This is a genomic window from Bacillus sp. jun7, assembly GCF_051034795.1.
Classification (GTDB): Bacteria; Bacillota; Bacilli; order Bacillales; family Bacillaceae; genus Bacillus; species Bacillus velezensis.
In genome coordinates this window covers 3,178,946-3,234,964 of the sequence record NZ_CP093219.1, presented here as the reverse complement: position 1 = coordinate 3,234,964, position 56,019 = coordinate 3,178,946, and the positions used below count along the sequence as shown (strand labels likewise).

General features: G+C 47.1%; 60 protein-coding genes, 5 pseudogenes and 1 riboswitch (2 of these 66 only partly in view). Of the genes and pseudogenes, 15 read left to right on the top strand and 50 right to left on the bottom strand.

The features are described from left to right. The 3 genes from MJQ52_RS15935 to lipA all read right to left on the bottom strand — a co-directional run. A protein-coding gene (locus tag MJQ52_RS15935) for a DUF86 domain-containing protein (RefSeq protein WP_003151930.1) crosses the window boundary here: on the bottom strand, positions 1-164 show its beginning. 271 nt of this gene lie to the left of the window's left edge; the window shows 164 of its 435 coding nt (coding positions 1-164); its start codon is at positions 162-164; its stop codon lies off the left edge, out of view. A 25-nt stretch (positions 165-189) separates the two neighbouring features. Continuing rightward, entirely contained in the window at positions 190-465 is a 276-nt protein-coding gene (locus MJQ52_RS15930) for a YutD family protein (protein ID WP_003151928.1), read from the bottom strand. Between the two features lie 216 nt (positions 466-681). Further along, entirely contained in the window at positions 682-1,578 is an 897-nt protein-coding gene (gene lipA, locus MJQ52_RS15925) for a lipoyl synthase (RefSeq protein WP_003151923.1), read from the bottom strand. Positions 1,579-1,779: 201 nt separating this feature from the next. On the opposite strand from lipA, the gene lytH reads away from it, so the two are divergent. Continuing rightward, positions 1,780-2,757: an L-Ala--D-Glu endopeptidase gene (lytH, locus tag MJQ52_RS15920; RefSeq protein WP_003151918.1), complete on the top strand. Its 978-nt coding sequence runs from the start codon at positions 1,780-1,782 to the stop codon at positions 2,755-2,757. Positions 2,758-2,794: 37 nt separating this feature from the next. Here the strand turns inward: lytH and yunB are convergent, their stop codons facing one another. The 6 genes from yunB to MJQ52_RS15890 form a co-directional block, all read right to left on the bottom strand. Then, positions 2,795-3,553, bottom strand: coding sequence for a sporulation protein YunB (yunB, locus tag MJQ52_RS15915; RefSeq protein ID WP_088037303.1), 759 nt, complete (start codon positions 3,551-3,553; stop codon positions 2,795-2,797). A 126-nt stretch (positions 3,554-3,679) separates the two neighbouring features. Continuing rightward, positions 3,680-5,074: a bifunctional metallophosphatase/5'-nucleotidase gene (locus MJQ52_RS15910; RefSeq protein WP_060657589.1), complete on the bottom strand. Its 1,395-nt coding sequence runs from the start codon at positions 5,072-5,074 to the stop codon at positions 3,680-3,682. A gap of 17 nt (positions 5,075-5,091) precedes the next feature. Further along, a complete protein-coding gene (locus tag MJQ52_RS15905; RefSeq protein ID WP_003151913.1) occupies positions 5,092-5,913 on the bottom strand; it encodes a sulfite exporter TauE/SafE family protein in 822 nt (273 codons plus the stop codon). A gap of 19 nt (positions 5,914-5,932) precedes the next feature. Beyond that, positions 5,933-6,784: a DUF72 domain-containing protein gene (locus MJQ52_RS15900; RefSeq protein ID WP_109567679.1), complete on the bottom strand. Its 852-nt coding sequence runs from the start codon at positions 6,782-6,784 to the stop codon at positions 5,933-5,935. 26 nt (positions 6,785-6,810) lie between these two features. Then, on the bottom strand, positions 6,811-7,164 hold the full coding sequence (locus MJQ52_RS15895) for a YunG family protein (RefSeq protein ID WP_015387759.1): 354 nt from the start codon (positions 7,162-7,164) through the stop codon (positions 6,811-6,813). A gap of 72 nt (positions 7,165-7,236) precedes the next feature. After that, positions 7,237-8,601 (bottom strand): allantoinase, encoded by a 1,365-nt coding sequence (locus tag MJQ52_RS15890; RefSeq protein ID WP_191073208.1) that lies wholly within the window; start codon positions 8,599-8,601, stop codon positions 7,237-7,239. A 179-nt stretch (positions 8,602-8,780) separates the two neighbouring features. Between MJQ52_RS15890 and MJQ52_RS15885 the strand changes: the two genes are divergently transcribed. Further along, positions 8,781-10,376 (top strand): PucR family transcriptional regulator, encoded by a 1,596-nt coding sequence (locus MJQ52_RS15885; RefSeq protein WP_024085759.1) that lies wholly within the window; start codon positions 8,781-8,783, stop codon positions 10,374-10,376. A 107-nt stretch (positions 10,377-10,483) separates the two neighbouring features. Here MJQ52_RS15885 and MJQ52_RS15880 read toward each other — a convergent pair. The 8 genes and pseudogenes from MJQ52_RS15880 to allC all read right to left on the bottom strand — a co-directional run. Next, positions 10,484-10,736: pseudogene (locus tag MJQ52_RS15880) on the bottom strand (XkdF-like putative serine protease domain-containing protein); the annotation flags it as partial. A 30-nt stretch (positions 10,737-10,766) separates the two neighbouring features. Next, entirely contained in the window at positions 10,767-11,360 is a 594-nt protein-coding gene (locus MJQ52_RS15875) for a hypothetical protein (RefSeq protein WP_058906324.1), read from the bottom strand. A gap of 410 nt (positions 11,361-11,770) precedes the next feature. Next, positions 11,771-12,517, bottom strand: a complete 747-nt coding sequence (locus MJQ52_RS15870; RefSeq protein WP_094247524.1) for a hypothetical protein — start codon at positions 12,515-12,517, stop codon at positions 11,771-11,773. Next, positions 12,472-12,741 (bottom strand): annotated as a pseudogene (locus tag MJQ52_RS15865) (hypothetical protein); the annotation flags it as partial. The gene MJQ52_RS15870 and the pseudogene MJQ52_RS15865, both read right to left, overlap by 46 nt. A gap of 638 nt (positions 12,742-13,379) precedes the next feature. After that, positions 13,380-13,628: a hypothetical protein gene (locus tag MJQ52_RS15860; protein WP_094247523.1), complete on the bottom strand. Its 249-nt coding sequence runs from the start codon at positions 13,626-13,628 to the stop codon at positions 13,380-13,382. 32 nt (positions 13,629-13,660) lie between these two features. Then, positions 13,661-14,857, bottom strand: coding sequence for an MFS transporter (locus tag MJQ52_RS15855; protein WP_007410110.1), 1,197 nt, complete (start codon positions 14,855-14,857; stop codon positions 13,661-13,663). Between the two features lie 121 nt (positions 14,858-14,978). Next, a complete protein-coding gene (locus MJQ52_RS15850; protein WP_374107009.1) occupies positions 14,979-16,190 on the bottom strand; it encodes a pyridoxal-phosphate-dependent aminotransferase family protein in 1,212 nt (403 codons plus the stop codon). Positions 16,191-16,250: 60 nt separating this feature from the next. After that, complete coding sequence (gene allC, locus MJQ52_RS15845; RefSeq protein ID WP_191073210.1) at positions 16,251-17,492, bottom strand: allantoate deiminase; 1,242 nt, start codon at positions 17,490-17,492, stop codon at positions 16,251-16,253. 219 nt (positions 17,493-17,711) lie between these two features. Between allC and MJQ52_RS15840 the strand changes: the two genes are divergently transcribed. Further along, complete coding sequence (locus MJQ52_RS15840; protein WP_094247520.1) at positions 17,712-18,581, top strand: endonuclease I family protein; 870 nt, start codon at positions 17,712-17,714, stop codon at positions 18,579-18,581. A gap of 48 nt (positions 18,582-18,629) precedes the next feature. Here the strand turns inward: MJQ52_RS15840 and MJQ52_RS15835 are convergent, their stop codons facing one another. Continuing rightward, the gene (locus MJQ52_RS15835) at positions 18,630-19,736 is read right to left on the bottom strand and encodes an ABC transporter ATP-binding protein (RefSeq protein WP_043867399.1); all 1,107 of its coding nucleotides are present in this window, start codon (positions 19,734-19,736) and stop codon (positions 18,630-18,632) included. Positions 19,737-19,891: 155 nt separating this feature from the next. On the opposite strand from MJQ52_RS15835, the gene MJQ52_RS15830 reads away from it, so the two are divergent. Beyond that, positions 19,892-20,620, top strand: coding sequence for a GntR family transcriptional regulator (locus MJQ52_RS15830; protein WP_012118372.1), 729 nt, complete (start codon positions 19,892-19,894; stop codon positions 20,618-20,620). Positions 20,621-20,644: 24 nt separating this feature from the next. Here the strand turns inward: MJQ52_RS15830 and MJQ52_RS15825 are convergent, their stop codons facing one another. The 5 genes from MJQ52_RS15825 to MJQ52_RS15805 all read right to left on the bottom strand — a co-directional run bounded on the left by MJQ52_RS15825 (position 20,645) and on the right by MJQ52_RS15805 (position 25,641). Further along, positions 20,645-21,499: a PfkB family carbohydrate kinase gene (locus tag MJQ52_RS15825; protein ID WP_071392249.1), complete on the bottom strand. Its 855-nt coding sequence runs from the start codon at positions 21,497-21,499 to the stop codon at positions 20,645-20,647. 13 nt (positions 21,500-21,512) lie between these two features. Continuing rightward, positions 21,513-22,397 (bottom strand): carbohydrate ABC transporter permease, encoded by an 885-nt coding sequence (locus tag MJQ52_RS15820; protein WP_003151895.1) that lies wholly within the window; start codon positions 22,395-22,397, stop codon positions 21,513-21,515. Between the two features lie 3 nt (positions 22,398-22,400). Continuing rightward, positions 22,401-23,291 (bottom strand): carbohydrate ABC transporter permease, encoded by an 891-nt coding sequence (locus MJQ52_RS15815; RefSeq protein WP_012118373.1) that lies wholly within the window; start codon positions 23,289-23,291, stop codon positions 22,401-22,403. A 24-nt stretch (positions 23,292-23,315) separates the two neighbouring features. After that, complete coding sequence (locus tag MJQ52_RS15810) at positions 23,316-24,581, bottom strand: ABC transporter substrate-binding protein (protein WP_071392604.1); 1,266 nt, start codon at positions 24,579-24,581, stop codon at positions 23,316-23,318. Between the two features lie 73 nt (positions 24,582-24,654). Beyond that, entirely contained in the window at positions 24,655-25,641 is a 987-nt protein-coding gene (locus tag MJQ52_RS15805) for an SIS domain-containing protein (RefSeq protein ID WP_071392250.1), read from the bottom strand. Between the two features lie 196 nt (positions 25,642-25,837). On the opposite strand from MJQ52_RS15805, the gene MJQ52_RS15800 reads away from it, so the two are divergent. Next, positions 25,838-26,764, top strand: a complete 927-nt coding sequence (locus tag MJQ52_RS15800) for a MerR family transcriptional regulator (protein WP_071392251.1) — start codon at positions 25,838-25,840, stop codon at positions 26,762-26,764. Positions 26,765-26,797: 33 nt separating this feature from the next. Here MJQ52_RS15800 and MJQ52_RS15795 read toward each other — a convergent pair whose 3' ends face one another. From MJQ52_RS15795 to MJQ52_RS15785, 3 genes are read right to left on the bottom strand one after another with little or no spacing between them, the layout of a single operon-like run. After that, on the bottom strand, positions 26,798-27,388 hold the full coding sequence (locus MJQ52_RS15795) for a sporulation delaying protein family toxin (protein ID WP_094247519.1): 591 nt from the start codon (positions 27,386-27,388) through the stop codon (positions 26,798-26,800). Continuing rightward, positions 27,381-28,325: a sporulation-delaying protein SdpB family protein gene (locus MJQ52_RS15790; RefSeq protein WP_094247518.1), complete on the bottom strand. Its 945-nt coding sequence runs from the start codon at positions 28,323-28,325 to the stop codon at positions 27,381-27,383. The genes MJQ52_RS15795 and MJQ52_RS15790 overlap by 8 nt, the downstream gene beginning before the upstream one ends. Next, positions 28,322-28,852 carry an SdpA family antimicrobial peptide system protein gene (locus MJQ52_RS15785; RefSeq protein WP_029973606.1) on the bottom strand — a complete coding sequence of 177 codons (531 nt, stop codon included), beginning with the start codon at positions 28,850-28,852 and terminating at the stop codon, positions 28,322-28,324. Before MJQ52_RS15785 ends, MJQ52_RS15790 begins: the two co-directional genes overlap by 4 nt. Before the next feature lie 124 nt (positions 28,853-28,976). Between MJQ52_RS15785 and MJQ52_RS15780 the strand changes: the two genes are divergently transcribed. Beyond that, complete coding sequence (locus tag MJQ52_RS15780) at positions 28,977-29,249, top strand: DUF1648 domain-containing protein (RefSeq protein ID WP_007410095.1); 273 nt, start codon at positions 28,977-28,979, stop codon at positions 29,247-29,249. 38 nt (positions 29,250-29,287) lie between these two features. On the opposite strand, the gene MJQ52_RS15775 is transcribed toward MJQ52_RS15780, so the two are convergent. The 3 genes from MJQ52_RS15775 to MJQ52_RS15765 form a co-directional block, all read right to left on the bottom strand. Then, positions 29,288-29,662 (bottom strand): nucleotide excision repair endonuclease, encoded by a 375-nt coding sequence (locus MJQ52_RS15775; RefSeq protein WP_007410094.1) that lies wholly within the window; start codon positions 29,660-29,662, stop codon positions 29,288-29,290. 66 nt (positions 29,663-29,728) lie between these two features. Beyond that, positions 29,729-30,844, bottom strand: coding sequence for an NAD(P)/FAD-dependent oxidoreductase (locus MJQ52_RS15770; RefSeq protein WP_094247517.1), 1,116 nt, complete (start codon positions 30,842-30,844; stop codon positions 29,729-29,731). 37 nt (positions 30,845-30,881) lie between these two features. Continuing rightward, entirely contained in the window at positions 30,882-31,583 is a 702-nt protein-coding gene (locus MJQ52_RS15765; protein ID WP_094247516.1) for a class I SAM-dependent methyltransferase, read from the bottom strand. Positions 31,584-31,660: 77 nt separating this feature from the next. On the opposite strand from MJQ52_RS15765, the gene MJQ52_RS15760 reads away from it, so the two are divergent. Both MJQ52_RS15760 and csn read left to right on the top strand, forming a co-directional pair. Beyond that, positions 31,661-32,122 (top strand): DUF2691 family protein, encoded by a 462-nt coding sequence (locus MJQ52_RS15760; RefSeq protein ID WP_058906334.1) that lies wholly within the window; start codon positions 31,661-31,663, stop codon positions 32,120-32,122. A 135-nt stretch (positions 32,123-32,257) separates the two neighbouring features. Next, complete coding sequence (gene csn / locus MJQ52_RS15755; protein WP_003151879.1) at positions 32,258-33,094, top strand: chitosanase; 837 nt, start codon at positions 32,258-32,260, stop codon at positions 33,092-33,094. Between the two features lie 35 nt (positions 33,095-33,129). Here csn and sufB read toward each other — a convergent pair whose 3' ends face one another. The 19 genes and pseudogenes from sufB to MJQ52_RS15660 form a co-directional block, all read right to left on the bottom strand. After that, positions 33,130-34,527, bottom strand: coding sequence for a Fe-S cluster assembly protein SufB (gene sufB / locus MJQ52_RS15750; protein ID WP_003151878.1), 1,398 nt, complete (start codon positions 34,525-34,527; stop codon positions 33,130-33,132). A gap of 19 nt (positions 34,528-34,546) precedes the next feature. Next, a complete protein-coding gene (gene sufU, locus MJQ52_RS15745; protein ID WP_003151877.1) occupies positions 34,547-34,990 on the bottom strand; it encodes a Fe-S cluster assembly sulfur transfer protein SufU in 444 nt (147 codons plus the stop codon). Beyond that, positions 34,980-36,200, bottom strand: a complete 1,221-nt coding sequence (gene sufS, locus MJQ52_RS15740) for a cysteine desulfurase SufS (RefSeq protein ID WP_007410089.1) — start codon at positions 36,198-36,200, stop codon at positions 34,980-34,982. The genes sufU and sufS overlap by 11 nt, the downstream gene beginning before the upstream one ends. After that, on the bottom strand, positions 36,200-37,513 hold the full coding sequence (gene sufD, locus MJQ52_RS15735) for a Fe-S cluster assembly protein SufD (RefSeq protein ID WP_003151874.1): 1,314 nt from the start codon (positions 37,511-37,513) through the stop codon (positions 36,200-36,202). The genes sufS and sufD overlap by 1 nt, the downstream gene beginning before the upstream one ends. A gap of 17 nt (positions 37,514-37,530) precedes the next feature. Further along, positions 37,531-38,316: a Fe-S cluster assembly ATPase SufC gene (gene sufC, locus MJQ52_RS15730; RefSeq protein ID WP_025853878.1), complete on the bottom strand. Its 786-nt coding sequence runs from the start codon at positions 38,314-38,316 to the stop codon at positions 37,531-37,533. A gap of 176 nt (positions 38,317-38,492) precedes the next feature. After that, positions 38,493-38,645 carry a hypothetical protein gene (locus MJQ52_RS15725; protein WP_003151857.1) on the bottom strand — a complete coding sequence of 51 codons (153 nt, stop codon included), beginning with the start codon at positions 38,643-38,645 and terminating at the stop codon, positions 38,493-38,495. 192 nt (positions 38,646-38,837) lie between these two features. Beyond that, complete coding sequence (locus MJQ52_RS15720) at positions 38,838-39,215, bottom strand: carboxymuconolactone decarboxylase family protein (RefSeq protein ID WP_031306536.1); 378 nt, start codon at positions 39,213-39,215, stop codon at positions 38,838-38,840. A gap of 92 nt (positions 39,216-39,307) precedes the next feature. Further along, positions 39,308-40,123 (bottom strand): methionine ABC transporter substrate-binding lipoprotein MetQ, encoded by an 816-nt coding sequence (gene metQ / locus MJQ52_RS15715; protein ID WP_012118382.1) that lies wholly within the window; start codon positions 40,121-40,123, stop codon positions 39,308-39,310. Positions 40,124-40,136: 13 nt separating this feature from the next. Continuing rightward, on the bottom strand, positions 40,137-40,805 hold the full coding sequence (locus MJQ52_RS15710) for a methionine ABC transporter permease (RefSeq protein ID WP_003151851.1): 669 nt from the start codon (positions 40,803-40,805) through the stop codon (positions 40,137-40,139). After that, on the bottom strand, positions 40,798-41,823 hold the full coding sequence (gene metN, locus MJQ52_RS15705; RefSeq protein WP_003151850.1) for a methionine ABC transporter ATP-binding protein MetN: 1,026 nt from the start codon (positions 41,821-41,823) through the stop codon (positions 40,798-40,800). Before metN ends, MJQ52_RS15710 begins: the two co-directional genes overlap by 8 nt. A gap of 105 nt (positions 41,824-41,928) precedes the next feature. Next, positions 41,929-42,035, bottom strand: a riboswitch (SAM riboswitch). A 110-nt stretch (positions 42,036-42,145) separates the two neighbouring features. Further along, positions 42,146-42,496, bottom strand: a complete 351-nt coding sequence (locus MJQ52_RS15700; protein ID WP_003151848.1) for an SCP2 sterol-binding domain-containing protein — start codon at positions 42,494-42,496, stop codon at positions 42,146-42,148. A gap of 96 nt (positions 42,497-42,592) precedes the next feature. Continuing rightward, positions 42,593-42,913: a thioredoxin family protein gene (locus MJQ52_RS15695; protein ID WP_003151847.1), complete on the bottom strand. Its 321-nt coding sequence runs from the start codon at positions 42,911-42,913 to the stop codon at positions 42,593-42,595. 2 nt (positions 42,914-42,915) lie between these two features. Next, positions 42,916-43,281: a toprim domain-containing protein gene (locus MJQ52_RS15690; RefSeq protein ID WP_094247515.1), complete on the bottom strand. Its 366-nt coding sequence runs from the start codon at positions 43,279-43,281 to the stop codon at positions 42,916-42,918. Between the two features lie 69 nt (positions 43,282-43,350). After that, complete coding sequence (locus MJQ52_RS15685; protein ID WP_003151845.1) at positions 43,351-43,587, bottom strand: YusG family protein; 237 nt, start codon at positions 43,585-43,587, stop codon at positions 43,351-43,353. A 54-nt stretch (positions 43,588-43,641) separates the two neighbouring features. Beyond that, positions 43,642-44,025 carry a glycine cleavage system protein GcvH gene (gcvH, locus tag MJQ52_RS15680; RefSeq protein WP_003151844.1) on the bottom strand — a complete coding sequence of 128 codons (384 nt, stop codon included), beginning with the start codon at positions 44,023-44,025 and terminating at the stop codon, positions 43,642-43,644. 59 nt (positions 44,026-44,084) lie between these two features. Beyond that, positions 44,085-44,441: an arsenate reductase family protein gene (locus tag MJQ52_RS15675; protein WP_094247514.1), complete on the bottom strand. Its 357-nt coding sequence runs from the start codon at positions 44,439-44,441 to the stop codon at positions 44,085-44,087. A gap of 113 nt (positions 44,442-44,554) precedes the next feature. Next, positions 44,555-46,339, bottom strand: a complete 1,785-nt coding sequence (locus tag MJQ52_RS15670) for an acyl-CoA dehydrogenase family protein (RefSeq protein ID WP_007613612.1) — start codon at positions 46,337-46,339, stop codon at positions 44,555-44,557. 19 nt (positions 46,340-46,358) lie between these two features. Next, positions 46,359-47,535, bottom strand: a pseudogene (locus tag MJQ52_RS15665) (acetyl-CoA C-acetyltransferase). A gap of 10 nt (positions 47,536-47,545) precedes the next feature. Continuing rightward, a pseudogene (locus tag MJQ52_RS15660) lies at positions 47,546-49,916 on the bottom strand (3-hydroxyacyl-CoA dehydrogenase NAD-binding domain-containing protein). Between the two features lie 190 nt (positions 49,917-50,106). On the opposite strand from MJQ52_RS15660, the gene MJQ52_RS15655 reads away from it, so the two are divergent. Then, positions 50,107-50,247 carry a YuzL family protein gene (locus tag MJQ52_RS15655; protein ID WP_003151836.1) on the top strand — a complete coding sequence of 47 codons (141 nt, stop codon included), beginning with the start codon at positions 50,107-50,109 and terminating at the stop codon, positions 50,245-50,247. Positions 50,248-50,276: 29 nt separating this feature from the next. On the opposite strand, the gene MJQ52_RS15650 is transcribed toward MJQ52_RS15655, so the two are convergent. Beyond that, positions 50,277-51,185, bottom strand: coding sequence for a proline dehydrogenase family protein (locus MJQ52_RS15650; protein ID WP_077722805.1), 909 nt, complete (start codon positions 51,183-51,185; stop codon positions 50,277-50,279). Between the two features lie 89 nt (positions 51,186-51,274). Here MJQ52_RS15650 and MJQ52_RS15645 point away from each other — a divergent pair, with 89 nt between their 5' ends. From MJQ52_RS15645 to MJQ52_RS15630, 4 genes are all read left to right on the top strand, one after another. Next, a complete protein-coding gene (locus tag MJQ52_RS15645; protein ID WP_003151832.1) occupies positions 51,275-51,532 on the top strand; it encodes a hypothetical protein in 258 nt (85 codons plus the stop codon). An 11-nt stretch (positions 51,533-51,543) separates the two neighbouring features. Then, on the top strand, positions 51,544-51,876 hold the full coding sequence (locus tag MJQ52_RS15640) for a spore coat protein (protein ID WP_003151830.1): 333 nt from the start codon (positions 51,544-51,546) through the stop codon (positions 51,874-51,876). Between the two features lie 138 nt (positions 51,877-52,014). Then, positions 52,015-52,476 (top strand): MarR family winged helix-turn-helix transcriptional regulator, encoded by a 462-nt coding sequence (locus tag MJQ52_RS15635; protein ID WP_003151828.1) that lies wholly within the window; start codon positions 52,015-52,017, stop codon positions 52,474-52,476. A 19-nt stretch (positions 52,477-52,495) separates the two neighbouring features. Next, positions 52,496-54,091, top strand: coding sequence for an MDR family MFS transporter (locus MJQ52_RS15630; RefSeq protein WP_003151827.1), 1,596 nt, complete (start codon positions 52,496-52,498; stop codon positions 54,089-54,091). Positions 54,092-54,200: 109 nt separating this feature from the next. Here MJQ52_RS15630 and MJQ52_RS15625 read toward each other — a convergent pair. Then, positions 54,201-55,087, bottom strand: a pseudogene (locus MJQ52_RS15625) (LysR family transcriptional regulator). Positions 55,088-55,208: 121 nt separating this feature from the next. Here MJQ52_RS15625 and MJQ52_RS15620 point away from each other — a divergent pair. Beyond that, positions 55,209-55,955 (top strand): acetoacetate decarboxylase, encoded by a 747-nt coding sequence (locus MJQ52_RS15620; protein ID WP_003151825.1) that lies wholly within the window; start codon positions 55,209-55,211, stop codon positions 55,953-55,955. Between the two features lie 13 nt (positions 55,956-55,968). Beyond that, positions 55,969-56,019, top strand: partial view of a ketopantoate reductase family protein gene (locus MJQ52_RS15615; RefSeq protein WP_182069486.1) — the beginning only. 990 nt of this gene lie beyond the right edge of the window; only the first 51 of its 1,041 coding nucleotides appear in the window; its start codon is at positions 55,969-55,971; its stop codon lies beyond the right edge, outside the window.

The following is a 56,019-nucleotide window of genomic DNA, read 5'->3' as shown; positions in this document are numbered from 1 at the left end:
TCATTTCCGACATCGAGAATGCATTCGATCATAAGATGGCTGATCCGCTCAAGCGCTCTTTTTTCGATTTCGCTCTGCCATGCGGGCGTACTGTCAAACAGCGCCAGCTGGGTCTCAAAAAAACGGAGTGTTTGTTCGATATTATTTCTGTCAACAAAATACACGTGACAGCATCCCCTTCTGCATCAATTATTTTCTGATTCGTTTTAAAACAAAATACGCGCAGCCGAAATTGCAGTATTCATAAATGTATTCGTCCAATGTGCTGATTTTCGTTTCAAAGGTTGCTTTTTGATTCTGGTCATCAAAGAAGCCTTTGAGCCGCAGCTGACTGTATCCCCAGTCTCCCACAATGTAATCATATTTATTTAATATGTCCGAATAGCGGGCTTTGAACGCTTCTTCATTAAAGCCGTTTTTAAAATCGTGTACGAGTTCAAACTCGGCATTTTGAATAAGAATCATGTCTTCACCTCTTTTATCACTCTTTACTATCATAATTCATTGACTTCTGTCCATCAATTGCAAAATGAGACGGTTCGGACGGACGGAAAAATTTTCCCCTTTTATCCAGTGTAGCGGTTCTGACGATCCTTATTCAAGAATGACTTTTTCCCTGCACAGACGGCTCCATCACAAAAAACCCAAAACCTGCGGCGTTTTGGGTTTTTTCGGCTTATCTTATGCTTGGGCCTGGCGTTTTTTAGACGCTTCGTTCACTTGTTCATCCGCATGATAGGAAGAACGGACAAGCGGGCCTGCTTCACAGTGGCTGAAGCCTTTTTGCATCGCGATTTCTTTCAGTTCGGCAAATTCGTCCGGATGATAATATTTTTGGACTTTTAAATGTTTTTTCGACGGCTGCAGGTATTGGCCGATCGCCATGATGTCGACATTGTTCGCAAGCAGGTCGTCCATCACTTCAATAATTTCTTCCTTCGTTTCGCCGAGACCGATCATAATGCTTGATTTCGTCGGGATGTCAGGCTGCATTTCTTTCGCACGGCGCAAGAATTCCAAAGAACGGTCATATGTTGCGCGGGCCCGGACTCTCGGTGTCAGGCGGCGGACGGTTTCAATGTTGTGGTTCAGAATATCAGGACGGGTATCCATTAATGTTTTCAGGTTGTCGTAATTTCCGCCCATATCGGATGGCAGCACTTCAATTGTCGTGAACGGGCTTTTTCTGCGGATCGCCCGGACCGTTTCCGCAAAGACGCCTGCTCCGCCGTCTTTCTGATCATCACGCGCCACGGCCGTGATGACGGCGTGCTTTAAGTTCATCAGTGCAACCGAATCAGCTACGCGTTCCGGTTCCTGCAGATCCAGCTCAGTCGGCAGACCCGTTTTGACAGCGCAGAAGCGGCATGCTCTCGTACAGACGGAACCGAGAATCATGAACGTCGCCGTACGTCTGACAGCCCAGCATTCATGGATGTTCGGGCATTTTGCTTCTTCACATACGGTATGCAGATTATTTTCACGCATTAATTTTTTCAGACCCGTATAGTTTTCATTCGTGTTCAGCTTTATTTTGAGCCATTCCGGCTTTCTCAGATGCTCGTCTTTCTTTGCCATTTCCCCATCATCTCCATTATCCCTTTATTCATGTTCGTGTGCGAAAAATTTCTATTTCACGATGGATATAAAACTTGCAGATTTCTATTCAATAGTCACTTTAACATAGGAAAAATTTCTCGACAAGGGAAGAGAATTACTTACATTTTCTCGGATTGTTGCCGCAAACTAGTTGTATTAATCCTGAAAGGAGATCATGTTGTGAAAGTTCTGTTATCTGCTCTTCTCCTTTTATCATTTTTCTGTCCGGCTGCAAGCGGGAAAGAACAATCGGCTCCTGTTTACGGTGAACGGATGCAGTTGTACCGCAAAGCCGAAGCAGTCACGCAGATTCCTTGGTATGTGCTTGCGGCGGTTGATCAATATGAAGAAAATGTCCGCTCGAACCGAAAGGATCTGCCGGAAAAAGCGGGAATCATCAGCATTTATATTCCGGATCATTTGTGGAGCGGGCCTGAAAATCCAAATCCTAAGGACGAGGCGCCCCTCAGCATTAAAGTATTTGACGGGATCGGCCTGGACGGCGACGGCGACGGAAAAGCCGAGGTCAGCAATGATGAGGATATCCTTTATACATTTGCACAGTATTTAGCGGGATTCGGAACGGATCTTGACCATATCCGCATCGGCCTCTGGAATTATTACCGCCGTGATCAGACGGTCGGCATTATCACCGAATTCATGACACTGTTTAAAACGTTCGGCCGCCTTGATCTCGGAGAGCACGCTTTTCCGCTTCCCGTGAAGACGGATTACAGCTACCGCAGCACATGGGGCGCCGCGCGGGGTTTCGGCGGGCGCCGGATTCACGAAGGAACGGATCTGTTCGCTCATTACGGACTCCCCGTCAGATCGACCTGCTACGGTATTGTTGAAATGAAGGGCTGGAACCGTTTCGGCGGCTGGAGAATCGGCATCAGGGATATCAATAACACGTATCACTACTTCGCTCACCTGAACGGCTTTGCAAAAGGTGTGCATAAAGGCCAGATCGTCAAACCCGGAGAGGTGATCGGCTCTGTCGGCAGTTCCGGATACGGACCGCCGGGCACCGCGGGAAAATTCCCGCCGCATCTTCACTACGGGATGTATAAAGATAACGGCAGATCGGAATGGTCTTTTGACCCGTATCCCCATTTAAGGGCATGGGAGCGAAAAGAAATCCGCAGGAAAAAGTAAACACACAGCCGCCAGGAAAGATTGCGGCTGTGTGTTTTTATTTATCTTTCTTCTGTTTTTCACTCGGCAGCTGGACAGAAGGCGTCACACCTGATCCGCCGCTTCCGTTATAAAACTGCGGCACCTCTCCTTGAATCGCTTTAATGGAGACCGGAATATTATTTGTGACGACTGATGTCTTACTGGCAAACGGAATAATGACCTTCACTTTAATTTCCACAAAAATACTGATATCGATCAGGGCATTGTTAATGCCGTACGGCTTTATTTTTGTTTTCACATCAGTTAACGCATCACCGATCAGGTTAAAGCGCACGGGGATTTTCGGCCCCAGATTTCCGAGAACGCTGTTTCCCGTGACCTGCCCAAAAGGGATGTTAATCATAATTTCATCGGCCGTTTTCGCGCCTTTTTCCGTTTCATGCTGCTTATTGTTCGACTCCGCTTCCTTCAAATGAGCCTGAAGCTGCTTTGTCACTTTCGCCTTCATGCTGTTGACCATTTGTGTATTAAAATCCATCGTTGTGACTTTTCCGTTTTCATCCGTTTTCATATCGACCATATCTTTCACATTGTCGCTGTGAGACATGTATTCTTCAATGGATTCCGTAATGACCTCTGTCGCCACCCGTTTGGTTTCCATTTCTCCTATGTTCATCAGCACCGGTTTGATTGAGGAGTTGATCATCCAGAGGCTGATGACCGTCGATATGATAAAAAAAGCAAACGACAGAAGAAGCACATATCGAAAAGGCAAAGGCCCTCTCTTGCGAAGAGCGCTCCGGTATCTAGGCAAGAAAAATCCCCCCTTACATATCACAATGTATGCTTGTAAGAGGGGACATAGTATTTTATTTTTACTCTTAAAAAGTCCCGCTTACCTTCATTCGGGTGAGATGGAACGGCCGGCGGATATTTGACATTACGGCTGCCGCGCGAGCTTCCAGGCGAGCAGATCTCTTAAAAACTCCGGCATAAAGTATTGTTTTTCTTTTGAATCGCGGATGTAAGGGAACAGCTTGCCGAGTGTAAACATGTCGAGAACGGCAACCGAGTATATCCGCTCCGGATCCACCTCTTCTCCGTTCACTTTCACATTGAGGAGATGCGTCACACCGTCTTCAAGGATGCCGGCCTCTGCCTCCGCTCCGGCATATACCATCCTGCCCATCACTTCCCCGCGGAAGCCGAGGCCTTTAATCCGCAGCTGCTCCATTTGTTCCGAGGCGGCCTGGCTGATTGTTTCCCGGAGTTCCCTGCCTGAAAGACGAACGGCGACCGGATTGATCGGATGAGGGCAGATGCGGTGCAAGTCAAGTTTTGTGACAGGCCCCTTCTGTAAAGACCCCAAAATGACGCCTGAATTCACCATGCTGACTTCACAGCCGCACCAGCTTTTCAGCGCTTCGGCTAATAGAAGCGGGAGCGGCGATTCCTCAAACCACTTCACGCCGGCTTCTTCATTCAGATTGGCGACTTGTACGGAGAGCAGGTTTTCCGCTTCCCGTTCTTTCTCTTTCAGAAAAGCCGCCGTATCTTCAGATTCCCCGTGCCAATCAGCCATTTTCTGTACAGATGCCTGTTTGCTGACAATGGTTCGTGATTCACTTTCTATCGTCAGCTCGACACAGCCGACATAGTTCCCGTATTTCTCCGCACATGCAAGCAATACGCCGTTTATGTCCTGTCCGTCCTCAAGAAGGTGGTGCGTATGTGATTCAAGAATGACATCGATGTCGGGAAATTTTTCCGCTGCGGCCCGGTCATCGATCAGGCCTAAATGAGAAAGCAGAATGATGATGTCCGCTTTGCCCTTGATATCGTCAAGTGATTCTTGAATGCTTTTTTCCGCATCCGTCACCGTCCAGCCGAGTTTTTGATAGACGGGATAATACGGCACCGTGACCCCGAGTATGCCGGCGGTCATCCCGTTTTTCAGCGTTTTGATCACGTAGGGCTCGGCCCATTCCGGCCGCTGTCCGTCCGCGTCAAACAGGTTGGACACAATGACGGGAAACGCGGCATGAGTATATAAACCCGCCAGCTCATCGTGAGGCAGCGTAATTCCTTCATTATTCCCGACGGCAGCCGCATCGATCTCAAGCCGGTTTAACAAGTCGACATTCGCTTTGCCGAAGGTCGCTTCCGTTATCATTTGAAATCGGTCCATATGATCGCCGATGTCGAATACGAGTGTTTCCTCCCCGTTTTTTTCATGCTCTTTTCTCTTCTGCTCAATATAATGTACGATTTTCGGCCAATTTTCGAAATGGCTGTGCAAATCATTCGTATGATATAAACGGAGTTTCTCTAACATACCATCTCTCCTACCTTTTAGCTGAATATCCCTTGATAAATCAATTCACAGCCGATCAAAATCAAGACGACCCGCATGAAAAGCACGATCGTTTTCGTCTGCACCCGCTTATTGACCCACGCGCCCATTTTGCCGCCGAACCACGCCCCCGGAACGAGGCACAGCGCATACAGCCAATTGACATGGCCCTCTGCGATATGTGACACGGAACCCGTCACGGAGGATAAGAAAATGATGAGCATTGACGTCGCCACAGCCACTTTCGGCGGGAACAAAAATAACAGCATCATGGCCGGAACCATAAGAGAGCCGCCGCCGATGCCGAAAAGACCGCCCAATAAACCGACGAAAAAGGCAATGGCGATACCGGTAAAAATACGGTACGAATATGTATAAAGCTCACCCGATTCATCCTCATATGTCCGGATCATGCCTTTATGCGCTTTATTGACCGGTTTTGCTTTCGCCTTCAGCATTAATGTAATAGAAATCAAAATCATAAAAAGTCCGAACCAGACGGAAAACGTATGCGCATTAAAAAGTTTAGACAAATACGCGCCGATGATGCTTCCCGGGCCGGAACCGATAAAAAAGATCAGTCCGCTTTTGTAGTCAACGGTTTTATATTTCATATAGGCCAGAGTTGATGACAGGCCCGTAAAAATAATCACCAAAAGGGACGTGCCGATGGCAGTCTGCGGTGTTACGTCATGGAAAAACGGGGTCATCGTGCTTAAATAGAGCATCGCCGGCACGATGATAATTCCTCCCCCAAGCCCGATCAGGCTGCCGACCGTTCCCGCGATAAATCCCAATATAATCAAAATAAGATAAGACATGTGTCTTGAAACCTCTTTTCTAGCTGAATAGGTCGAGCTGCTTCGGAGCAAGCCCGGTATATGAGATATCTAACATTTCAAGCATCTCAAGCCCGTTATCGGCGGCGTCTCCGCCTGAGTTATTGTTGAAGAGCACATACAGATTGCGCGACTGCTTTTTCAGCTCCTGAAGATTGTTTTTCCAATCTTTGAGCTCCTGTTTGTTATAGCGGTATAAATATCTGACCTCACGCCAGTTTTGTCCGCCGTCAGGTTTGATCCAGCCCTGCTTGTTCCGTCCGTGAAAACGGACAAGCGTTTTTTCTTCATCCGTTGCTTTCAGGACGGTCGGAATGCTGCCCTCGCCGATTTGCGGCTCGTCACATATGCTGTGAATCCAGCCTTCCTCCTTCATAAAGGAAAGCGTCTGTTCGTAAAATGGCGGGGAAAACCAAGACCGGTTGCGGAATTCAAGCGCGCACGGGATATCGCCCATCTGCTTCCTGCACCATCTTAAATATGCGACGTTTTCTTTCTTGCAGTCAAACCACGGCGGGAATTGGAACAGCACCATGGCAAGCTTTCCATGCTCTATATACGGCGATAATGACAGCTTAAACGCCTCAAACATTTCTTCCTTCGATTCAAAGGGAATATCGCCGCGCTGATGACCCGTCATTCCTTGATATGCCTTAATGACAAATTGAAAAGATTCCGGCGTCTCTTTGACCCATCTTTCGTTATTGCGGGCGGGCTGTATCGCGTAAAAGCTCGCGTCCAGCTCAACGATGGGAAAATGGGAGGAATACGCCTGCAGTTTTTGCGGGCCCGCTGTTTTAGGCGGATAGATGCTGTCATGATCCCCCCACCCCGTCAGTCCGATATAAATCACAATCCTTCACCTCTCATTCTAGTTTATCACAGGTGTTTTTCTCTTTCCGTTTCCATGTTTTTTCTGAATGCACTTTTCAGGTAACGGTATTGATGTTCATTGGTGTCCGAAAATGCCTCATCTCTGGAAGAAAGAATGTGCTGATAGACGATCGGCTCTGAAAACTGACTGCTCGTGAAATCATATATCTCCCCGTCTATTCGATTATAAAAATGCCAGCTTGTGCCGGTTTTTGTTTTGAGAATGTCACCGCCGTAAACATCTTGGATGACTAAAGCCGTCACGCCGCACTGGCCTGTGGCCGGGCAATCTTCCGTCCATTTTGTACTGGTCTTGCGCGACCAGGATGCCGTTAATATGTTCAAGATTTGATCATACAATGTGTTTTACTCCTTTTTATAAAAAGATACCACGAGACCCGCTTTCCAAACGACAAAAAAAGCCGATTCTCATCAGAGAATCGGCTCTTTTATTTCACAAGGCTTCAGGAATGTTCCGAAAGACCCGCTCTGCTTACGACCGCCATCCTGATACACACAGCGCCCCTTGCTGTAGGTCGCAGCAATTCGATATGGAAAGGTGCGGCCTTCATACAGGCTTTGCTTATGTTTGGAAAACATCGTTTCTTTTGTGACGGTAAAAGGTTCCGGCCGGACAATGGCAAAATCAGCGTCAAATCCTTCTTCAAGCCGGCCTTTATTCGTTAAACCGAAACGCTTGGCAGGTGCTTCGGCCGTCCATCGGGCCACATGTTCAAACGGAATCCCATGATCGATCGCTAATTGAATCATGCCGAGAAGCGTAAATTGGCCTCCGCTGATCCCGCCCCACGACAGGAACATATTATCCTCGCGTTTCAAAGCCGGATGACAGGGAGAATGATCCGAAGACACCATATCAATCAGGCCCTCAGCCAAAACCCCGATCAATTCCTCTTTATCAGCCTCTGAGCGGAGCGGCGGAGCGCATTTGGCGCCCGCCCCTTTTTTGAGGAAGTCTTCAAAGCTGAATAATAAGTAGTGCGGACATGTTTCAACGGTGACATCCAATCCGTCTTTTTTCGCCTGCTGAATGGAGAGCACGGCCCGTTTCGTGCTGATATGTACAAAATGAAGCGCGCATCCCGTCGCTCTTGCATATTCAATCGCCCGCTGCACAGCCTCGCATTCGGCTTCTTCCGGACGGGAGGAAGCGTAAGCGCGGGCATCAATTTTCCCTTGGAGCGCGTACTCGGCTTCAAGGAATCGGGTGAGGGCGTCGCTTTCTGCGTGCAGGGCCAAAATCCTGCCGCACGCCGCGATTTCCTTCATTCCCTTTAAAAGAGTCCGTTCATCGGCTGATTGAAATTCATCCGTTCCCGATTTAGACAGAAACGCTTTAAACCCGATTGCCCCCGCTTCTGCCATCGGCCGGATATGTTCGGTATACCCGGGCATCAAACCGCCCCAAAGCGCAAAATCAACCGCTGACTTCCGTTCGGCGATTTCCGCCTTTGCCAGCAGGTTTTCAGCAGTTACCGTTGAAGGAATGCAGTTAAGCGGCATGTCAAAATAAGCCGTACAGCCGCCGGCAGCAAGCATGTTTGAGCCGGTTTCAATGCCTTCCCATTCTTCGCGTCCGGGTTCATTGAAATGCACGTGACAATCGACCGCGCCCGGAAACACATACATGCCGTCTGCCTGCACCACTTGTTCCGCGTTTTCGTCAATGCCGGGCTCGATCAATGCAATTTTCCCGTCCTTGACGGCGATATCGGCCCGCTCTGTCCCGCCTTTTCGCACAGCTTTCGCACCCTTTACAATTACGTCATAGGCCATTTTATCTTCCTCCCTGTAAGGATGACGATTTTCTGTCAGTTTTTATCACAACATGCGTCTATGATTGCCAGTTTACTGCTACTATGATCGTAATACATCAGCAAAACCGCTATAATTTTTGATGATTTTTATTCATATTAACCAATGGTTGTCTTTAGAACCTGAAAGGAGATTGACTGATGAACATTTATGATGTAATGAAGATTCCCGCTTATGAGCGGGCCGCATTAATCGCAGGCAGATCCGGCGGCTGGAGGGAGGTGCAGCACGTCAACATGATGGATGCGCCGGACATCGCTGATTTTTTACATAAAAACGAATTGCTCGTCACGACGGCTTACCACTTGAAGGACCGCCCGCAGCTGTTGAAAGATTTAATCCGCCTCATGGCAAAACGGGGATGCGCGGGACTGGGGATCAAAACGAAGCGCTATCTTAATGTCATTCCGAAAGATGCCGCGGAGCTTGCCGACCGGTATGAATTTCCGATTATTGAGCTTCCGGAAGACATCAGGCTGGGAGATATCGTCAATGCTACACTGAGCCATATTCTTGATATGCGTTCAAATGAGCTGCAGCAGGCCATTTACGCCCATAAAAAATTTACAAACCACATCATGAGCGGCAAAGGGCTGCAATCCCTGCTTAAGAAGCTCTCAGACATCCTCCGGCTTCCCGTGCTGCTTTTGGATCAGCATACAAAACTCTTATCATCGTCCCACAGCATACCCATTGACACGTCTTTATTGAAAAACATCTGTTATTCCTTTTCCGGTCCTTATTTCACCTGCTTTTCCATGCTCTCCGACAGAAAGGCGTATTCTGTCCTGCCGATTCTGAATGTTGAAAAAAACTGCGGTTATCTGGTGATTCCGGAGCTGGTGCAGACCGCTGATAAAGGCATGATTTTGACAATTGAACAGGCGGCCAACGTCATTTCCTTTGAACTGCTGAAAGAAAATGCCGTCAAACAATTCGGCAGACGGGCGCGCAATGAATTTTTCAGCAATTTCATCGACCGCTCGTTTACCGGCCATGAAGAAATCAAAAGCCGCGCCAAAGAATTCCGGCTTCGCTGGGATCAGAAATACATGTGCATTTGCGGAAAACTCGACCGAAATGAGAAAACGATCAGCTTTACCGAAAATCAGCTCGTTTCCGATCATGTATTTGATCTGCTTGAAGGGGAGCTGTCATCCTTTCCGTTTCCCCCTCATCTCTTTATTAAAGGAAATGTCGGTATTCTTTTAATTGAAGCGACAGACAGCTGGAATGAAATGCACGCGTCTGTCATCAGCTTTTTGGAGCAGTTTCAGAAACAGGTCCGGACGCAGTTTAAACGGACTGTCTCCTTCGGCATCTCAAACATATGCCAAAAGCTGATCGATGTCCCTGACGCTTTTACTGAAGCTTCAGACGCCATTTCATCCGGGCATTTGTCCAGAAGCGCGGAGTTTATTCAAATCTATCATGCCAAAGACGTGCCGGAGCTGCTCCGCCTGCTTCCGGCGGAAGATGTGAAGAAGTTTTACGAAGCCACCCTCCAAAGCCTGGCCGATCGGCAAAAGGAGGACCAGAGCCTGCTTCATACACTGTCTGTTTACCTGGAGACCCACTGCCAGATTTCAGAAACGGCTAAGCGCCTGTACGTCCATCGAAATACGGTGATCTATCGTTTAGAAAAATGCGAGGAACTGCTCGGCAAAAGCTTAAAAGATCCGGAGACGACGATGCGCCTGCGGCTCGCGCTGAGAATGCAGCGGCTGATCGGTTAAAATTTAGCCATAGACCAGGATGCGGGTGTTCTCCCGCATCTTATTTAAGGGAGATCATTCAGCTAAATCCTCAAAAAATGCTGCCATCAAAATCCTGACGAGTATCCTTTCAGGAAGCCGTGAGCGACCTTCTCAATTTCTGCAGCTGTCATGAAATCCTCGTGAGCATCCACTGTGTCCGGCTCATAAACGATACCGTAAACAAGTTTTTGTGCGTCTGCTTCTTTCGCAAGGATCTTTACTTCCTTTTGAAAGTCAGGTTGCTTTTCTGATTTCATAAAAAAGAGGCTGCTTTTGATGAGCAGCCTTGTCTACCTAAGAAACATGTGTGGTTTTTGCGTTTACCAGTTCTCGAGACATTCTATTATTTACCTCCTTTCAAAAGAATCGTTATTCAGAGGTAAGCTGAGAAACCTTATAAGTTTCAGCAATTAATTTTAACTTTCTAACGCTCTTTCTTACATTATATTCAAACTTTTCAGCAATGTATTCTTGAGGAAAAGTACGCTTGTCAAAATGATAAACTAGATCCATTAATTTAATTAAACCCTCTGCAAACGATTCTGATACAATGTTTTGTTTTTGGAGATAATGAAGCATATCATTCATACCAATTCCATTAGTTTTTTCATCTTTAGATACAAGACTATATAAATAACTTACTCCACTATATAAACTCAACATTGATTTTTTCATAATAAGTTCTTTATCCTTCAAATCCAGTGTTTCATATGAATTTTCATTAAAGGTAACCCCTTCTGATTTAGAGGTATCTTTAATTTGTTCAGCTTCATCTATTTGAACACTAATCTGATCTAATTCTTTATCTATCATAAACTCGAATTCCCAATCTTTATATTTAATTTTAGCTAAAGTTTTAATCAAGTTTGAAACAGGGTTTTTCAATTTAATAACAATAATAGTAATCGAAACAGGCCATATGACAGATTTAATTATTGAAGAAATAAACTCCATCCAATTCATAAAAACTCCCCATTCTAAATGTAATGAGGGTATTATACTACTTTATCCCATATTTGCTAAGACTTCTCTTCAACTCTCTTGTTTTTCATCAGCTGACAAGCTTTTGTCGGCCTCTTGGCATGTTGTTCACCCCACTTTCAGAATATAAAAAGAGACACATTATTGTGTCTCACGCCTTGATCTTGACAGATTTATCTAATTTTTGGTCTAATCAGAAAAGGAGGCGATAAAATTAATGAGTAATACTAACAAAGGTTCTGATTATTCACGGAAAAATAATTCAGTAGACTCTACACCATCCCGAGTACATAGACCTCGACCTACAAGTGAGGTTCCAGTTCCGAAAGTTGAAAAAAGAGACCGGTTTTCTGTAGATGTTCCATCCTCAAGAATACGGAAAGGCAAATAATTCAATCCTCAATAGGGTTATCTGATTCATTATCAATAATTTGCGCTTTTTTAATTTCAGATTTTTTAAAAACGCCTATTTTTATACCTGCCTTAACATCTATATAACTCTTTTCAATTTTTAAATTGTACCTTTTTACGAGTTCGGTAAAATAAGTTATATCTCGTAAAACAAAGTTTCGTTCAGGCTCTAGCGGCCTGGACACTTTTTCTATATCTCCAATTATTTTTTTATCCTCATTGTCAATCTTAGAAAGTTCAACTACATTCTGCCCCTGTGACACAAAAATTTCTTCCCAAACTGTTTGGTATTTGGAAAGCCCGTTTAAGCCTCTTTTCCTACGAACCTTATTAACAGCTCCTATAACCAATTTTAAATATAGTTTAGTATAAATTCTTGCTACACAGTAACTAAAGATAAGGCTGAATACAAAAAATACTGCTATAAATGAAAAGCTGGTCAAGTGACTATTCAGGGTTGTTAGATCACCTATATAATCACCTTTAAAGTGTTCAGTTATTCCGTTAGTCTTAGTCGAATAATAGTTTAATAAGCTATTCAATATAAGAACTAATATATTGTATGTGATCAGACTCAATCCTGAGACAGGAATCCATAACAACACACTTATACCTAACATTTCAAAAGGATTGTGCTTTTGATTTGGAGTCAACCCAAACAGCTGTAACCAATAGTAACAAATTAAACCAGGAATCGTGAATATAATTGTTGATATAAATTGGTCCATATTCCCCTCCTTATATCAAAAATATAACATTTATCTGGATTTTTCCAATACTTAATCTGTTCTTTTATTTCTTTAGTTAGGCCTAGAATTTCATTATCTATCACATGCGATAGCACCCAGCTACAATTAACCCGCTCAGCGGCGGAAAGCTTTGTGTCTCGCAGATACATACAGGTTTCGCTGCTTCCTGGTATCTTGAATTCTTCGTCAACACCAACAGTCGAACACATCAAGACCAAAAACCGCTTCTGACAGGCCGCGCAAGGGGATTTTATAAAATGTCTGAAAAAGGAGGGGCGCTTCCCCTCCGTGAACCGTAATAAAGCTTCGTGTGTTGGCTAATGGCTGTCTGGATAATGGTCTCACTGTTATCCTGGAAAGATCACTTACTTCTATAAGTCTTTCTTTTTAACAGAAACCGCAGATATAGCAGCAGAAATAACTATCCGCTCCGCTTCTTATGCACTCTCTGTAACATGGGGAATTATAAAAAGGAGGGCGCGCGGAAACATAGGGGGAGCCCCCTGAATGAGTCAATTGATGGGCCCATGGATAATAATTAAATTCTTGCCGCTGATACAAATGGAATGACGGGTAATAATACAACATTTTCAACTCCTTTTCCGTACACCATATTGTACTTACCGACATCCTTTTTAGATGATTGTCTCTTGCATAATTGTGTGTTGGCCTAATTTTCGGGTTTTATGCAAAATTCATGCAGGAGAACCATCACAACATCTCCTTGTTGTCACCAATCGCCCCCTACTGAACAGTTCGTATTATTTCAATGACCCGTTTTATCAGAATGCTCTCCCCCTGCATACGAAACAGCAAGTTCCAAAACCCTGCTTTTTCCTTCTCAGCATTTACGCCGCTCAATGTTGTCACTGCCTGACTGCCTTCTTTTTTGATCAACTTCCGGCAGATCAAATTCGTCAGACTCGTCAAGCGATAAAGCTGGTTTTACTTTATCTACACCTGTTCCGGTTTCCATTCGCGCCATGCTTGAGCATGCGGAACAACTGTTTTTCCTATATGATTTTCCCTCTATGCGCATCTCTGCAATTTCAGAGATGCAGACAGCCGCAGAATAAACGACAATCAGCAAAAAGCCTCCGGATACCCGGAGGCTTTTGATTCTTATCCTTGCTGCGTGAACGGCCGGGTCTGTGTCTTTTTGCCCCAGCCAAGCGCGGCCAGAAAACTGATGGCGAGAATGGCCGCTCCCAGCATATACGGAAATTCCATATTTACATCAAAGAGAAAACCGGCGGCTGACGGTCCGGCGATATTCGCTAAGCTGATGAATGAGGTGTTCATCCCGCCGGCAAACCCCTGCTGGTCACCGGCGAGCTTCGACAGCATCGTATTAACGGCCGGCCGGAGCAGCGATGTCAGCGTCAGGAAAAAGATTGCCGCGGCAAAAACGGCCCAATATGAACCCGCAAACCGGCACCACACAAGTCCTGCAGCAGCACCGATCAACGTCACGTTAATGACGCGCTTTTCCCCGAACCTGCGGACGAGATAACTGACGCCGACCGCCTGCACAAATACGCCGATGAGACCCGCAGCCGTAATAATAAAGGCAATATCAGAGGCTTTAAATCCGTGTTTATGGTCAACGTAAAGGCCGAAAACGGATTCAAAGTTCATAATTCCGAAGTTCAGCACAAAAACCAGAATCAGCATAAACGCGAACGGCGATTTGAGCGCGCGTGACATTTGCTTAAACAGATGCTCACGTTTTTCCGTTTTTGCCCGGGCTTCCAGCTGCTTTTCACGCCCCAGCGTTTCGGGCAGAAAGAAAAATGAAAGAACGGTTGAAAAGCAGGCGAGACTTGCGGACACGATGAACGGCACAGACATGCCGTAATGAACCAAATAACCGCCGACACCGGGTCCGATGACGACACCGAGCGTCATCGCCGCGCTGAACAGCCCCATTCCTTTCCCGCGTTCTTCCTCGGTCGTAATATCCGCAATGTAAGCGAACATTGACGGCATTAAAAACGCCGCGCCCATTCCGCCCAAAAGGCGGGATGCGAACAATTGCCACAGGCTTCCGGCAAAGGCGAAGATCAATTGTGACACGGCAAAGGCGGCAATGCCGAAAATAATCAGTTTCCGCCGTCCGTATTTGTCGGTTATTTCCCCGGCAATAGGCGCAAATAAAAGCTGTGTAAGCCCCGCCGCCGCAACAAGCAGACCCATCGTGCTCCCCGTCGCTCCGAATTCGGTAATATATGCGGGCATAATCGGAATAATCAATCCGATCCCAAGCATCGCAATAAACATATTCAGCATTAAAATTGACAATCGCCCCATGTACGCCATGATTTCTTACCTTCTCCCCAGACAAACAGATGATCATTCCATATTTGTCATTTTTTATACCATTCAGTATAACGGGGAAAAGGGAAAAAAGTCCAGATGATTTCAATCTCGTTTTCATATCTCATGACAGCACACCGGTTTCAGCCGGCAGATCATATATGTTAAGGGCCGCCTGCAGCGCTTCCCCGGCTTTAACTGCAACTCCGTGTCTGATCAGAACCGCTTCAAGTCCGGCCAGCACAAACAGCACATTTTCCTTTCTGCAGCTGTAGCCCATCGTTCCGATTCTCCAAATTTCCCCCTGCAGCGGACCGAACGAGCTGGCGATTTCAATTCCGAATTGAGACAAAAGCATACTCCTGATCGATTCGCCGTCTGCTTCCGGCGGAATCTTCACACATGTGACGACAGGCAGCTTCGCCTCCGGATCGCCGAATAAATCAAGGCCCATCGCTGCAAGTCCCGCCGTAAGCGCTTTTTCATGGCGCTGATGCCTGCGGAACCGTTCTTCAAGTCCTTCTTCCAGGACAAGGCGCACACCCTCCCGCAGCGCATAAAGCATTGCTGTCGCTTCTGTATGGTGATTCAGCCTTCTTTCACTCCAATAATCTTCGAGCTGGCTCAGATCAAAATAGTTGCTCGTAACCGGCCGATGACCGGACAGCATTTTACCGTCAGCTGCCGTCGCAATGCCCCGTTCTACCTTTTTACGCGCGGCAATGACAGCGGCCGTCCGGTCATTATAAGTAATCGGCGCCATTCCGGAAGGGACCGATAGGCATTTTTGCGTTCCCCCGATGACTGCGTCAATCTTCCATTCATCCGTTTTTACGGCGCATCCTCCGATCGTGGCCACGGCATCCACGATAAAGAGTGCATCTTGGGCGCGGCACGCTTCCCCGATTTCTTTCAGCGGATGAATCCGCCCCGTTGATGTTTCTCCGTGCACCATAGCGACGATTTTCGGGGAAATCTTTTTCATCTCGCCGATAATCTCTTCAGGCCGGAAGACCGTTCCCCATTCACACTCGATCGTATGAACGTCCGCTCCGTACCGCTCGGCGATTTCAGTCAGCAGGTGTCCGAAGCGTCCGTATATCGGAACGAGCACGCTGTCACCCGGTTCTATCACACTTGCGAGAACAGCCTCAATCCCCGCTCTTGATGTGCCGTCAATCGGATAGGCCCAGCGGTTTTCCGTTTGAAACAATTCACGGAGCATTTGCATCGTTTCGTTCATGATGCCGGTAAATGCCGGGTCAAACTGGCCGAGGATCGGAGCGCCCATCGCCCTCAGCACTCTCGGTTCAGCTTCTGTCGGTCCCGGTGTCATTATCGTTCTTTGCGGAATGCACAATTCTTTTCTGGTCGGCACGCCGATTCCCCCTTTACGTTAATAGGCAAGTTTATGTAATACATTCGCCAGCGTAAGGACGCCGGTTTCAAGCTGATGTGCGGGTGTGAATTCAAGCGGCGAGTGGCTGATCCCGCCACGGCTCGGCACAAAAAGCATGCAGGCCGGAAAGGTTCTGCCGAGCATCTGGGCGTCATGTCCCGCTCCGCTTACGATCTTCTCCGGGTCCGCCCCCTGCTCTTTTGCAGCCTCTGCTGCGGTTCGTGTCAGTGTCTGATCCATTTGAACCGGCTCTATCCTCATATATTCATCAATAAAGGGTCTGACTCCTTTGCTGCGGCTGATGTTTTCAATAATCGACACCAGTTTCTGATGGAAGGCTGCCAGCACGTCTTCCTGCTGGTGGCGAATATCAACGGAAAACTGGATACGGCCCGGAATGACATTCGCCATATTCGGCTCAACCGTCATTTTTCCGCACGTCAGGCGGAGCTCTTCCGGCTGTCTTTCCGCTGAGAGCATGAGTTCGTGGATGATGCTGCTTCCCGCCGCGAGCGGATCTTTCCGCCATTTCATTGAAGTGGTCCCCGCATGGTTGCATTCACCGTCAAGCGTAACGGTATAGCGTCTCTGTCCGGCAATCCCGGTGACAATCCCGATATCCTTTCCCGATCGTTCAAGCGTTTGCCCCTGTTCTATATGAATTTCCAGAAAGGCACTAATATCAGTGCGCAGCGGCGCCGGATAACGGCCTGCACCGAAGCCGTTCTGCCGCATGGCTTCTTTCAGAGAAATGCCGGACGCGTCTTTCGGCGTTTCCGCATCTGAAAGTGAGAAAGCACCGGTGATATTGCCTGAGCCCCAATAGGTGATGGGAAAACGGCTCCCTTCCTCTTCACAGAGCGACACAGCCTCCAGCGTTTTTTTCGGACGCCCGCACGTCTCATGCAAATGCCGGATCGCCAGCATGCCCGCCAGCACGCCGAACGCACCGTCATATTTGCCGCCGTCAATAACGGTGTCAATATGCGATCCGGTCAGAATCACCTCATCAGGCGATTCTGTGCCGCTCAGACGGCCGAACACGTTACCGACATCGTCAAATGCCGTTTCCAGCCCGAACGCCTCCATTTTCTTTTTGACGGCAAGCTGGGCGTCCATCCATTCTTTCGTATATAAAAGCCTCGTCACTCCGCCGGAAGCGGAAGCGCCGAATTGAGACAGCCATTGTATGTCATCGGAAATCCCGATATTCGCCGCCGAAAGCTGCTGATGTTCCATACACGCCCTCCTTTTAAACTGAAAAACTGACAAGATGATCTTCATTATAGAAGGAGCGCATAACGAGTTCATTATCATATCTTCCAAAAAATCAATGATTTTCCGGATACTTTGACCAAGAAACCGCCCCTCTGTCCCATAAGCCGAAGGAACCATTTTTCAAAAAAGATAGAATATTAGATTTATTTTTTGGATAATAGAGGTAAAGGAGGGCAAGTCATGACAAAAAAACTTTGGTTTCTGCCGATTGTCTGCCTGTTTTTCATTTTGGGTTGGACCGCGCCGTCAGCCTCTGCGGGCGCGCCGGCTGACACGAATCTGTACAGCCGGCTCGCGGTTTCAACTGCCGGCGGCACAACTCTTTTTCCGCAAACTGCCTCAGCTGTCATCACTCCGTCTGCGGATACGGACACATATTACAAAGAAGCTTCCGGAAAAAGCGGAACAGCCTTAAAGAGCGCCCTGCACCGCATCATCAGCGGACATACAAAGCTGTCTTACAGCCAAGTATGGAATGCATTGAAGGAAACTGACGAAGATCCGGCAAACCCGAACAATGTCATCTTGCTCTACACCCAGGAATCACGGGCCAAAAGTAAAAACGGCGGCAGCGTCGGGGACTGGAACCGTGAACACGTGTGGGCAAAGTCACACGGAAACTTCGGAACAGCTGCCGGCCCCGGGACGGACATTCATCATCTGCGCCCTGCAGACGTCCAGGTGAACAGCGCCAGAGGAAACATGGATTTTGATAACGGCGGCTCAGAATACCCGAAAGCGCCGGGCAATTATTATGACGGTGATTCCTGGGAGCCGCGCGATGAGGTCAAAGGAGACGTCGCCCGCATGCTGTTTTACATGGCGGTGCGTTATGAAGGCGGCGACGGGTATCCCGACCTTGAGCTGAATGATAAAACCGGAAACGGCTCAGCTCCTTACATGGGAAAACTGTCCGTTTTGCTCAAATGGAATAAACAAGACCCCGTCGACAGTAAGGAAAAACGGCGGAACGAAATCATTTACGAAGACTATCAGCATAACCGCAATCCGTTTATCGACCACCCGGAATGGGCGGACGAAATCTGGTAATCGTATCATAAGAAGTGATAAGGGAGCCCCATCATCAGGCTCCCTTTTTCAATATACGGCGTTTTCAGTGTCGGCATCAAAAAAGACGGCCCGGTTCATATTGACCGCAAGCAGAATGGCATCGCCGGGTTTCACCTCTGAAGCGCCGTCAAGACGGATCGTCATGCGGTCATCTCCGCTCACCGCATGAACGTACATCTCCGCGCCTAAGTTCTCACATACTTCCGCCACAGCGCGGCACACCGCTTCAGGCGGGTGCTCTGATTGTCCGGCAAGCGTCAAATGCTCCGGACGCAGCCCCGCAGTCATCTCCTGACCGCTGTATCCTTTCTGCACAAGAACAGCCGCTTTTTCTTTCGGAATGGGCAGACGAACGGACGAACCGGCAAAATACCATTGCCCGTGACTTTCTTCTATGACGCCTTTTATAAAATTCATACTCGGAGAACCGATAAAACCCGCCACAAACATATTCGCCGGATAATGATAAATCTCATGGGGGCTTGCGGCCTGCTGAATATCTCCTTCATTCATCACGACAATCCGGTCGCCCATTGTCATCGCTTCCGTCTGATCATGCGTCACATAAACGATGGTCGCTTTCAAACGCTGATGGAGCTTGCTGATTTCGGCGCGCATCGTCACACGCAATTTCGCATCTAAGTTGGAAAGCGGCTCGTCCATCAGAAACACTTTCGGCTCCCGCACGATCGACCGGCCGAGCGCAACCCGCTGCCGCTGCCCGCCTGAAAGAGCCTTCGGTTTCCGCTTGAGCAGATGCCCGATTTCCAAAATATCAGCGGCCGTCCGGACTCGCTCTGCGATTTCTTTTTTCGGCAGCTTTCTGAGCTTCAAACCGAACGCCATATTGTCAAACACCGTCATGTGGGGATACAGCGCATAATTCTGAAAAACCATTGCGATATCACGATCCTTCGGGGGCAGATCGTTCACCGCGTCTCCATCGATATAAAGCTTCCCTTCAGAAATGCTCTCCAGTCCGGCAATCATCCTGAGTGTCGTAGATTTGCCGCAGCCGGAGGGACCGACAAGCACCAGCAGCTCCTCATCCTTTACATCTAAGTGAAAATCCTTCACTGCCGCCGATTGGGCGCCGTATGTTTTTTTGATATGGTCAAATGTTAATGATGCCATTCGAAACCTCCTCCAATACTGGAAACCGCCACATCTTTCTGTTATGTTAAAAATGTTCGGGGTTTCTGACAGATTCATAAATGAAAAGCAAATTTGTATTATAACGTCATAATACATATAATAGTACTACTACTTGACAAAGGAGGTCCGTCCCATTGTTAAATAACGGGAGCTCGAAACCTTTATATATTCAGCTGAAACAAATTATCGCGGACGATATCAAGAAGGGCGTTTATTCGCCGTCCGTAAAACTGCCGACTGAAAATGAGCTGTGCGAAACGTACAACGTCAGCCGCATAACGGTCAGGAAGGCCATCCTTGATCTTGTGGAAGAAGGCTGGCTCGTCCGGCAGCAGGGAAAGGGAACGTTCGTTAAAAGCCCTAAACTGAAGCGGGAGCTCATCGCGGTCAACGGCTACTCTGAATTTATGGAATCAACGGGAAAAAAACCGAAACACCAGATCCTTTCCCATGAAATCATTGAAGCGCCTAAATCCATCGCTCAAAAACTTCGCGTCGCTTCCGAAAGTCCCGTTCTTGAATTAAAACGCATTTTATTTCACGACGACCAGCCGCTCTCATTCGAAATCGCCCACTATCCGCTCAGTTTATTTCCCGACATCGGCAAGCATATTAAAGGCGGCGTGTCGATGCATGACATTTTGAAACAGCACTATCAGGTGGTGCCCACCCATAATACGAAGCTGTTAAATGTCGTATACGCCAAGCAGGAAGAAAGCCGCTATCTGGCTTGTGATATCGGGGATGCGCTTTTTGAAATTGACAAAACCGCTTTTATGTCAAAAGACCAGCCGATATACAGCTCGCTGTTTTTAATGCATACCGACCGCGTTACGTTTACCATTAACAGCCCCTATGCGTAACAAGTATAAAAAACGAGACAATGCTTATCGTATTCTCGTTTTTTCACTGCTTTTCCCGCCGTCCGGCCTGTAGGGATGCCCGTAACCGAACGCTCCGAACCCTCCGCATGTTTTGGCAGCCGTCCCGGCGGCCGCAGTAAGCGCTCGCCGAATATCCTGATGCTCGAAGAAATCGGTAAGAAACCCGGCAATAAAAGAATCACCCGCGCCCAATGTATCTATTATATCAGCTCTTACCACCGGCTGATGATAGACGCGTTCCCCATCCGATAACACCGCGCCATGTTCTCCCCTTGTCAGACAGACGATTTTCGCTCCGAAACCGCGGGCTTTTTCGGCAAGCCGCACACATTCACTTTCACTCAAATCACTCCCGGAAAAAAATGCATACGTTACGTACGGACAGACCGCTTCTAAATAGGCTTCGTCACGTTTTACAGAGAAGTCAAAGGAAATCGGCACATGGCCGCTCAGCATCGGAAGGTCACGTTCTATCCTGCTGTATACGCTCGTATGCAGCAGATCATGTCCGGAGATAAATGAGATGTCATTCTCCTGAAAAGCGAGCGTCAGACGCGATTGCACGCCGCCTTTATTTGATCCGGCAAATATCCTGTCCCCTTTTTCATCAAGCGTGACGACCGCCATCCCGTTTTCTCCGTATGCCCGGCGGATCAGATCGGCATTCACCTTTTCCAGTTTCAGCACATTCAATACGTGATCCGCCGCTTCATCACTGCCGAGAATCCCGATATAAGAAGTTTCGTGGCCTAAGCGCCGGGCAAGCACGGCTACATTTAACGCATTTCCGCCCGGGTAAAACGTCTCCTGATCCTGATAATAATCTACTACATTATCTCCGGCCGCTATCAGTTTCATCTTTTCATCCCCCTTATCCTTTCACGCTTCCCGCTGCAATGCCGCGGATAAAATATCTCTGCATCAATAAAAACAGCGCGATGATCGGAGCAGCAGAAATCGTCAGCCCGGCCAGCAGCACGCCCCAATCCGTCTGCAGCGCATCTCTGAACTGCATCAGCCCGGCCGGAATCGTCCGTAAATTTTCATCATCGATAAAAATAATCGCAAACATAAACTCATTCCATGTATGGTAAGCCGTCAAAATGCCTGATGTCACCAGAATCGGCACGCTCATAGGTAAGAATATTCTGAAAAATATTCCGAAACTTGTACATCCATCCAGATAGGCCGCTTCCTCAAGCTCTTTGGAAATCGACAAAAAATAGGAACGGATCAGAATCACGGTAAACGGAATACGGTAGGCTGCGTACGGAAGAATCAATGCCCAATACGTATTGTACAGTCCCAATGACTGGATAATGGAGTACAGCGGCACAAGACTGACCTGCGGCGTCAGCATCAAGCCGCCAAGACAAATGATCAGCACAAACCCTTTTCCTTTAAATTGAAAACGGGCCAGCCCGTATGCCGCCCAGGCGCTCACAAATACGGTGATGAGACAAGTCAGCACGGTCACAATGACGCTGTTCATAAAATAAGCGGAAATCCCTTGGTTCCATGCGGATACGAAGTTTTCGGGATGCCAGACAGAGGGCAGCGACCAGCTGTGCTCAAAAATCTCATCCGAGCTTTTAAAGGCGCTGACCGCCATCCATAACAGCGGATAAGCAACGGCAATGAGGTAGATAAAGAGAAACAGCCACACAGACGTTTCTCCGACATACCATTTTCTCGGTTTTCCGCCTGTTCTGACGGCCTGACGGGCATGACGCAAGTCCGTCTTTTCAGGAAGCATCGGCTACTCCTCCTTTCCGGTCTTAAAGAATTTCATCTGAATAAGCGACAGAGCAAGCGTCAGCAAAAGCACCACCGTGGCGATCGCAGAAGCGTAGCCCATCATATCCTTTGTAAAAGCGCTCTTATACAAAAATGTGCTCAGCACTTCTGAAGCATTGCCCGGCCCTCCGCCGGTCAGAATATACGGTTCATTAAATACGGTAAATGCGCCGGTCAGCGTCATCACCACGGCAACAAACGACATTTCTTTCGTCTGCGGCACCGTAATGTGAAAAAACTGCTGGATTTTTCCGGCTCCGTCCAGCTGCGCCGATTCATATAATTCAGCGGGAATGCTCTGAATCGAGACAATGTACAGCATGGCGATGTAACCGACAGACTGCCATTGAGACACAAAAATGACAGACAGCATAGCGGTGTTTTCATCGCCCAGCCACGCCCGGGTCAGTTCATCAAGTCCGACGGCTTCCAGCAGCTGATTCAAAAGCCCGATTTCCGGGTTATAAATAAAATCAAACAACAGCGCAATGACGGTCATGGAAATGACGACCGGAAGAAAAAATACCGTACGGAAAAACGGCGACCATTTTCTTACCAATCTGTCTTCCAGCACGGCCGCCAGAATTAAACCGCCGCCAACCTGGCAAATCAGCGATATGACCGCATACAGCACATTGTTGCGGAGTGCTGTAAAAAACACGGGATCGTGAAACAGGTCAATATAATTTTTCAAACCGATAAACGTCTTTTCGGGTTGAAATGAGCTCCATTCAAACAGACTGAAAAACACATTCTCAATAATCGGAATGTAAACGAACAGCAGAAAAATCAGCGCGGGCGCGAGAAACAGATACGGAATGAAACGTTTTCGGCTGACCAAGGAAATCCTCATCTCCTTTCTCCAAAGAAATCTGTTCTATTCAGATGACGCTTTGACCTGACGCGCCGCTTTCTGCACGGAATTCATCACCTCGCGCGGTGTCATTGTGCCGCCGAGCATCTGCTGAACGCCTGCCGCATACACATCGGCGATTTCAACATCAACATCCATATCAAACCACGGCACCATTGTTTCGGCGCGGACGATATCCTGCACGGCTTCGCGCTGGATCGGGGTGGAATTGTTTTCTGTCGCCGTTCCCTGAACCGCGCTGTATTTACCGACGTCTTTTATCAGCTTCTCTCCCATTTTTTTCGAAGTTAAAAACTGAAGAAATTCCATGGCTTCTTTCGGGTGCTTCGTTTTTGAGGAAATCATAAATCCTTCGGGAGATCCGGTCAGTGCACGGGGAGATCCCTTTTCGCCGCTGATTTTCGGGAAAGGAAACAAGCCCAGATTGACCGGTTCGACGAGCTTAATTTCTGCCGTTTCCGCATAAATCATCGCCGCTTTGCCGCTCGTAAACTGCTGGCGCACGTATTCGTGATCAACGGAGTTCACGTGCTTTGTAAAGTACGGCAGAAGTTCCTGAAGCTTTTCAAGCGCTTTGACATAGCCTTCGTCCGTAAACTCCCCGGTTTCCGGGCTGTAATCCTTCGCCCGCGTTTTCTCATCCACCATACGCTGGTTCAGCGTCCCGATATAATGAGAAATGGTCCAAGGCGCTTTTGTGCCGAAACTGATCGGAATATATCCGTTCTCTTTCAATTTCTCACAGACTGTGATCAGTTCATCCCATGTCGCCGGGGGCTTCAAATGTAATGTATTAAAAATGTCCTTATTATAAAAGAATGATTTAGCGTCCATTTGCCACGGAACACCGTACTGTTTTCCGTCATGCGTAAAGGGTTTGATTTGTGACTGCACAAGCTGTGAGGACCAATCTTTATCCTGCTGATAGTAAGACGACAGATCGAGGGCTTTATCTCCTTTGATGAATTTATAAGCAAACCGGTCGCTCCAAGAAAAGAAAATATCAGGGGGGCTCGTTGTTCCGAGCATGACTTTCACCTTGTCTTTATAAGAATCGTTCAAGACCGCCTCCGTTTGGATATGAATATCCGGATGAGCGGCTTCAAATTCTTTGACCGCTTCTTCAAAATAGCTTTTTTCCGGCTCCTTCGGCCACCTGTGAAAAAACTTCAGGGTCACTTTTCCGTCAGAGGAACTGCTTTGGCTTGAACAGGCGGCGGCTGACAGACATACAGCTAACAGAACGAACAGGCAGATGAGCTTTTTCAGATGCTTTTCCTCCTTTGTCACCGGACTATAACGTTATATATCATTATAGTCCGGTGAAATATAATGCGCGTTCTTAATATTCGACTTTCCACATGTAACGCCGCTGGCTTAACGGATGGTTCCTTGCTTCCGCCAGCGCATCCGCATAGCTTCTGAGCACCCGGTTTAATACGAGAGGAGCCAGATAGCCTTTTACAGAATCGTCAATTTCGGAAAAATCATATGCTGCCGCATCAAGCACAGTCAGTTTTTTGCCGTATCTTTTTGAGAAGGAAAGCGCCCGCTCTTCAAGGGGTCTTGTTTCGTCTAAGCCGAGCAGGATAATAAATGGAACGGATTCATCAATGATTTCGAACGGTCCGTGAAAATATTCTCCGGCATGAATGGCGTGGGAATGAATCCATTGCATTTCCATGAGAATGCAGATGCTGTAGGAGTAAGCGACGCCGTAGTTCGCACCGCTTGCCATCGTGTAAATGATATCTTCTTTTTCGTGGGCTTTCGCGAATGCCTTTGCGTGATCCGCTTCTTGTTTAAGCGCTTTGTCATATACGGTCTGGAGCTTATTGAGTCCGTCGATCGCCTGCTCAAACGCGGGATGGTTTTCCAGCACGTGTAAAGCGCCGAACACGATTTGATACAGAACCCCGTAATTCGTATTTATCGCCTGTGCGTTCTCACCCCAGTCATACACCGCGACATATTCGGCTTCTTTCGCTAACGGCGAATCAGGCTCAAAGGTCATCGCAATCGTAAGCGCGCCTTTTTTTCTGGCGAAACCGGCGGCTTTCACCGTTTCCGGCGTATTGCCTGACTGAGAACATAAAATCACGAGAGAGTTCTCTCCGAGCTGAATGGGATTGCGCTGAATAAATTCATTTGAACTGTAGAGATCAGAGCTGATGGCTTTCGCCTCTCTGTCAAACACGTACTTGCTCGGATACATAATGGCTGAAGAACCCCCGCAAGCGACGAAAAAGACGTGGTCAATCGTTTTTCCTTTCAGATCATCCAAGAAAGCCTGAACCTTGTGATTCACTTGTGCGGCAGTTTGACTCAAATCCTTCACTCCTCAGTGTTTTATTATATAACGTTATATAACATTATATAACGTTATATTAATCGCAACAAAGGTGCGTTGTCAATCATATTTTCTGAAATTTCTAAAATATAAAATAAAACCGTCTTATTTCCCGCCCTCTCTTGACCTGACCCTTAGAGACACGTTTAGAATGAAAAGCAGGGAGTGATTCAGAATGAATATAAAAGAAGCCGCCAGGCAGACGGGTCTCACGAAAAAAGCCATCAAATATTATGAGCAGGAAGGTTTAATCACCGTCAGCAAAAACCCTGATAACGGATACCGTGAGTATTCCGCTCAGAACGTGAATACGCTGAAAATGATTGCCGCCCTCCGCATGCTGGCACTGTCTGTAAGCGATATTAAAGCGTTCCTCTTAGAGGGCAGCAGTCTGCATGATATACTGCGCCAGCAGCATCAAAAGCTCAGCCGGCAGATTGAAGAGCTTGAGCAGGAACGGAAACTGACTGAAATGCTGATTAAGCGCGTGGAAGATGCGGAAAATGTCGATTCAATTCTGCATGATATCGGCGAGGTCAAAATAGATGAACCGAAGTATATGGGACTTCAGCTGAAAAAACTGTTCCCGGGAGATTTCGGAGAATTTATCGCCGCGCTGTTTGAACCGTTCCTCGACTTTTCTATTGATACAGATGAGAAAAAAACGATATGGGCAAAGCTTATTAAAGTATTGGATGATATGGAAGAAGTTCCGGCTGCACACCCGATGATGCAGCTGGTCGGCAGGGAGGATCCGGCTCAGCTCCAGCAGCACAAAGTCCAGCATGACCAATTTATCGAGCGGATTTTGGAAAGAGACCCCGCCACTTGGGACACTCATAAAAACATCATCATTCAGCTTGTGAAAAGAGTGCAGACAGATGAAGAATACAGAGAAAGCCTGATCAAGGTCGGAGAATCCGCTTCTGATCTGCCCGCGCTGAAGGAAGGATCGCCTTTCAGCAATCTACTTCAAAAGCTCAGCCCGAAATATGACACGTATGTGCGACTTCAGCTTGAACTGAAAAAAGAAGCCGACGAGGAACTCGGCTTTGATTCAGAAGCATATTTAAAACAGATGCTTCAATCAAAAAAACGCTAAGGTTCGTCTCCTTAGCGTTTTCTTTCTTCAGCCTCAGTGCTGCGCGTTAATGCGGTCAACGACATTAGCGATGAGCTGCTCTTTTCCTAAGTCGGAATCTTCGTCAACGCTTGCTACTGTCAAAATGATAGCCGCTACCGCAAGAGCGATCGTCTCAATGGCGGCCGCCGCGTTTAAAAATACCCATACAGCCGTTGCGCATTGGCCGATGGCCGTTGATTTTCCTTTGTCCATGCTCTTTTTGTCAAACTCTTCTTTCAGCACTTTCGCCATAATCTGCGAACCTTGATCAATGACGCTGTTCACTTTCTCATAATCGCCGCTGTAGACCGCCACTTTTAACTCTTTAAAATAGTCTGGCGATGACTTTTTAATATCAGCAATCACCTGATCGGAAACTTGCTTTAATTCATCCTGATCAATCTTTTTAACAGCCTTGGTATCCCATACTTCAGGAAGGAGCTTTGCGACCTCACCTTGTCCGAAAAAGATGCCGGAAAAAATGTCTTCACCCGAATAAGAGACGGACGGCTCAGTTTTTGCCGCGGCATGCGGGCCGACTAATGCGACCATTAAAACAAACACCAGCATCATGGCAGCTGCGGACTTCTTGCTTTTAACCATATAATTTCCTCCTTTTCCTTTTATTGAAAAAATTGTATCTGATAAAAAGGGGATTGTAATGGTTCAAAGCTACTGTTTTCTCTGCCGGCACCAAAAACAGGACCAAAATACCAGCCACCGTAATGGAAAACGAGGTCAGCCCCAGCATAACGGCAAAGATTTCGTGCATAAAAATGGATATAAACAATATCGGACGCCAATATGTTTTCGGAGCGAACAAAGCGCAAAACATAATGGTTTGCACAATGAGCGTGCCCCAAGTCGGGATGATGACAAGCTTGGACTGCAGGATAAAGTCAAACAGACTGTGAAGCGCATCCGGCAGACCCAGCATCGGATCATTCAAATAGTAATAAACGGCGGTCCCGTTCTGCCACTCTTCTTCCATCAGTTTGGCAATGACAGAGTTAAAGTACAGCATCGCGACCTGTATTCTGATGATTGTCAGTGTCGCCCAGCATAAGGAGCGGTAATAAGGCTCAAGCGGCCTTTTCTCAAAAGACGCCTCGTACGGAGACCAGTGCCATTTCCGCGGATCGGTTAATGTCAGCGGGAGCAGCAGCAGCGTAAAAACGGCAGCCACTTGATCTCCCCCGTCAAGGGTAACGGCGGAGTTTTGAAAGCTGTACGAAATCCACCAGTGAAAAAAACCGGTGAGGCGGGGCCGCCAGCCAATGACGACAAGGATTAACATACAGATACAGACGGCTTTGACGATCTCAATGTAACGGAAATCGGGAAACAGCAGAAACAGGCTGAACGTGTCGGAAAAGCTGAGCATTTGATTTTGCGTTTTGAAGAAGACAGACGCCGGATTGAACAGCAATGTCAGCAGCGTGCCGAGCGCGATTAAGCTTCTGGCAAGCCCGTACACATTTGTCCAAGGCGGATTCTTCATCATCCATAAGGTGAGCTGCTTTTTTGCATCCTGAATCAATTGACATCCACTCCGATGTATTTTTTGATGGTTCTTTTCGTTTCGGTATGCTGGCTCCATGCCCATGGGGTAATGCGTTCATATGTAATGATCATTTTCCCTTTCAGCCTTGGGGAGGGAGACTCATTTTTCATTTTCAAAAATGTGGTATCCTTAATGTCTTGGCCAGTCGTGAAGTCTTCCCACTTCTCTTTGGAAGGCAGCTTTTCCAGCATAAGGCCGAGCTCTATCCCTTGCGTCCGGCCGTAACGGTTTAAGCCGATCACATTTTTCAGAGAATTATTCGGCCATCTGAGCTCCTCATCGGCATCAAGAAGATAGATGTTCAAGCTGTCTTCTCTCGGATCTTTACTGAAAAATCCCCAGCTTTGCGGATAAATCATGGAAACGGTTTTGGATTGGTGCTTGGTTAATTGGATGGCGGAGCTTGGCAGTGCCGCGATGATGGTAAAAAACAAAACGATGATCCAGGCGGCCATGATAAAAAGAAAGAATGAAAACATGCTGGTTTGCTTCTTGTCAGTCAATTGAAACCCTCCTAGCGTATGGAAATTTCATTGACATGATTATACACCATTCAACAGGTAAAATATTGATAAATTAGATTTTTCGGACTAATATACTATTATTGTAAAAAAAGGGAGTGTTCATATGTTTTTGATGAATGATAAGGTGCTGTGGGGAGCTGTGGTTCTCGCCTTTATTCTGTCGATTGTGTTTTATCCGTTTCTTCCTGCTGATATGGCCATTCACTATGACGTGTCGAACCGTCCGAATACATCAATCAATAAAACGGCCGGCGTCCTGATTTTTCCTGTGCTCATGATGATCTGCATGTTATTCAGAAAAAAGGTCGTCCAGCTGTTCCTCGTCGTTTACTGTCTGCTGATCGTGCATATTGCAGTGATGTGGCTGGCACTGTAAACATAAAGAAAACCGGAGCCCTTAAGCTCCGGTTTTTCTTATTTATAAAATACTTTCTCAATGTTGTATTTCGACTGAAGGGTATTGATCGCGTACGTTTCGTAAATCTCCCTTTCCATCGGATCATTGACGACACATACTTCAATTTTATACACTTCGTCCCTGTGATGTTTAACAGGCGACACATTGTCTTCAAAATGCTTTTTGATTCTTTGTCTTAATTTACGGGCTTTCCCGACAAACAGCAGCTCATCATGAATGTTATAAAACATAAAGATGCCGCCTTTGTCTCTCGGAATTTGGTGAAAATCAATGAAACCGTAAATCGCTTTAATCGCCGGTTCATTTTCCGACGGTGACTGCTGCCGTTCCGTAATGGTTACATCAGGAGCAGGAAGGTTTATTTTTATCAAAATGGGTCACGTCCTCTTATTCATTAAAGCTCCATCCTATCATAAGAATGCGCCAAAAGCTATTTTTTATTCAAGCGCCCCGGCCGGATCATAAAGGCTCAAATCAATTTCCGTCTGCTGGCCGAGTGCGAGTTTTGCCAGTTCCGCCCCCAGATACGGCCCGCTCGTCAGCCCTGAGGCGCCCAGCCCGTTGGCAACGAGGAGTCCGCTGATATTCGGCACTTTGCCGATGACGGGAAGAAAACCGGGAGTAAACGGCCTGAAACCGACTCTTGTCTCTATCATAGTACTGTCTGAAAGCCCCGGCGCCACAGTTAATGCTTTGTCAAAAATCTCACGGAGGCCGCCGGCCGTCACCCGCAAATCCATGCCGGTATCGTTTTCATGAGTCGCGCCCGCTATGATTCTGCCGCTGTCAAAGGCGAGAATGTATTGATCGTTTGGGGGCATGACGACGGGCCAGCCGCCCGTCTCCTCTCCCTGAAGCTCTAAATGAACGATCTGTGCCTTTTGGTATGATACTGAAAAACGGATGCCGAGCGGTTCAAGCAGCTCTCTCGCCCAAGCGCCGGCCGTTACAAGAACCTGGCCGGCAGTAAGCGTGCGTTCTGCAGTTTTCACACCGATAACGGCACCGTCCTCTGTCAATATTGACGCTTCTTCATTGTAAACAGCCGCGCCGTGCTTAACGGCCGCGTTTAACAGCGCCTTACGAAGCGCCCTCCCGTTCACCCGGGCCGCGCCGCTGACATGAACCGCCCCGTATTCCTCCGACAGCGCAGGAAACAATGCCTTCGTTTCTGCCGGTGTCAGTCTTGTAATGTCACCGATTTCAGGAGCGTCCTCTCTTCTTTTATAAGCTCTTTCCTCCATTTGGCTGAGCTTTTTTTCATCCGTATGGAGACTGACGGCACCGACCTTTTGATAACCGGTGTCCGTTTCTCCGTCAGCTTCAAGCTGCTGTATCAATTGGTTATAATAGCGGGCTCCGCCTTTTGCGATCGCATACCATGCCTGATTGCGGCGCTGCGACAGCCACGGGCAGACGATCCCTGCCGCGGCGTCAGTCGCCTGCCCCGGGTGTTTCCTGTCAAAGACCGTTACATCCGCACCGGCCTTTGCGAGATGATAAGCCGCGGACGCACCGAGAATGCCGGCTCCGATAATTATATAAGACTTCATGTGTAACACCTTTTCTATCTGTTTTGTCTTATTTATTTTAACAAATGGAGCGCCCCGTTCCTACCGGAGTCCTGACGGCGACAATGAGTTTTGAAAACGGAAACGTATAATAAAAGGAATACGTTCTTGTGTGAAAGCCGTTTTCCTCAAGAATTGCTCTGTATTGTGATGTATTTTTTATATCTGACACGGCCAATGTGCCGCCAGGCTTCAGCACCCTCACCATTTCCGTGATCGCCCGTTCCCTCTCTTTTCTGCCTGAAATGTTGTGTACGACAAAATGCGAAATGACAAGGTCAAACGATTTATCAGGAAACGGCATGGCTTGCGCGAGTCCGTCATACAAATCAATTTCCAGCGCTCCTTCTGCCCGTCTGTTCTTTTCAAATGCGTCTCTTCCGTTTCCGCCCAGATCCCAGCTTGACCATTTGTCAATCGCTGAGACGTCAGCGCCTTTTTGAGCCGCGGCGATGGCTAGCAGCCCCCGTCCCGTCCCAATATCAAGCACTTTCATGTCCGGCTTTAACCCGGAAAGCGCAAGAATGCGATGGCGGTGTGAAAGTTTAATGGCCGTTGAATACAAGAGCATCCAAAGACCGAGCACTAAAAACAAGGCACCCGTCAGCCAGCCCCAGAAAAGAGGAATCATGCCGTATAATGTGCCTGCGGCATAAAGGAGCGCAAGAAAGATAAATCCAAACGCTCCATAAGGCGCATCAATTCCGTATCTTGTTGTCATAACACTCACCCCTTTCAATATTTATCCAAATGGCATACCATATTATTCTAGCAAAAGCCGAAAGGAGATACGACCATATGAAACGCGGCATTACTTTTGACATCCCAAATGAAATCGGACGGTTTGCGGCAGATATATTACAACCGTTCCCCATCTCTTCCTATACATGGTTTATCGGTGATGGAGAGGCGTATACTGAATTCAATGAAGACACCGATACAGACCTGTTTCCGCAAAATCAGCGCATCATTCAGGGCCAAGAACTCCGTCAGCGTCTGGAAGGAGACCCTTATTATATGATTTTTGCTGAATTGAAAGCTTTCCCGAGCAGGATGGTAACGGAAATCAATACGTATGAGGAATATTTGGATAGTTCCTGTGAACTTGTGCTTCTCATTGCAGATTGCTCGTATGTAACGTTATATTGCAAAGATCCGGACATGCTCGAAACCCTTTTTCAGCAGGCTGTACAATGCGGGTTTCACCGCGTTGACTATGTTACAGATGAGAATGACGCGAGAACGGGATTGTCTGTCTGATGAAGGTGCGTTCTTTTTATGAAGCGCCTGATAGGGCTTAGGATTCAAAATATTGACAAATTCGTGTGTTTTCAACAAAAAAACAACCCCTCATGTATACTGAGTGTGTAACTTACATATGAAAGGGGTATGGCAATGAAAATCAGTTTGAAGAAAAAAGCAGGTTTTTGGAAGAAGACGGCGGTTTCATCTCTTATTTTCACCATGTTTTTTACCCTGATGATGAGCGGTACGGTTTTTGCGGCCGGGCTGAATAAGGATCAGAAGCGCCGTGCGGAACAGCTGACCAGCATTTTTGAAAACGGAAAGACGGAAATCCAATACGGATATGTTGAAGCGTTGGATGACGGAAGAGGTTACACTTGCGGGCGGGCCGGCTTTACGACGGCTACCGGAGATGCGCTGGAAGTAGTCGAAGTATATACGAAAGCGGTGCCGAATAACAAATTGAAAAAGTATTTGCCTGAATTGCGTCGTCTTGCGAAGGACGAAAGCGATGACATCAGCAATCTGAAAGGATTCGCTTCTGCCTGGCGCTCACTTGGCAATGATAAAGCCTTCCGCGCTGCCCAGGATAAGGTAAACGACAGCTTGTATTATCAGCCGGCGATGAAACGTTCAGAAAATGCCGGACTGAAAACGGCCTTGGCCAAAGCGGTGATGTACGATACGGTGATTCAGCATGGCGACGGTGATGATCCAGACTCCTTTTATGCCCTGATTAAACGCACGAACAAAAAAATGGGCGGGTCACCGAAAGACGGAACGGACGAGAAGAAATGGCTCAATAAATTCTTGGATGTACGCTATGACGATCTGATGAATCCGTCAGATGAGGACACCCAGGATGAATGGAGAGAATCGGTTGCCCGTGTCGACGTTTTCCGCGATATTGTCAAAGAGAAGAACTACAATTTAAACGGGCCGATTCATGTCCGGTCAAGCGAATACGGAAATTTCACTATTCAATAAACAAAAAAACCCCGCCATATGGCGGGGTTTTACTATTAACCGATGGAGCCTTCCATTTCGAACTTAATCAAACGGTTCATTTCAACTGCGTATTCCATCGGAAGTTCTTTTGTGAATGGCTCGATGAAGCCCATAACGATCATTTCTGTTGCTTCTTCTTCAGAAATACCGCGGCTCATCAAGTAGAAAAGCTGTTCTTCAGAAACTTTTGATACTTTCGCTTCGTGCTCCAATGAAATGTTGTCGTTCAGGATTTCATTGTAAGGGATTGTATCAGAAGTTGATTTATTATCCATAATGAGCGTATCACACTCGATGTTTGAACGGGCGCCGTCCGCTTTTCGTCCGAAGTGGACGATACCGCGGTATGTTACTTTTCCGCCTTGTTTAGAAATCGATTTTGATACAATTGTGGATGACGTATTCGGTGCAAGGTGAATCATTTTCGCACCTGCGTCCTGATGCTGTCCTTTGCCCGCAAGAGCGATAGAAAGCGTCATGCCGCGCGCGCCTTCACCTTTCAGAATGACAGCCGGATATTTCATCGTTAATTTAGAACCGATGTTTCCGTCAACCCATTCCATCGTCGCGTTTTCTTCACAAACCGTACGTTTCGTTACTAAGTTGTAAACGTTGTTCGCCCAGTTTTGAATTGTTGTATAACGGCAGTAGCCGCCTTTTTTGACGATGATTTCAACAACCGCGCTGTGAAGCGAGTTTGTTGTGTACACAGGAGCCGTACAGCCCTCTACGTAATGAACGCTTGCTTCTTCGTCAACGATGATCAGCGTACGTTCGAACTGACCCATGTTTTCAGAGTTGATGCGGAAGTAAGCTTGAAGCGGTGTTTCAACCTTCACGCCTTTAGGCACGTAGATGAAAGATCCGCCGGACCAAACAGCTGAGTTCAGCGCCGCAAACTTGTTATCAGTCGGCGGAATGACTTTCGCCCAGTGCTCACGGAAAATGTCTTCATTTTCTTTCAGCGCGCTGTCTGTGTCTTTGAAGACAATGCCTTGCGCTTCAAGATCTTCTTTCATATTGTGGTACACAACTTCGGATTCGTACTGTGCAGAAACACCGGCAAGGTATTTTTGCTCAGCTTCAGGAATACCGAGTTTGTCGAATGTCTGTTTAATTTCCTCAGGCACTTCATCCCAAGAACGCTCTGAACGCTCAGACGGCTTTACGTAATACGTAATTTCGTCAAAGTTTAAAGAGTTTAAATCCCCGCCCCACTGCGGCATCGGCATGTTGTAGAAATGCTCAAGAGATTTCAGGCGGAAATCAAGCATCCATTGAGGCTCTTCTTTCATGCGTGAAATTTCTTCTACGATTTCTTTTGTCAATCCGCGCTCTGAACGGAAAATGGAAACGTCCTTATCGTGAAAACCGTACTTGTATTCACCAATTTCAGGCATTTTTTTAGCCATCCATTTTCACTCCAATCTTTTAATTGCCGCCTTTTTCGCCAGCGACTCCTTTTTCAAGTGCTTTCCATGAAAGGGTGGCACATTTAATCCGGGCCGGGAATTTCGAAACGCCTTGAAGGGCTTCAATATCCCCGAGATCTATTGAGTCGTCATACTCTTTCCCTTGCATCATGTCTGAGAAAATCTTAGACATGGAAAGGGCGGTATCAATATCTTTTCCTTTAATCGCCTGCGTCATCATGGAAGCTGAAGCCATGGAGATGGAACAGCCTTCCCCTTCAAACTTCGCTTCCTGAACGGTATCGCCGTCAAGCTTCATTGTCAGTCTGATCCGGTCGCCGCAAGTCGGGTTGTTCATATCGACGACGATGCTGTCATCCAAAACCCCTTTGTTGCGCGGATTTTTGTAATGATCCATGATCACTTGTCTGTATAATGTATCTAAATTTGCATTAAAAGACATTTGTAAAGTACTCCTTTGTCTTTTGGAGGGCTTCCGCGAGCTTATCGATCTCTTCCTCTGTATTATACAGATAAAAACTCGCTCTCGCAGTAGCAGATACATCCAGCCATTTCATGAGCGGCTGGGCGCAATGATGGCCGGCTCTGACCGCAATGCCCTCAGCATCGAGGACAGTCGCGACATCATGAGGGTGAACCTCATCAAGATTAAATGTCACAAGTCCCGCCCGCTCTTTCGGACCGTATACCGTCACGCCGTCTAGCTGCTCGAAACGGTCAAGCGCATAGGCTGCAAGTTTATGCTCATGCCGGGAAATCTCGTCGAGTCCGATCTCTTCAAGAAAATCAATCGCGGCTCCCAATCCGATCGCGCCTGCGATAATCGGCGTGCCTGCTTCAAATTTCCACGGAAGCTCTTTCCAAGTTGATTCATAAAGCCCTACAAAGTCGATCATTTCGCCGCCAAATTCGGCCGGCTCCATATTCTCAAGCAGTTCTTTCTTGCCGTACAGCACGCCGATTCCCGTCGGGCCGCACATTTTATGGGAAGAAAGCGCGAAGAAGTCGCAATCCAAGTCCTGAACGTCGATTTTCATGTGCGGTGTGCTTTGCGCCCCGTCCACCACGATGACCGCGCCATTGTCATGAGCGATTTTGGCGATCTCTTTAATCGGGTTGATCGTGCCGAGCACATTTGACACATGAGCGACTGCCACGATCTTCGTATGGCTTGTGACAGTCTGCCGGACGTCGTCCAGTGAAAGCGTGCCGTCTTCCTGCATCGGGATATATTTTAAAGTCGCGCCGGTTGCTTTTACTGCCTGCTGCCACGGAATGATATTCGCATGATGCTCCATTTGGGTGATGACCACCTCATCACCGGGTTTTAAGCTGGCGCGGGCATAGCTCAGCGCCACCATATTCAGTGAAGTTGTCGTGCCTTTTGTGAAAATGACCTCAGCCATTGACTTCGCATTGATAAACTTACGGACTTTTTCACGCGCACCTTCATAGCCGTCTGTCGCTCTCGTGCCAAGAGTATGAACGCCTCTGTGGACATTGGAATTGTATTTGCTGTAATACTGATCCACTGCTTCAATGACAGCCCGCGGCTTCTGGGAAGTCGCCGCGCTGTCAAGGTACACGAGGTCATGTCCGTTCACTTGCTGATGAAGGATCGGGAACTGTTCACGAATATCGGTGATATTCATTATTTTACTTTCCTTTCGATGACGGAGACGAGCTGTTTCTTAACTCCTTCAATCGGAAGCTCTTTTACCACCGGAGCAAGGAATCCGTAAATGACTAAGCGCTCCGCTTCTTCTTTCGGAATTCCGCGGCTCATTAAGTAGTAAAGCTGGATCGGGTCCACACGGCCGACAGATGCCGCATGTCCTGCAGTTACATCGTCTTCATCAATTAAGAGAATCGGGTTTGCATCTCCGCGTGCTTTTTCACTCAGCATCAGGACGCGGGATTCCTGTTCAGCGTTTGCTTTAGACGCGCCGTGCTCGATTTTGCCGATTCCGTTAAAGATGGAAGATGCGGCATCTTTCATGACTCCGTGCTTCAGGATATAGCCTTCAGAAGCCTTACCGAAGTGGATGATCTGCGTCGTAAAGTTTTCCGTCTGTTCTCCTCTTCCGACAACTACGGTTTTCGTATCGCCGTATGTGCCGTCTCCGTAGAGGTTTGTCGTATTTTCAGAAATCGTGTCGCCGTCGTTCATCAGTCCGAGCGCCCACTCGATTTTGCTGTCGCGTCCGCGCGCGGCTCCGCGGCGGTTGACGTATGTTGTGACACCTGCTGACAGGTTGTCAACGGCGCCGTACGTCACGCTGGCATTATCACCTGTGACCACTTCACTGATAATGTTGAATACCGCTTCTTTCGGATTCACCGTGCTGATGTAGTTCTCAACGTAAGTGACGGAGCTGTGGTCTTCAGCGACGATCAGCACGTGGTTGAACAATGCCGTGTCATTGCTTTCATGAACGTAAACGGCCTGAACAGGCGTCTCCACCTGAACGTTTTTAGGAACATAAAGGAATGCCCCGCCGTTCATTAATGCCGCATGAAGCGCAGTCAGTTTATGTTCGTCGACCTTTACGCCGTCTTTCATGAAGTATTTCTCAACGAGGTCGCTGTGCTCACGGGCAGCCGTTAAGATGTCCGTGAAAATGACGCCTTTGTCTTTCAGTTCTTTGGAAAGAGAAAGGAAAGCAGGCGTTTGATCACGCTGCACATATAACGTTTTGTCTTCGTTTTCGATATCGATCAGCGCTTTTGCTTCATCAGCTAAATCTTCTAAAGAAGCAAGCGGCGCGTTTTCTACTGTATGCTTGTTGAACTTTGTAAAGTTCCAATTTGTGATTTTTGTTTTATCAGGCTTAGGCAGCGGCAGATCTTCAGCTTTTTCAAGAGCCTGTAAGCGCAGGTTTTTCAGCCAGGCAGGTTCTTGATGCTTTTCGGAAAAGCCTTTGACATATTCCTGATCTACGGATAGTTTCGTTTCCAATGTCATGATTATCCCCCTAACGCTTACGCTTCTTGGCCTACAGTTTCGTCTTCAATGCCTAGTTCTTGTTTAATCCAGTCATAACCTTCCGCTTCAAGGCGCTGTGCAAGCTCCGCGCCGCCGGATTTCACTACGCGTCCCTGCATCATAACGTGAACGACATCAGGCGTGATGTAGTTCAGAAGGCGCTGGTAGTGAGTGATCATTAAGCAGCCGAAGTTTTCGCTGCGCATTTTGTTAATTCCTTTAGAAACGACTTTAAGCGCATCGATATCAAGACCTGAATCGATCTCGTCAAGAATGGCGATTTTTGGCTCGATCATCATAAGCTGAAGGATTTCGTTGCGTTTTTTCTCCCCGCCTGAGAAACCTTCGTTCAGGTAACGCTGCGCCATTTCAGGGTCCATTTCAAGGAACTCCATGTTTTCGTCCATTTTGCGGATGAATTTCATAAGAGAAATTTCATCGCCTTCTTCACGGCGTGCGTTAATCGCAGAGCGAAGGAAATCGGCATTTGTCACACCGCTGATTTCGCTTGGATACTGCATCGCAAGGAAAAGACCCGCCTGAGCGCGCTCGTCCACTTCCATTTCCAGTACATCTTTGCCGTCAAGCGTGATGCTGCCTTTTGTAACTTCGTATTTCGGGTGTCCCATAATCGCTGCTGAGAGCGTGGATTTACCGGTACCGTTCGGCCCCATGACAGCGTGGAATTCGCCGCCTTTTATTTCAAGGTTTACACCTTTTAAGATCTCTTTTCCTTCGATTTCAACGTGAAGATCCTTGATCGTTAATGTTGAAGCAACCATATCTATACCTCCAAAATATATAATCATTATTCTCAATTTATTCTCATTCTAATTTTATAACAAATGAAAAGTAAATACAACTTTTTATATTACCCGGAACATTCCTAAAGTTTATCAAAGATCAAGGCGTAATTAAAGCTGTTTGAAACAGAAAAAGGGCGGAAATCCACCCTTTTTCACTGACCGATTTTCTCATTAAGCTGCGCTGCGAGGAACTTGCTTTTTTGATATTCAAGCTCCCTCTGCCGTTCGACTTCCATCCTTTTTGAAAGACGCCGTCCGTATTCCTCGTAGCCGATGCCGTGTGACTTCTGCATCGCTTTTTCCATTTCAGGCGTATAGTCAAGGTCCAGTCTCTCGTGGCTGGTGCAGATAATGAATCAATCCCTTCATATATTTGTTTCTATTGTAACAATGATCCGCTGCTCCGGCCAAAGAGTGTGTGCCCCTGAATCCTTTCGAATGTGCCGGAAACCGGCGCTCGCTTTATCTGAAAAACGGTATTCACACGATTGCTCATTCTAATGCGTCGTATGTCCGAATTCCTGAATGCACTGCTGCACGAGGGTCACTCCCTGACTGAGAGCCGCGCCGCCCCCGAATGCCGCCGCGACGCTGATGACCTCAAGGATGTTTTCTTCTGTGGCCCCTTGGTCAAGGCAGCCCTTCGTATGATAAATCATGCAAAATTCATCTTGAGCGCTGATGCTGATGCCCAGAGCGATTAATTGTTTCTCTTTTTCAGTTAATGAATCTGCTGAGAAACACTGCTCAGTAAATTCATTAAACTTCCTCCCCATCATCGGCATTTTTTGCTCGAATATGCCTAAACCTTCTTTATATTGTTTCAATGCGTCATGCACGCTTTTTCCGTTATCCTGGTATTGAGCCACTGCCATTCCCTCCAATCGTTAACCTTCCTTTTTATTATGGACAGTTCTCCGATTAATACCCGAAAAAAACCCCGGATGGATCATCCGGGGTTTTCGCTTTATTCAGATACGGGAAGCACGGCTCCGTCGTATTTTTTCTCAATAAAGTCTTTGATTTTCTTAGAATGAAGCACTTCCATAAGCGCTTTGATTTTCTCTGATTTTTCGTCACCTTTGCGTACGGCGATGATGTTTGCGTACGGGTTGTTTTTCGTTGATTCCACTTGAATCGCATCTTTTAACGGATTCAGTTTGTTTTGAATCGCATAGTTGACGTTAATGAAGACTGCATCGCCTTCTTCTTCATTATATGCTTTCGCCGTTAATTCAGGGGCGATTTTTTTGAATGTCAGGTTTTTCGGGTTTTTCGTAATGTTTTTCGTCGTCGCTTCAATCGTTTTTACCTTCGGATCAAGTGTGATCAGTCCGGCTTTTTCAAGCATCGCCAGCATACGGCCTTGTTCAGCGACATTGTTAGTCATGATGATGGTCGCGCCTTTAGGCAGGTCTTTCAGTGATTTGTATTTTTTCGTGTAAATTCCGAATGGCTCAAGGTGAACGGCTCCGGCATTCACGAGTTTGTAATCTTTATTTTCTTTCATTTCCTGTTCAAGGTAAGGAACGTGCTGGAAGTAGTTCGCATCCACTTCATTATCAGCTAACGCTTTGTTGTACATTTTGTAATCGTTCAGCACTTTTACTTTTAATGTGTAGCCTTTTTCCTTCAAGAGCGGTTCCGCTTCTTTTAAGATTTCAGCATGCGGTGTTTTTGTCGCGGCGACGACGATTTCCTTTTTATTCGAGCCGTTTGATCCGCAGGCGGCTAAAACTCCCGCGAACACAAGCAGCAGCGCACTTAATACAATCTTTTTCAATGTAAATCCTCCCTTATCTTTTGTCTATTATATTTGTAATTACATCACCGATAATCTGAATGATAAAGACGATGATGAGTATAAATACTGTCGCTACAAACGTTACATCCGTATTATTGGACTGGTAGCCTTCTACATATGCAAGGTTTCCGAGTCCGCCTGAACCGATAGCGCCGGCAATGGCGGTAGATCCGATCAGGGCGATGGCCGTAACGGTGATGCCTGAAATTAACGCAGGCATTGATTCAGGAATCAGCACTTTGAAAATAATCGTCGATGTCTTTGCTCCCATTGATCTGGCAGCTTCGATGACTCCTTTATCGACTTCCCGGAGCGCAATTTCCGCAAGACGGGCGTAAAACGGCGCGGAGCCGATAATCAGCGCCGGCAATGCGGCATTCGGTCCTAAAATCGATCCGACCAAAATCTTAGTAAAGCCGAGAAGCAGAATAATTAAAATAAGAAACGGAATAGACCTGAAAATATTAACGACCGCCGCAATCACGGTGTTAATGATTTTATTTTCCCATAAGCTTCCCTTGCCCGTTAAAAAGAGCAGAAGACCGAGAATCGCTCCGATGATAAATGAAAAAACTAAAGCGATGACCGTCATATAAAGGGTCTCGTATGTGGCCGTCCAGAGCTCGGTTATATCAACGTTCGGGAACCATTTTTCAAACATTTGTGATCACCTCTGCTTCTACCTGTTTGTCTTTGATGAACCGGATCACGTTTTCTACTTCTTTTTCCTGACCGTCAATATGAATGAATAATGAACCGTAAGCTCCGTCCTTCGTCTGTGAAATTTTCCCCTGCAGAATATTGACGTCCACATCAAAGTTTCGGATCATTTCCGTAATGAGGGGCTGCTCGGCGGCCTGCCCGACAAATGAAAGCTGAATCGTTTTCCCTGTCGCTGTTTCCTGCAGAAAATGCTGGATGGTTTCTTTCGTCTCTTCCGGTTCTGTCACCTGCTGAACGAAACGCTTGGTCATCGGTTCGCGCGGGTTTCTGAAAACTTGAAGTACTTCGCCTTCTTCAACGACTTTCCCGTTTTCCATGACGGCGACTCTGTTGCAGATTTTTCGGATGACGTGCATTTCATGGGTAATGAGCACGATCGTCAGACCGAGTCTGTCATTTATATCGGATAAAAGATCCAAAATTGAATCGGTCGTCTGCGGATCGAGCGCTGATGTCGCTTCATCGCACAGAAGGACTTTCGGATTATTGGCGAGCGCCCGGGCGATGCCGACACGCTGCTTTTGACCGCCGCTCAGCTGCGACGGATAAGATTTTTCTTTCCCCTCTAATCCGACCAGTTTAATCAATTCATCAGCGCGGCGGACCCGTTCGCTTTTTTTCACGCCGGCGATTTCCAGCGGGAACATAATATTCTCCCGGACGGTGCGCGACCACAAAAGGTTAAAATGCTGGAAGATCATGCTGATTTCCTGGCGCGCTTTTCTCAGCCCGCGGCTGCTTACTTTATTTAATTCCGTCCCCGCGACTTCCACGGTTCCCGACGTCGGCTTTTCAAGGCCGTTCAGGAGACGGATTAAGGAACTTTTACCAGCTCCGCTATATCCTATAATTCCAAATATTTCGCCCTTTTTGATATCAAGAGTGACATCTTGGACAGCATTGACATCCCCATGCTTCGCTTTGTAAATTTTTGAAACATTTTGAAGATGGATCAAAGCAATCACCCGCCTTACACTATTCTAAGAAATCTTCCGGGTTTCTCCGCAAAAGAAAAGCCTTTCTGCAAAAATGAGCAGAAAGGCTTATTGAAAAAGGCCTTTCTCTCATCTTTCAAAGCAGACCGCTTCGAGTGAATTGGCACCATTTCAACATTGTTGATGGTTGCCGGGCTTCATAGGGCACTTCCCTCCACCTCTCTTGATAAGAGAAAACATATCGTATTTTCGTCCGGAAATTCTTACTGTAGAATAGCACGGCGAATGATAAAAAGTCAATAAAATAAATATTGGAAGCTATTGTCACATAGTAGATTGGCAGTTACGGCCGTTTACTGATCGCCTGAAAAAATCCGTTTGTCAGCCAGAGGATGGCCTCCAGCTTCAGCAGGGCTCTGAATGATCCTTTCACTTTGAGTTTTCCGCTTTGGATAAGCTTTTGCAAAGAGACATCACCATGCAGGAGATGGATGATTTCCGTCTGGTTTCCGTAAAAGGTCAAATTAGATTTTTCCTTTGAAGCCGACGTTTTTCTCATTTCTCCCTGTCCGTTAATTGAGACCGTTAAGGCTTCTGTTTCTCCTTGGAATGTAATCAGCAGCGTTGAGGCGTTTAATAGCGGTTTCAAAAACAGATGCTGTCCGTCATTCTCTGAAACTTCTATTTTCTCCACTCGTATAACCTCCCGTTTTAATGGCCATACATACACTTTCTCTTTTTAACGGACAGAACCCTTTATAAACCGCACGACATTTTCCTGTAAATATTGTCACATCGGGAACGTTTGCGATGTTTTTTGTTTAATCAGCTCATATAAATAGGAAACGGAGCGGAAGGCGTATCCTTTCTCAACAAGCTCTCCGCCTTTAAACAGCAAAAAGCACGGAACGCTTTCAATCTGATAGGCTTTGGCGAATGCGGGGGAATAATTCACGTTGTTTTTATAGAAGGCGGCGCCGGGCAGCATTTCTTCGACGACAGTAAGCATTTTGGACGCCAGCTGGCATGTGCCGCAAAACGGGGTGTACAAATACAGGAGATAAACGTCATCCTGAATCGATTCGAGTTCATTTTCTTGGAGTTCTTTCATGATTACCACCTCAGGTCGTTCTTTTTCAAAAATACAGTGTCAGCATCAAAGCCGGCTCTGATCAGCACAGATGCGAGATGATGGCCCGGGCACGACTCGACTTGCCTGTATGTTCTGTCTATATAAATATGGCACGCTTCGGGAAGCTCCCGTTTCAGCTGTTTTCTTAGTTTTTCTCCGGAGTCATCTGCGTCCGTTAAAATATAGACGTCTCTGTCAAACAGGCGGTCCGCCAAATCTTCCAGTTCGGTTTGGCCGATCGTCCCGTTTGTACAGACGATTTCCGCGGGTTCGATGAGCACTTCCCTGACTTTGATTTTATCAGATTTTCCTTCTACGATAATGACCTTTTCATCTCCGTTGTACATAAGCGCGTCACCTGCCGATTGTTTTAGCGTCAGATTGAAAAAGAAGGCAGTGAAATTCACCGCCAACTGTTAACACCAGCCATTCTCATAATCGCAATCGACATATTTCGGATCGCTGCCGTTTATGACATCGGCTGTTTTATAAAATTTTTGATTTTCAAATGAAAAGCCCTGTTTGAGCTCGTACTGGTCCATGCCTGTCATCTCGCCGATGGCTTCATTTTCATGAAACAAGGAAAACCGGCCGTTTTGAAAGCGGCCCGTGACGTTCTCCGTCACATCGACCTTTTGTTTATCAAAAGCCATTTTAGACACCTCCCGTTACAGATAGAGTGTCCAAATGGCCCCTTTGCTATCCGATCAGTCTTCCTGTGTCATTTCGTCATATTGCTCAGAAGTCATGAGGTTTTCGATTTCTTCAGCATCAGCCGGTTCCACGACGATCATCCACGCTTTTTCATACGGAGACTCGTTTACGAATTCCGGACTGTCATCAAGGTCTTCGTTCACTTCCGTCACCGTTCCGTTAATCGGTGCGTACAGTTCGGATACGGTTTTGACGGATTCCACGCTGCCGAATGGCTCGTCCGCTTTAATTTCGGCGCCGACTTCCGGAAGCTCGACAAATACGATGTCGCCAAGTTCGGCTTGCGCGAAATGTGTAATCCCGATACGGGCTTTTCCGTCCTCAACTTTGACCCATTCGTGCTCTTTGGAATAACGCATATCTTTCGGTGTGCTCATCTAAATCCCTCCATTTTTTTCTTATAATAAGAAGATACCATAATTCTTTGAACCTGGCATTACATCCAATATTTTTCGAATTGGTCTTCTTTAAAGCCGACAGTGACTTTTTCGCCGTCTGTCGTAATCGGGCGTTTCAGGAGCATACCGTCTGATGCAAGGAGTTCAAGCTGTTCATCCTCTGACATATGATACAGTTTTTCCTTTAAGTTCAGCTCGCGGTATTTCATTCCGCTCGTGTTGAAAAACTTTTTCAGCTCAAGACCGCTCTTTTCATAGAGTTCTTTAATTTCTTCTTTCGACGGAGTTTCCTCCGCGATATGTATTTCGTTTATTTCCTTACCGCGGTCTTCCAGCCATTTTTTCGCATTACGGCACGTTCCGCATTTAGGGTACCAGTAAAAATTTAACGACATCTTCTTCACCCCTTGTAAATGATCGTCGTTATTTTAACACAATCACTTGTAAAAACCTATAACGTTGCTTCATGAAAAAGCGCCCCTGATGAAGGAGCGCTTTCAGCATGTGATCAGACCGTATATTTTTCTTCACGGAAGACGGCTGCTGCCGCTTCACGTTTTTTCTGAATGAGGTTTTTCGGCGTCAGGCGCGTCAGTTTGCGCAGCACGGAAAGCATCATGCGGAGGGAATCTCCTTCCTCCATGGCGATCAGTGATTCTTTGGCGTGCGCTTCAATGTTCTGAAGGGCTTCCTGGGCAAAGATTTCCGTATATAACAGCTTCTGCGCGGCTTTTTCGGCACCGTCCGCCGCAATTGCTTTTTCCGTTCTGAGGACGGCGGATTCCAAAGCGTACAGCGCGCTGACAATATCGGCAATGTTCACCATGATTTCCTGCTCGCCTTCGATCTCTTTGCCGTATTTCTGCGCCGCGAGACCCGCTGTCAAGAGGGCGATCTTTTTCGCCTGTCTGACAATGTATTTTTCCTGTTCAAGAGGTTCTGAGCCCGGCTCTTCAGGCATCAGCATCATGAGTTCTTCTTGGAGCGCTTTTGCTTTTTCAAAGAGCGGCAGCTGACCTTTTACGGCTTTTTTCAGAAACGTGCTCGTTACGATCAGGCGGTTGATTTCATTTGTGCCTTCAAAAATCCTGTTGATTCTTGAGTCGCGATAGGCGCGCTCCACTTCATATTCCTGCATAAATCCGTAACCGCCGTGAATTTGAACGCCTTCGTCGGCAATGTAATCAAGCGTTTCAGAACCGCACATTTTGTTGAGCGAGCATTCAATCGCGTACTCGGCGATGGACTTCGCGACTTCGCGTCCGTCTTTTTGCTCCTCTTCCGTCAGTCTGCTCATATTATCTTCGAATAAGCCTACTGTTCTGTATACAGAGCTCTCCATGGCGTAAAGCCGGGCTGACATCGTCGCAAGCTTTTCCTGAGTGAGCGTGAAGCTTGAGATCGGCGTTTTAAATTGCCGGCGCTGGTTTGCATAAGCGGCAGACAGCTCAATCACCCGTTTTGAAGCGCCGATTGTGCCGACGGCAAGCTTGTAGCGCCCGATATTCAGAATATTAAAGGCGATGACATGGCCTTTTCCGATTTCGCCGAGAAGATTTTCTTTCGGGACTTCCGCCTGATCTAAAATCAGCGTTCTTGTCGATGAACCCTTAATCCCCATTTTTTTCTCTTCCGGTCCCGTTGATACGCCCGGATAGTTCTTTTCTACGATAAATGCGGAAAATTTATCTCCGTCCACTTTAGCGTAGACGACAAAGACATCTGCAAAGGCGGAGTTTGTAATCCATTGCTTTTCCCCGTTAAGAATATAGTGTGTGCCCGCTTCATTCAAAACAGCCGTCGTTTTCGCGCCGAGGGCATCTGAACCTGAACCGGGCTCAGTTAAGGCGTATGCCGCGATTCTTTGTCCTGAAGCCAAGTCCGGCAAATAGGTTTTTTTCTGTTCTTCCGTTCCGAAGAACACAATCGGCAATGAACCGATACCGACGTGAGCGCCGTAAGATAGCGAAAAGCTGCCGGCACGTGAAAACTTTTCCGTAATGAAGGCTGAACTGATTTTATCCAGGCCGATTCCGCCGTACTCTTCAGGCACGTCTGCTCCGAGGAGGCCGAGATCTCCGGCTTTTTTCAGCAGTCTGACCGAATGCTCGAACTGATGGTTTTCAATTTCATCTATATAAGGAAGCACATCGTTTACGACATAGTCTTCTGTCGTTTTGCCGATCATTTTATGTTCGTCTGTAAAGTCCTCCGGAGTGAATATTTGATCATATCCCGTCTCTTCAATCAGAAAGCTGCCGCCTTTTTTGACGTTGACCGTTTCCTGTTTCATGCTTCGTTTCCCCCTTGTTTTAAATGAGCTCAAATACGCCGGCAGCGCCCATGCCGCCTCCGATGCACATCGTCACCACGCCGAATTGCTCGTTTCTCCGTTTCATTTCATGAATGAGTGACAGGGTCAGCTTCGTCCCCGTGCATCCGAGCGGATGTCCGAGCGCGATGGCGCCTCCGTTGACGTTCACCTTTTCTTCATCAATCCCGAGCGATCTGATGACTTGAATGGCCTGTGAAGCAAAGGCCTCATTCAATTCAAAAAGCCCGATATCCTGTAATTCGAGTCCGGCAAGCTTGAGCGCCCGCGGAATGGCTTCAATCGGACCGATCCCCATTACCTCAGGGGGAACGCCGCCTACGGCAAAGGAACGGAATTTGACAAGCGGGGCCAATCCGAGCGACGAAGCTTTTTCGCGATCCATCAGCATGACAGCCGCCGCGCCGTCACTCGTTTGTGAAGAGTTCCCGGCCGTCACGGTTCCCGTTTTAGAAAAAGCCGGGCGGAGCTTCGCCAAGACGTCAGCCGATGTGCCGGGGCGCACGCCTTCATCCTGAGAAAAGGTAAATTGTTTTTTCCGCGGCTTATGGTCATCCCCGACTTCTGTCAGCGATACTTCAACCGGCACGATTTCGTCATTGAATTTCCCCTCTTTAAGGGCTTTCGCGGCATTCTGATGGCTGCGGACTGCAAATGCATCCTGGTCTTCTCTGGATACGCCGTACGTTTCGGCGACCTGCTCCGCCGTATGCCCCATGCTCATGTAATACTCAGGCGCATGCTCCGCCAAAGCGATATTCGGCCGTGTCACATGCCCCATCATCGGAACTTGCGACATGGATTCCGCACCGCCGGCGATTACGGTGTCACCCGCGCCGATCATAATTTTTTCAGCACCGTAAGCGATGGATTGGAGCCCGGAAGAGCAGTAGCGGTTCACCGTAATGGCCGGCACCGTATGAGGAAGCCCCGCCAGCGCACCGATATTCCGCGCCATATTTAATCCTTGTTCGGCTTCAGGTGTTGCACATCCGATAATTAAGTCATCGATATTTCCTTCATAGCCGCCTGCCCGTTTCAGCGTTTCTTTTACACAAAGCGCGCCTAAATCATCAGGACGAACGGCTGCAAGCGATCCTTTTTTTCGCTTTACCGACCGGGGTTCTCGCACCGGCCACAATGACTGCTTCTCTCATAAACACCCTCCTAGTTCCGTAAAGGTTTGCCTTTGACGAGCATATGCTGCATTCTCGCTTGAGATTTCGCCTCGCCAGCGAGGCTTAAAAAGGCTTCTCTTTCAATCTCGAGTAAATATTCTTCTGAAACCTCCGTGCCGAACGGGACTCTTCCGCCGGCAATGACATGGGCCAGCTTCTTCGCAATCTTCATATCGTGATCGGATAAATAACCCGACCGTCTCATTTGGTCTGCTCCGAGCAGTAATGCCGCACAGCCGGTTTCTCCGGTGACTTTCACTTTTTTTGCGGGCAGGCGGACGGTATCCGCTGTCATATAAGGAAGCAGCCAGCTGTTTCGCATCGTGCAGCAGGTGATCCTGATTCATGCTGATACGGTCTGCCGCGGACAAAATCTTCATGTCACGGGCTTCGTGTGCCGAACCGGACACCTTGGCAAGCGCGATTGTTTCAAAGGTTTTAATCGCTGCGTCCATCAGTTCACTTCCGCCGTCCAAATAATTGATGTACAGCTCTTTGTTTCCTCCGCCGCCCGGAATAAGGCCGACGCCGGTTTCAACGAGACCCATATACGATTCGCTCGCCGCCTGAACGCGTGCCGCCGGGAGACAGACTTCCGTGCCGCCGCCGAGTGTCATCCCGAATGGCGCCGCTACAACGGGTTTAGCGCTGTATTTGATGTTCAGCATCGTCTGCTGAAAACGGCGGATGACAAAATCGACTTCCATGAAGTTATCATCCTGGGCTTCCATTAAAATCATCGCAAGGTTTGCTCCCGCGCAGAAATGTCTGCCTTGGTTACCGATGACAAGACCTTTATAATTCCGCTCCGTTTCCTCAAGCGCATTGTCAATCATCTGAATACTGTCTAAGCCGATCGCGTTGCTTTTCGTATGAAATTCCAGCAGCGCGACATCATCGCCGAGATCAATCAGACTTGCGCCGCTGTTTTTAGTGATAACGCCTTTTGTTTCTTTTAACGTCTGCAGGCTGATCCGTTTCGGATTTTCTTTCACAGCCCTGTATTGGCCGTCTGAATAATAAAATTGAGTTCCGTTTTCCTTCATATAAAATGTTTCATGGCCCTGATCAAGCATTTCTTTCACCCAGCCGGGGAGTGCTGCGCCTTCTTCTTCGAGCCGCTCCGCTGATTTTCTGACGCCGATGGCATCCCACATCTCAAACGGTCCGAGCTCCCATCCGAAGCCCCATTTCATGGCGTCATCAATTGCTTTGATATCATCAGCGATCTCACCTAAAAGCCGGGCTGAGTATAAGAGTGTTTGCGATGTGATATTCCAAAGCAGGCGTCCGGCGCGGTCATCGGAATATACAAGCGCTTTCATTTTGCCTTTGGCACCCTTTGCCTGTTTGGCGGCTTCTAAAGCGGGCGTCTTCATTTTCGAGCGCTCACCGTATGTCATGGTCAGCGGATCGAGTTCATATATTGTTTTACCTTCTTTTTTGTAAAATCCTTGGCCTGATTTGCTGCCCAGCCAATTGTTTTTCAGCATGTCATTCATAAATTCAGGAAGCTTAAACATGTCTTTTTCAGCGCCGTCGGCTTTATCATACACATTTTTTGCCACATGAGCGAAAGTATCAAGCCCCACAACGTCAAGGGTTCTGAAGGTCGCGCTTTTCGGTCTGCCGATCAAAGGCCCGGTCACCGTGTCCACCTCGCCGATGCGGCAGCCGGAAGAAAGCATTTCTCTTACCGTGACCAGCAGGCCGTACGTACCGATGCGGTTGGCGATAAAGTTAGGCGTGTCTTTTGCGATGACGACACCTTTCCCAAGCGTGTTTTCTGCAAATGAAGTCATAAACTCCAGCACGTCAGGATCTGTTTCCTGAATCGGAATGATTTCCAGAAGCTTCAAGTAGCGGGCCGGATTAAAGAAATGGGTTCCTAAGAAATGAGCTTTAAAATCGGCAGATCGGCCTTCCGCCATTTTTGTGACGGAGATACCGGACGTATTGCTCGACACGATGCTTCCCTGTTTCCGGTATTCATCAACGAGTGAGAAAATCTGTTTTTTCACGTCAAGATTTTCGACGACGACTTCAATAATCCAATCAGCATCCTTCAATTGAGCTGCGTCATCTTCCAAATTCCCCGCCGTTATATAGTCGAGATTGGCAGCCGAAGTCAGCGGCGCCGGTTTTTGCTTCAGCAGCTTTTGCATGGCCGATCGGCTCAGTCTGCTGCGGACCTCCGGGCTTTCTAATGTCAGCCCTTTTTTCATCTCATCCTTTGTCAGCTCGTTTGGCACAATATCAAGCAGCAGGACGGGAATTCCGATGTTAGCCAAGTGCGCGGCAATTCCGGACCCCATGACGCCTGATCCGAGAACGGCTGCTTTCTTTATAAACTTGTGCATGAGTCATCCCCCTTGAACTTTGAATGAATAGTCATTCATTTTTTCGGCAAAAAAAATGAAACCCTTTTCTTCTTTCATCTTAAAAGATTTTCAGGATGACTTCAATAGCAAATATGGAATTTTTTTAAATTTTTCGGCTTCCGCATGTTCCATGGCGCGGGCGGGAAACTTAAACCCGGAGGTGAAGGGAATGGTGCGAGGGAGAAAAGATCCGTCTTCTGCCGCAGTGAGCGCGGCCAGCATGAAAGGAAATGCGGGACCGAAGCAAAAATACGGCGGCGGCAAACGGACGAGCCAAAATCAGCAATATAAAAAAGACAACATGGAATAACATACTGCGGCTGCTTTTTGGAGCAGCCGTTATTTTTTGAAGATTCCTTTCAGCACAAACGCCGCATTTGCCGGGCGCTCGGCAATTCTTCTCATCAGGTACCCGTACCAATCGGTGCCGTACGGGACATACACCCTCATCCTGTATCCTTCTTCGGCAAGCTCCTTCTGGCGCTCCGTTCTGATGCCGTACAGCATTTGGAATTCAAACTGCTCCCGTGGAATCTGATGCTCGCTGATGAGTGTTTTCGTATAAGAAATGATGTCATCATCATGTGTTGCCACCGCCGTTTCATGGCCGCTCAAAAGCTGCAGCTTAATCAGCTGCTGAAAATGAAGATCGGTTGCTTTTTTATCAGGGAACGCAACGGCCGCCGATTCTTTATAAGCGCCTTTTACAAGCCTGAGCCGCGGCTTATATGGCATCAGACCGCTGATGTCTTCAGCTGCGCGGTACAAATAAGCCTGAATGACGGTGCCGAGCATCGGAAAATCCGGCTTGCACCGCTTATACAGCTCAAGCGTACGGCCGCATCTTGAATAGTCCTCCATATCAATCGTTACAGGCACGCCGCGTTCTTTTGCCTCCGTCAATATGTCTCTGACATGCTGTTCCGCGAGTTCCTCGGAAATATCCAGACCGATGGATGTTAATTTCAGCGACAGCTCACAATCCAGTTGATTCTCGGCAATCGCCCTGATTGCTTTTTTACATTCTTCCGCCGTCCTTTTCGCATCCTTCTCTGAACCCGCATATTCACCTAGATAATCAATCGAAGCCGACAGCCCTTTTTGGTTCAGCCGCTTTACCGTTTTCACAGCTTCCGTGAGTGTTTCCCCTGCAACGAATCTTCCCGCGCCGAAGCGGATTCCGTAAGCCTGGGCGAATTTTGTAAGCATTTTATTTTTCGACAAAAATAAACATATACTCCGCAGCAAGGATGAACTCCCTCCTTTTTCTTTTATTCGTGTATGAATTTCCGATCGCAGAGAAAGCTAAAAAGAACAGAATTGAAGGAGGCGTTTATATGAACAACCAAGAGCAGCACGGAAACTTGCCGCCTGCCGTCATCTCAACGAAAGACCATTTGTATCTTGAGGACATGCTGAACTGGAATCTGCTTGCCATGAAAAAAGCGCATTTTATGGCGGAACACTGCCAGAATCAGACGTTAAAACAAGAGCTTGATCAGATCGGCCGGATGCATGAGAAGCATTATCAGCACATATTGGGCCGCTTGAACCCCGATCAAGGCGGACAGACAACAACAGGCTACATGCAATAGGAGGACAATACATGGAACAGCAAAATCAAAAAATCACGAATCCGCAAACGCCCGTGCCCAATACGGCGCAAATGAATGACAGAGACTTGGTCAATGAGCTGCTGACGACGGAAAAATACATCACGGCTTCATATTGCACAGCCCTGCACGAGTTCAGCCACGAGTCTCTTTATCAAGATATTCAGGCGATTTTCGATGAGTCACAAAAAGCGCAAAGAAGATTATACGATGTGATGTTTCAAAATGGCTGGTATTCCATTGAAGCCGCCGATACCCAAAAGCTTCAGCAATCGTATCAGAAGTTCCGGCAGACCATTCAGCAGCAGTCTCCCTACCAGCAGTAAAATGAAAAAGGATTTGATGTTTTCGCCAAGCATCAGTCCTTTTTTTATTTTTGCACAAAAAGATTGACTTATCATTAATCCTTATTTATATTTAACTAATGTTAATTATTTTCTCGAGGAACAAGATGAGGGGGAGTTATGAAAAACGCGGATCAATATGTGTCTGACATCCAGAAATCTCTTCAGACGCTGCTGCAAAACATACAGCCTGAAATGGTGGAAAGCATGGCAAAACACGAGGTGACGCCTGCCCAATTATTTGTTTTAGCCAGCCTGAAAAAACACGGGAGCTGCAAAGTTTCCGAAATTGCGGAACGCATGGAGGTAAAGCCGAGCGCGGTTACGCTGATGGCCGACCGCCTCGAACAAAAAGGACTTATCGTCCGCAAACATAACCAGCAGGACAGACGCGTCATCGACATCAGCCTGACCAAAAAAGGCGAAACAAAATTCGAAGATGTTGTGGAAGGACGGAAAGCGATACTGGCGCGAAACCTGTCCGTTCTGACTGACGATGAACTGATTCAGTCTGTGAACATCATCCGCAAAGTAGCGGAAGCCGCCGAGAAATACGCGGCTGATCAAAAAGAAAACGAATAGAAAGAGGAGCTGCCGAAACATGAGCATTGAAAAGAAAGATCCAAAACGCACATTATTAATAACAGGCTTAATCATCGCCATGTTTTTCTCAGCCCTTGACGGCACCATCGTAGGAACGGCGATTCCTAAAATCGTGGGTGACCTCGGGGGATTAAGCATGATGACCTGGCTGACCACGGCATATCTTTTAACTTCGACGACGATCGTTCCGATTGCGGGGAAACTTGCAGATTTATTGGGGCGCCGCGTCGTCTATGTGTCAGGTTTATTGATTTTTATGGGAGCTTCCGCACTGTGCGGAATGGCCAGCAACATGACGGAACTGATTATTTTCCGCGGACTTCAGGGAATCGGCGGCGGTGTCATGATGCCGATGGCCATGATCGTCATCGGGGATTTGTTCACAGGGAAACAGCGTGCCAAATTCCAAGGGCTTTTCGGGGCGATTTACGGGCTTGCTTCCGTTATCGGCCCGCAAATCGGGGGCTGGATTGTTGACTCATTAAATTGGAAATGGGTTTTCTATATCAACCTGCCTGTCGGAATCTTAGCCGTGATCTTTATCGCAAGAGGACTTCAGGGCAGAAAACAGACTGGGCCGATTAACTTTGACATCGCCGGCATTTTCACAATGATCGTCGGAATCGTCAGCCTCCTTCTCGCGCTCAGCTTCGGAGGAAAGGATTACGCATGGGGCTCTTGGCAGATACTCGGTCTCTTTGCGCTTGCGCTTGCCGGGATTGTCGGATTCATTTTCGCTGAAATCAAAGCAAAAGAACCGATTCTGCCGATGTACCTGTTTAAAAACAGAACGTTTACCGTACTGAATCTGATCGGCTTTTTCATGAGTATCGGCATGTTCGGCGCCGTTACGTTCGTTCCTTTCTTTATGCAGGGAATTATCGGAGTCAGCGCCACCGCGTCCGGCACGATTATGACGCCGATGATGGTATCTATGATTATCACAAGTATTATCGGAGGCCAGCTGGTTTATAAGATCGGTATTAAACCGCAAATTATGATCGGCATGCTGATTATGGCCGTCGGCTTCTTCTTATTAACGACCTTACAGCTGGATACAAGCAAGCTCGCGGCTACGTGCTATATGGCCGTGATCGGTCTGGGAATGGGGCTCGTCATGCCGCTTCTCACACTCGCTCTGCAAGAAACGTTTTCAAAAGAAGAGCTGGGCGTTGTGACCTCTTCAAGCCAATTTTTCCGGATGATCGGGGGAACGTTCGGCATTACGGTGCTCGGCGCTGTCATGAATGCCAGATCAGGAAGCCTTTTAACCGACAGACTGGTGCCTTACTTAGACTCACTCCCGAAACAGGCAAGTGCCTTTGCCGCCCAGTTTAAAGGTATGATTGACAAAAATCCTGAAGGGCTGCTTCAATCCTTGTTCAGTCAGGAATCGATTAAGCAGATTCCGGCCGCATTTTCTTCCCATATCGTGCCGGTTTTGAAAACGTCACTGATGGATTCGCTTCACAGCGTGTTTTTCACAGGCCTGGCCTTTATCGCTGCCGGATTGATCCTCACGCTGTTTGTTAAATCAATTACGCTGACAAACAAAAAGACAGGCAAACAAGAAGAAAAGGCGAAAGCCGTTTAACAAAGAAAAATCCCGCGGATGCCGCGGGATTTTTTTATATCATCTGGGCCTCTCCGTTTCCGAATGACCAGTCTTCCGCCTCATTGGAAATCGGGGGGGTGAAAATTATTTAATAAACCTTAAACATTTCATCGTTATCTTTATAGTACGACAAAATAAAGTCACGAAAATTTCTTACCGAAGAAGATAACAGCTTATGTTTCATCCAAGATAAGCCGACTGGATATGAAGCAGAGTGATCAGTCACTTTTATAAAATTCAGCCCCAATGTTCTGCAAACCGAAATAGGAAGCAACGCCACCCCCTGATCCAGCTTTATAATCTCGGCCAGTAAATGAGAATCCGCCTCAAATGCAATATTTGGGGTGAAACCGGCTTTCTCACAAAGCGAGGCTGTAAAACCGCTATACTCTTCATTATTAGCAAGGGTAATAAATGGTTCATCGGCGACAAGACGTAAAGAAATTTCGGTTTTACCCGTAAATCGGTGGTTTGAGGGCAAAGCCAGAACAATATCTTCATTTACCAGCATACAACTTTCTATCTCTTCATCTTGAATCGGATGACCTGTTATTCCTAAATCAATGTCCCCTTTTTTTAAACTTGTTAGGATCCCGCTTTTAACTCCGATGGCTTGGAGAATTTTTGATTGAGGGGAGCGGTTGATATATTCACTCATCAGTCCTGCAAGGAATCTCGGATTAGAAATAGATATTCTGATGGTGTCAGACATTGATGTTCCTCCAATTGAATTTCCGTTTGTGCATTTTCAATCTCAGTAAAAATCCTGTTTACATGTTTTAAAAGAATTTTCCCTGATGAACTCAGCTTAATATTTCTGCCTTTTCTCTCAAACAAAGCTGTTCCCAGTTCATTCTCAAGTCTTTTTATAGTGAGACTTAAAGAAGGCTGGGCAATCTTTAATTGTTCTGCTGCTTTAGAAATATGCTCAGTATAGGCAACTGTCTGAAAGTATTTTAGCTGCAGCAATTCCATCTGTCTGCATCCCCCTTATTTATTTCAATAAATATATATATACCTTATTATGTATTAGATTAAATGTAAATGCGGATGTAAGATAATAGCATAGTTAAAGAAAAGGAAAGGGTGTCATGCAATGAAAATTGATGTGAAAGATATAGCAAAAAATTTAAATACACCGCTAACGGCTCCTGCTTATCCTATCCCAAATTATAAATTTGTTAACCGTGAATATTTAAATATTATTTACCGAACGGATGAAAAAGCTTTGCGTGCGGCAGTGCCGGAACCTCTTGAAATTACTGAACCTTTAGTGAAATTCGAAGTGATGCGGATGCCCGATGTTTCCGGACTTGGTGCCTATACAGAGGCAGGACAAGTCATCCCTGTCAGCTTTAATGGTGAAGAAGGAGATTATGTACACTCTATGTATGTAGACAATTTCCCGGCTATTGCAAGCGGACGGGAACTTACTGCATATCCAAAGAAATTGGGCGCCCCTAAGCTGTATATAGACTCTGATACTCTCGTTGGCACATTAGATTATGGCAGTCTTCGTGTGGCAGCTGCGACTATGGGATATAAACATTTCGAAATGGACAAGGAAAAAGCGAAAAGGGAAATTTGCCGACCTAATTTTATGGTTAAGATTGCTACTGATTACAATGGTGATTTAAGGGTTTGCGATTTGGTGCGGACGCAAATAACGAATATAGAAGTTAAAGGTGCCTGGTCTGGACCGGCGCGGCTTCAATTATTTGAACATGCTCTGGCGCCTCTTGCAGATTTGCCTGTATTAGAAGTCGTTTCAGCATCTCATATTATTACGGATTTAACCTTAAATGCAGCACAGCCGGTTTATAACTACTTAGAGGAAAAATAAGGAGACGTTTACAATGAGAATTGCAATTTTAGGAGCAGGTTCTTTAGGAACCATAGTTGGAGCA

What these genes read in the sequence shown, in the direction of transcription:
- MJQ52_RS15640 (WP_003151830.1), top strand. Translation starts at nt 51,544, where the DNA reads ATGGAACAGCAAAATCAAAAAATCACGAATCCGCAAACGCCCGTGCCC.
- MJQ52_RS15720 (WP_031306536.1), bottom strand. Translation starts at nt 39,215, where the DNA reads ATGGCAGTGGCTCAATACCAGGATAACGGAAAAAGCGTGCATGACGCA.
- MJQ52_RS15630 (WP_003151827.1), top strand. Translation starts at nt 52,496, where the DNA reads ATGAGCATTGAAAAGAAAGATCCAAAACGCACATTATTAATAACAGGC.
- MJQ52_RS15840 (WP_094247520.1), top strand. Translation starts at nt 17,712, where the DNA reads ATGACAAAAAAACTTTGGTTTCTGCCGATTGTCTGCCTGTTTTTCATT.
- allC (WP_191073210.1), bottom strand. Translation starts at nt 17,492, where the DNA reads ATGGAACATCAGCAGCTTTCGGCGGCGAATATCGGGATTTCCGATGAC.
- MJQ52_RS15645 (WP_003151832.1), top strand. Translation starts at nt 51,275, where the DNA reads ATGAACAACCAAGAGCAGCACGGAAACTTGCCGCCTGCCGTCATCTCA.
- MJQ52_RS15905 (WP_003151913.1), bottom strand. Translation starts at nt 5,913, where the DNA reads ATGTCTTATCTTATTTTGATTATATTGGGATTTATCGCGGGAACGGTC.
- MJQ52_RS15870 (WP_094247524.1), bottom strand. Translation starts at nt 12,517, where the DNA reads ATGGACCAATTTATATCAACAATTATATTCACGATTCCTGGTTTAATT.
- MJQ52_RS15635 (WP_003151828.1), top strand. Translation starts at nt 52,015, where the DNA reads ATGAAAAACGCGGATCAATATGTGTCTGACATCCAGAAATCTCTTCAG.
- MJQ52_RS15910 (WP_060657589.1), bottom strand. Translation starts at nt 5,074, where the DNA reads ATGTTAGAGAAACTCCGTTTATATCATACGAATGATTTGCACAGCCAT.
- MJQ52_RS15695 (WP_003151847.1), bottom strand. Translation starts at nt 42,913, where the DNA reads ATGAAAGAACTCCAAGAAAATGAACTCGAATCGATTCAGGATGACGTT.
- MJQ52_RS15760 (WP_058906334.1), top strand. Translation starts at nt 31,661, where the DNA reads ATGAAACGCGGCATTACTTTTGACATCCCAAATGAAATCGGACGGTTT.
- MJQ52_RS15690 (WP_094247515.1), bottom strand. Translation starts at nt 43,281, where the DNA reads ATGTACAACGGAGATGAAAAGGTCATTATCGTAGAAGGAAAATCTGAT.
- MJQ52_RS15835 (WP_043867399.1), bottom strand. Translation starts at nt 19,736, where the DNA reads ATGGCATCATTAACATTTGACCATATCAAAAAAACATACGGCGCCCAA.
- MJQ52_RS15725 (WP_003151857.1), bottom strand. Translation starts at nt 38,645, where the DNA reads ATGGAAAAAGCGATGCAGAAGTCACACGGCATCGGCTACGAGGAATAC.
- MJQ52_RS15710 (WP_003151851.1), bottom strand. Translation starts at nt 40,805, where the DNA reads ATGTTTGAAAAATGGTTCCCGAACGTTGATATAACCGAGCTCTGGACG.
- MJQ52_RS15815 (WP_012118373.1), bottom strand. Translation starts at nt 23,291, where the DNA reads ATGAGGATTTCCTTGGTCAGCCGAAAACGTTTCATTCCGTATCTGTTT.
- MJQ52_RS15765 (WP_094247516.1), bottom strand. Translation starts at nt 31,583, where the DNA reads ATGACAACAAGATACGGAATTGATGCGCCTTATGGAGCGTTTGGATTT.
- MJQ52_RS15800 (WP_071392251.1), top strand. Translation starts at nt 25,838, where the DNA reads ATGAATATAAAAGAAGCCGCCAGGCAGACGGGTCTCACGAAAAAAGCC.
- gcvH (WP_003151844.1), bottom strand. Translation starts at nt 44,025, where the DNA reads ATGAGCACACCGAAAGATATGCGTTATTCCAAAGAGCACGAATGGGTC.
- MJQ52_RS15620 (WP_003151825.1), top strand. Translation starts at nt 55,209, where the DNA reads ATGAAAATTGATGTGAAAGATATAGCAAAAAATTTAAATACACCGCTA.
- MJQ52_RS15850 (WP_374107009.1), bottom strand. Translation starts at nt 16,190, where the DNA reads ATGACACCGGGACCGACAGAAGCTGAACCGAGAGTGCTGAGGGCGATG.
- MJQ52_RS15675 (WP_094247514.1), bottom strand. Translation starts at nt 44,441, where the DNA reads ATGTCGTTAAATTTTTACTGGTACCCTAAATGCGGAACGTGCCGTAAT.
- sufS (WP_007410089.1), bottom strand. Translation starts at nt 36,200, where the DNA reads ATGAATATCACCGATATTCGTGAACAGTTCCCGATCCTTCATCAGCAA.
- MJQ52_RS15930 (WP_003151928.1), bottom strand. Translation starts at nt 465, where the DNA reads ATGATTCTTATTCAAAATGCCGAGTTTGAACTCGTACACGATTTTAAA.
- MJQ52_RS15670 (WP_007613612.1), bottom strand. Translation starts at nt 46,339, where the DNA reads ATGAAACAGGAAACGGTCAACGTCAAAAAAGGCGGCAGCTTTCTGATT.
- MJQ52_RS15855 (WP_007410110.1), bottom strand. Translation starts at nt 14,857, where the DNA reads ATGGCGTACATGGGGCGATTGTCAATTTTAATGCTGAATATGTTTATT.
- MJQ52_RS15780 (WP_007410095.1), top strand. Translation starts at nt 28,977, where the DNA reads ATGTTTTTGATGAATGATAAGGTGCTGTGGGGAGCTGTGGTTCTCGCC.
- sufD (WP_003151874.1), bottom strand. Translation starts at nt 37,513, where the DNA reads ATGACATTGGAAACGAAACTATCCGTAGATCAGGAATATGTCAAAGGC.
- csn (WP_003151879.1), top strand. Translation starts at nt 32,258, where the DNA reads ATGAAAATCAGTTTGAAGAAAAAAGCAGGTTTTTGGAAGAAGACGGCG.
- sufB (WP_003151878.1), bottom strand. Translation starts at nt 34,527, where the DNA reads ATGGCTAAAAAAATGCCTGAAATTGGTGAATACAAGTACGGTTTTCAC.
- MJQ52_RS15820 (WP_003151895.1), bottom strand. Translation starts at nt 22,397, where the DNA reads ATGCTTCCTGAAAAGACGGACTTGCGTCATGCCCGTCAGGCCGTCAGA.
- MJQ52_RS15655 (WP_003151836.1), top strand. Translation starts at nt 50,107, where the DNA reads ATGGTGCGAGGGAGAAAAGATCCGTCTTCTGCCGCAGTGAGCGCGGCC.
- MJQ52_RS15825 (WP_071392249.1), bottom strand. Translation starts at nt 21,499, where the DNA reads ATGAAACTGATAGCGGCCGGAGATAATGTAGTAGATTATTATCAGGAT.
- sufU (WP_003151877.1), bottom strand. Translation starts at nt 34,990, where the DNA reads ATGTCTTTTAATGCAAATTTAGATACATTATACAGACAAGTGATCATG.
- lipA (WP_003151923.1), bottom strand. Translation starts at nt 1,578, where the DNA reads ATGGCAAAGAAAGACGAGCATCTGAGAAAGCCGGAATGGCTCAAAATA.
- MJQ52_RS15770 (WP_094247517.1), bottom strand. Translation starts at nt 30,844, where the DNA reads ATGAAGTCTTATATAATTATCGGAGCCGGCATTCTCGGTGCGTCCGCG.
- MJQ52_RS15890 (WP_191073208.1), bottom strand. Translation starts at nt 8,601, where the DNA reads ATGGCCTATGACGTAATTGTAAAGGGTGCGAAAGCTGTGCGAAAAGGC.
- MJQ52_RS15795 (WP_094247519.1), bottom strand. Translation starts at nt 27,388, where the DNA reads ATGGTTAAAAGCAAGAAGTCCGCAGCTGCCATGATGCTGGTGTTTGTT.
- sufC (WP_025853878.1), bottom strand. Translation starts at nt 38,316, where the DNA reads ATGGTTGCTTCAACATTAACGATCAAGGATCTTCACGTTGAAATCGAA.
- MJQ52_RS15885 (WP_024085759.1), top strand. Translation starts at nt 8,781, where the DNA reads ATGAACATTTATGATGTAATGAAGATTCCCGCTTATGAGCGGGCCGCA.
- MJQ52_RS15875 (WP_058906324.1), bottom strand. Translation starts at nt 11,360, where the DNA reads ATGAATTGGATGGAGTTTATTTCTTCAATAATTAAATCTGTCATATGG.
- MJQ52_RS15685 (WP_003151845.1), bottom strand. Translation starts at nt 43,587, where the DNA reads ATGGCTTTTGATAAACAAAAGGTCGATGTGACGGAGAACGTCACGGGC.